This is a genomic window from Streptomyces sp. NPDC087901, from assembly GCF_044742205.1.
In the GTDB taxonomy this organism is placed as follows: Bacteria; Actinomycetota; Actinomycetes; order Streptomycetales; family Streptomycetaceae; genus Streptomyces.
The window spans coordinates 111,385-169,055 of record NZ_JBIUUC010000007.1; the positions used below are offsets into that span (position 1 = coordinate 111,385).

General features: G+C 69.9%; 45 protein-coding genes and 1 pseudogene (2 of these 46 only partly in view). 29 read left to right on the forward strand and 17 right to left on the reverse strand.

What is annotated here, in order from left to right:
- Window positions 1–321: the beginning of a GntR family transcriptional regulator gene (locus ACIOEW_RS22570; protein WP_401965354.1), read on the reverse strand. The gene continues 423 nt to the left of window position 1, outside the view; the window shows 321 of its 744 coding nt (coding positions 1–321); it begins with the start codon at window positions 319–321; its stop codon lies off the left edge, out of view.
- Between the two features lie 173 nt (window positions 322–494).
- On the opposite strand from ACIOEW_RS22570, the gene ACIOEW_RS22575 reads away from it, so the two are divergent.
- The 6 genes and pseudogenes from ACIOEW_RS22575 to iolD all read left to right on the forward strand — a co-directional run bounded on the left by ACIOEW_RS22575 (window position 495) and on the right by iolD (window position 6,323).
- Window positions 495–1,493 carry a Gfo/Idh/MocA family oxidoreductase gene (locus ACIOEW_RS22575; RefSeq protein WP_401965357.1) on the forward strand — a complete coding sequence of 333 codons (999 nt, stop codon included), beginning with the start codon at window positions 495–497 and terminating at the stop codon, window positions 1,491–1,493.
- A complete protein-coding gene (locus ACIOEW_RS22580) occupies window positions 1,490–2,350 on the forward strand; it encodes a TIM barrel protein (protein WP_401965359.1) in 861 nt (286 codons plus the stop codon). Before ACIOEW_RS22575 ends, ACIOEW_RS22580 begins: the two co-directional genes overlap by 4 nt.
- A gap of 32 nt (window positions 2,351–2,382) precedes the next feature.
- Window positions 2,383–3,327, forward strand: a complete 945-nt coding sequence (gene iolC, locus ACIOEW_RS22585) for a 5-dehydro-2-deoxygluconokinase (RefSeq protein ID WP_362557476.1) — start codon at window positions 2,383–2,385, stop codon at window positions 3,325–3,327.
- Window positions 3,320–4,195 (forward strand): deoxyribose-phosphate aldolase, encoded by an 876-nt coding sequence (locus ACIOEW_RS22590; protein WP_401965362.1) that lies wholly within the window; start codon window positions 3,320–3,322, stop codon window positions 4,193–4,195. The genes iolC and ACIOEW_RS22590 overlap by 8 nt, the downstream gene beginning before the upstream one ends.
- Window positions 4,196–4,293: 98 nt before the next feature.
- Window positions 4,294–4,470 (forward strand): annotated as a pseudogene (locus ACIOEW_RS22595) (5-deoxy-glucuronate isomerase); the annotation flags it as partial.
- The gene (iolD, locus tag ACIOEW_RS22600; RefSeq protein ID WP_401965365.1) at window positions 4,467–6,323 is read left to right on the forward strand and encodes a 3D-(3,5/4)-trihydroxycyclohexane-1,2-dione acylhydrolase (decyclizing); all 1,857 of its coding nucleotides are present in this window, start codon (window positions 4,467–4,469) and stop codon (window positions 6,321–6,323) included. The pseudogene ACIOEW_RS22595 and the gene iolD, both read left to right, overlap by 4 nt.
- Window positions 6,324–6,357: 34 nt before the next feature.
- Here iolD and ACIOEW_RS22605 read toward each other — a convergent pair whose 3' ends face one another.
- The gene (locus ACIOEW_RS22605; protein ID WP_362557475.1) at window positions 6,358–7,044 is read right to left on the reverse strand and encodes an HAD family hydrolase; all 687 of its coding nucleotides are present in this window, start codon (window positions 7,042–7,044) and stop codon (window positions 6,358–6,360) included.
- Between the two features lie 116 nt (window positions 7,045–7,160).
- Between ACIOEW_RS22605 and ACIOEW_RS22610 the strand changes: the two genes are divergently transcribed.
- Window positions 7,161–9,740, forward strand: a complete 2,580-nt coding sequence (locus ACIOEW_RS22610; RefSeq protein ID WP_401965368.1) for a bifunctional FO biosynthesis protein CofGH — start codon at window positions 7,161–7,163, stop codon at window positions 9,738–9,740.
- A gap of 111 nt (window positions 9,741–9,851) precedes the next feature.
- Here ACIOEW_RS22610 and ACIOEW_RS22615 read toward each other — a convergent pair whose 3' ends face one another.
- A complete protein-coding gene (locus tag ACIOEW_RS22615) occupies window positions 9,852–10,622 on the reverse strand; it encodes a hypothetical protein (RefSeq protein WP_401965370.1) in 771 nt (256 codons plus the stop codon).
- Complete coding sequence (eccE, locus tag ACIOEW_RS22620) at window positions 10,619–11,797, reverse strand: type VII secretion protein EccE (RefSeq protein WP_401965766.1); 1,179 nt, start codon at window positions 11,795–11,797, stop codon at window positions 10,619–10,621. Before eccE ends, ACIOEW_RS22615 begins: the two co-directional genes overlap by 4 nt.
- A gap of 316 nt (window positions 11,798–12,113) precedes the next feature.
- On the opposite strand from eccE, the gene eccB reads away from it, so the two are divergent.
- The 11 genes from eccB (at window position 12,114) to ACIOEW_RS22675 (ending at window position 22,666) form a co-directional block, all read left to right on the forward strand.
- Window positions 12,114–13,664 (forward strand): type VII secretion protein EccB, encoded by a 1,551-nt coding sequence (gene eccB / locus ACIOEW_RS22625; RefSeq protein WP_401965373.1) that lies wholly within the window; start codon window positions 12,114–12,116, stop codon window positions 13,662–13,664.
- A 179-nt stretch (window positions 13,665–13,843) separates the two neighbouring features.
- Window positions 13,844–14,974, forward strand: coding sequence for a type VII secretion-associated serine protease mycosin (mycP, locus tag ACIOEW_RS22630; RefSeq protein WP_401965768.1), 1,131 nt, complete (start codon window positions 13,844–13,846; stop codon window positions 14,972–14,974).
- 145 nt (window positions 14,975–15,119) lie between these two features.
- Window positions 15,120–15,470: a WXG100 family type VII secretion target gene (locus tag ACIOEW_RS22635; protein ID WP_362557449.1), complete on the forward strand. Its 351-nt coding sequence runs from the start codon at window positions 15,120–15,122 to the stop codon at window positions 15,468–15,470.
- A 37-nt stretch (window positions 15,471–15,507) separates the two neighbouring features.
- Window positions 15,508–15,789, forward strand: coding sequence for a WXG100 family type VII secretion target (locus tag ACIOEW_RS22640; protein WP_362557448.1), 282 nt, complete (start codon window positions 15,508–15,510; stop codon window positions 15,787–15,789).
- Between the two features lie 237 nt (window positions 15,790–16,026).
- The gene (locus ACIOEW_RS22645) at window positions 16,027–16,407 is read left to right on the forward strand and encodes a hypothetical protein (RefSeq protein WP_401965376.1); all 381 of its coding nucleotides are present in this window, start codon (window positions 16,027–16,029) and stop codon (window positions 16,405–16,407) included.
- A 31-nt stretch (window positions 16,408–16,438) separates the two neighbouring features.
- On the forward strand, window positions 16,439–17,953 hold the full coding sequence (locus ACIOEW_RS22650; protein ID WP_401965378.1) for a WXG100 family type VII secretion target: 1,515 nt from the start codon (window positions 16,439–16,441) through the stop codon (window positions 17,951–17,953).
- Between the two features lie 100 nt (window positions 17,954–18,053).
- Window positions 18,054–19,256 (forward strand): type VII secretion-associated serine protease mycosin, encoded by a 1,203-nt coding sequence (gene mycP / locus ACIOEW_RS22655; RefSeq protein ID WP_401965381.1) that lies wholly within the window; start codon window positions 18,054–18,056, stop codon window positions 19,254–19,256.
- Window positions 19,257–19,690: 434 nt separating this feature from the next.
- Window positions 19,691–20,443, forward strand: a complete 753-nt coding sequence (locus tag ACIOEW_RS22660; RefSeq protein WP_401965383.1) for a hypothetical protein — start codon at window positions 19,691–19,693, stop codon at window positions 20,441–20,443.
- 25 nt (window positions 20,444–20,468) lie between these two features.
- Window positions 20,469–20,771, forward strand: coding sequence for a hypothetical protein (locus tag ACIOEW_RS22665; RefSeq protein WP_362542216.1), 303 nt, complete (start codon window positions 20,469–20,471; stop codon window positions 20,769–20,771).
- A gap of 30 nt (window positions 20,772–20,801) precedes the next feature.
- On the forward strand, window positions 20,802–21,542 hold the full coding sequence (locus ACIOEW_RS22670) for a hypothetical protein (RefSeq protein ID WP_401965387.1): 741 nt from the start codon (window positions 20,802–20,804) through the stop codon (window positions 21,540–21,542).
- Between the two features lie 524 nt (window positions 21,543–22,066).
- Complete coding sequence (locus ACIOEW_RS22675) at window positions 22,067–22,666, forward strand: hypothetical protein (RefSeq protein WP_401965390.1); 600 nt, start codon at window positions 22,067–22,069, stop codon at window positions 22,664–22,666.
- Window positions 22,667–22,746: 80 nt separating this feature from the next.
- Here ACIOEW_RS22675 and eccCa read toward each other — a convergent pair whose 3' ends face one another.
- Entirely contained in the window at window positions 22,747–26,712 is a 3,966-nt protein-coding gene (gene eccCa, locus ACIOEW_RS22680) for a type VII secretion protein EccCa (protein WP_362542224.1), read from the reverse strand.
- A 170-nt stretch (window positions 26,713–26,882) separates the two neighbouring features.
- Between eccCa and eccD the strand changes: the two genes are divergently transcribed.
- Together eccD and ACIOEW_RS22690 are read left to right on the forward strand one after the other, a co-directional pair.
- Window positions 26,883–28,349 (forward strand): type VII secretion integral membrane protein EccD, encoded by a 1,467-nt coding sequence (eccD, locus tag ACIOEW_RS22685; protein WP_362542227.1) that lies wholly within the window; start codon window positions 26,883–26,885, stop codon window positions 28,347–28,349.
- 317 nt (window positions 28,350–28,666) lie between these two features.
- The gene (locus ACIOEW_RS22690; protein ID WP_401965393.1) at window positions 28,667–29,587 is read left to right on the forward strand and encodes a hypothetical protein; all 921 of its coding nucleotides are present in this window, start codon (window positions 28,667–28,669) and stop codon (window positions 29,585–29,587) included.
- A 52-nt stretch (window positions 29,588–29,639) separates the two neighbouring features.
- Here the strand turns inward: ACIOEW_RS22690 and ACIOEW_RS22695 are convergent, their stop codons facing one another.
- Window positions 29,640–30,566, reverse strand: coding sequence for an SDR family oxidoreductase (locus ACIOEW_RS22695; protein WP_401965395.1), 927 nt, complete (start codon window positions 30,564–30,566; stop codon window positions 29,640–29,642).
- Between the two features lie 299 nt (window positions 30,567–30,865).
- Between ACIOEW_RS22695 and ACIOEW_RS22700 the strand changes: the two genes are divergently transcribed.
- Complete coding sequence (locus tag ACIOEW_RS22700; RefSeq protein ID WP_401965398.1) at window positions 30,866–31,846, forward strand: alpha/beta fold hydrolase; 981 nt, start codon at window positions 30,866–30,868, stop codon at window positions 31,844–31,846.
- A 523-nt stretch (window positions 31,847–32,369) separates the two neighbouring features.
- Here ACIOEW_RS22700 and ACIOEW_RS22705 read toward each other — a convergent pair.
- Both ACIOEW_RS22705 and ACIOEW_RS22710 read right to left on the reverse strand, forming a co-directional pair.
- Window positions 32,370–33,278 carry an aminoglycoside phosphotransferase family protein gene (locus tag ACIOEW_RS22705; RefSeq protein WP_362542239.1) on the reverse strand — a complete coding sequence of 303 codons (909 nt, stop codon included), beginning with the start codon at window positions 33,276–33,278 and terminating at the stop codon, window positions 32,370–32,372.
- A 228-nt stretch (window positions 33,279–33,506) separates the two neighbouring features.
- Complete coding sequence (locus ACIOEW_RS22710; RefSeq protein WP_401965401.1) at window positions 33,507–33,680, reverse strand: hypothetical protein; 174 nt, start codon at window positions 33,678–33,680, stop codon at window positions 33,507–33,509.
- A 51-nt stretch (window positions 33,681–33,731) separates the two neighbouring features.
- Here ACIOEW_RS22710 and ACIOEW_RS22715 point away from each other — a divergent pair, with 51 nt between their 5' ends.
- Window positions 33,732–34,760 carry a S66 peptidase family protein gene (locus ACIOEW_RS22715; protein ID WP_401965404.1) on the forward strand — a complete coding sequence of 343 codons (1,029 nt, stop codon included), beginning with the start codon at window positions 33,732–33,734 and terminating at the stop codon, window positions 34,758–34,760.
- Between the two features lie 23 nt (window positions 34,761–34,783).
- Here ACIOEW_RS22715 and ACIOEW_RS22720 read toward each other — a convergent pair whose 3' ends face one another.
- A complete protein-coding gene (locus tag ACIOEW_RS22720) occupies window positions 34,784–35,452 on the reverse strand; it encodes a DUF397 domain-containing protein (RefSeq protein WP_401965407.1) in 669 nt (222 codons plus the stop codon).
- Between the two features lie 20 nt (window positions 35,453–35,472).
- On the opposite strand from ACIOEW_RS22720, the gene ACIOEW_RS22725 reads away from it, so the two are divergent.
- Window positions 35,473–35,781, forward strand: a complete 309-nt coding sequence (locus ACIOEW_RS22725) for a hypothetical protein (protein WP_362542256.1) — start codon at window positions 35,473–35,475, stop codon at window positions 35,779–35,781.
- Between the two features lie 128 nt (window positions 35,782–35,909).
- Window positions 35,910–37,025 carry an ADP-ribosylglycohydrolase family protein gene (locus ACIOEW_RS22730; RefSeq protein ID WP_362542259.1) on the forward strand — a complete coding sequence of 372 codons (1,116 nt, stop codon included), beginning with the start codon at window positions 35,910–35,912 and terminating at the stop codon, window positions 37,023–37,025.
- Window positions 37,026–37,104: 79 nt separating this feature from the next.
- Here ACIOEW_RS22730 and ACIOEW_RS22735 read toward each other — a convergent pair whose 3' ends face one another.
- The gene (locus ACIOEW_RS22735) at window positions 37,105–38,676 is read right to left on the reverse strand and encodes a sodium:solute symporter family protein (protein WP_401965409.1); all 1,572 of its coding nucleotides are present in this window, start codon (window positions 38,674–38,676) and stop codon (window positions 37,105–37,107) included.
- Window positions 38,677–39,056: 380 nt separating this feature from the next.
- Complete coding sequence (locus tag ACIOEW_RS22740; RefSeq protein WP_401965412.1) at window positions 39,057–39,839, reverse strand: SDR family oxidoreductase; 783 nt, start codon at window positions 39,837–39,839, stop codon at window positions 39,057–39,059.
- A 79-nt stretch (window positions 39,840–39,918) separates the two neighbouring features.
- Between ACIOEW_RS22740 and ACIOEW_RS22745 the strand changes: the two genes are divergently transcribed.
- Window positions 39,919–40,788, forward strand: coding sequence for a hypothetical protein (locus tag ACIOEW_RS22745; protein WP_401965414.1), 870 nt, complete (start codon window positions 39,919–39,921; stop codon window positions 40,786–40,788).
- Between the two features lie 143 nt (window positions 40,789–40,931).
- Here ACIOEW_RS22745 and ACIOEW_RS22750 read toward each other — a convergent pair whose 3' ends face one another.
- The 3 genes from ACIOEW_RS22750 to ACIOEW_RS22760 all read right to left on the reverse strand — a co-directional run bounded on the left by ACIOEW_RS22750 (window position 40,932) and on the right by ACIOEW_RS22760 (window position 43,229).
- Window positions 40,932–41,138, reverse strand: a complete 207-nt coding sequence (locus ACIOEW_RS22750; RefSeq protein ID WP_362542270.1) for a DUF397 domain-containing protein — start codon at window positions 41,136–41,138, stop codon at window positions 40,932–40,934.
- 243 nt (window positions 41,139–41,381) lie between these two features.
- Window positions 41,382–42,251, reverse strand: a complete 870-nt coding sequence (locus tag ACIOEW_RS22755) for a helix-turn-helix transcriptional regulator (RefSeq protein WP_362542273.1) — start codon at window positions 42,249–42,251, stop codon at window positions 41,382–41,384.
- Between the two features lie 255 nt (window positions 42,252–42,506).
- Window positions 42,507–43,229, reverse strand: a complete 723-nt coding sequence (locus ACIOEW_RS22760) for a GPP34 family phosphoprotein (protein WP_326736782.1) — start codon at window positions 43,227–43,229, stop codon at window positions 42,507–42,509.
- A 164-nt stretch (window positions 43,230–43,393) separates the two neighbouring features.
- On the opposite strand from ACIOEW_RS22760, the gene ACIOEW_RS22765 reads away from it, so the two are divergent.
- From ACIOEW_RS22765 to ACIOEW_RS22780, 4 genes are all read left to right on the forward strand, one after another.
- Window positions 43,394–46,027 (forward strand): serine hydrolase, encoded by a 2,634-nt coding sequence (locus ACIOEW_RS22765; protein ID WP_401965419.1) that lies wholly within the window; start codon window positions 43,394–43,396, stop codon window positions 46,025–46,027.
- Between the two features lie 247 nt (window positions 46,028–46,274).
- The gene (locus ACIOEW_RS22770; protein WP_401965422.1) at window positions 46,275–48,113 is read left to right on the forward strand and encodes an MFS transporter; all 1,839 of its coding nucleotides are present in this window, start codon (window positions 46,275–46,277) and stop codon (window positions 48,111–48,113) included.
- A gap of 147 nt (window positions 48,114–48,260) precedes the next feature.
- Window positions 48,261–49,139, forward strand: coding sequence for an adhesin (locus tag ACIOEW_RS22775; protein ID WP_401965425.1), 879 nt, complete (start codon window positions 48,261–48,263; stop codon window positions 49,137–49,139).
- A gap of 156 nt (window positions 49,140–49,295) precedes the next feature.
- A complete protein-coding gene (locus tag ACIOEW_RS22780) occupies window positions 49,296–49,520 on the forward strand; it encodes a hypothetical protein (protein ID WP_350992331.1) in 225 nt (74 codons plus the stop codon).
- On the opposite strand, the gene ACIOEW_RS22785 is transcribed toward ACIOEW_RS22780, so the two are convergent.
- The 3 genes from ACIOEW_RS22785 to ACIOEW_RS22795 all read right to left on the reverse strand — a co-directional run.
- Window positions 49,508–51,007, reverse strand: a complete 1,500-nt coding sequence (locus ACIOEW_RS22785; RefSeq protein WP_401965427.1) for a glycosyltransferase family 39 protein — start codon at window positions 51,005–51,007, stop codon at window positions 49,508–49,510. The genes ACIOEW_RS22780 and ACIOEW_RS22785 overlap by 13 nt on opposite strands.
- Before the next feature lie 321 nt (window positions 51,008–51,328).
- Window positions 51,329–54,043 (reverse strand): FG-GAP-like repeat-containing protein, encoded by a 2,715-nt coding sequence (locus ACIOEW_RS22790; protein ID WP_401965430.1) that lies wholly within the window; start codon window positions 54,041–54,043, stop codon window positions 51,329–51,331.
- 539 nt (window positions 54,044–54,582) lie between these two features.
- On the reverse strand, window positions 54,583–57,671 hold the 3' portion of the coding sequence (locus ACIOEW_RS22795; RefSeq protein ID WP_401965432.1) for a trypsin-like peptidase domain-containing protein. Its footprint extends 643 nt past the window's final position; 3,089 of the gene's 3,732 nt are visible here — the last part of the coding sequence; the start codon falls outside the window, past its right edge; its stop codon occupies window positions 54,583–54,585.

Consider the following 57,671-nt stretch of genomic DNA (forward strand, 5'->3'; position numbering starts at 1 on the left):
ACGGGGCAGGCGGCCGTCCCGCTTCAGGTCCTCGAAGAGGCTGCTCAGCTCGATCTGCCTGCGCACCCGGTTGTTGACGACCTGGGTGCCGACCCCGCGCTTGCGTGCGAGGAGCCCCTTGTCGACGAGGTACTGCATGGCCTGACGCATCGTCGGGCGGGAGAGGCCGAACTTGTCCGCCAGGGCGATCTCGTTCTCCAGCCGGGTGCCGGGCGCCAACGTCCCTGACTCGATGAGCTGTTGGAGCTGCTGTGCGACCTGGAAGTACAGCGGTACGGGACTGCTTCGATCGATGCTTATCAGCCTGGTGATCGATTCCATGGGGGCTCCTCGAAACGTGGTACCAGGCGCTCAGTATGCCGCACGCGTCGGCGCCAGCTCTGTACGTATATATGTCAGAACAAATGCTTGACGCGTTGTGAGTGCCGAGATACAAATCGGGGGAGACGAATCAGGACAGCATCCACTCCTCCTCGAACCGGAGGCATTTGCGCATGCGCATCGGACTCATCGGTACCGGCCGGATCGGCACGTTCCACGCCGAGACCCTGATCGGACTGCCCGCCGTGACGCGGGTCGTCCTCCACGACTCATTTGAACGCCAGGCACACGAACTGGCCGTCAAACTCGGTGCCGAGCACGCCGCCGACCTCGACGGGCTGCTGGGTTCCGGCCTGAACGCCGTCGTGATCGCCGCCCCCACCGCCGCCCACGCGGACCTCGTACGCGCCGCTGCCGCCGCCGGAGTACCGGTCTTCTGCGAGAAGCCGATCGCCGGCACCCTCGACGAGACCCGCGCCCTGCTGGCGGAGCTCGACGGCACCGGCGTCCCGCTCCAGGTCGGCTTCCAGCGCCGCTTCGACCCCGGCTACGGCGCCCTGCGCGACGCCGTCGCCGCGGGTGAGCTGGGCTGGCTCCACACCATCCGGGCCTGCACCGCGGACCCTGCACCGCCACCGGCCGGATACCTGCCCGCGTCGGGCGGCATCTTCCGCGACTGCGCCGTCCACGACTTCGACATCGTGCGCTGGGTCACCGGCCGTGAGGTCGTCGAGGTCAGCGCCACCGGCGCCAACCGGGGCGAGTCCTACTTCACCGCCGCCGGAGACGTCGACACCGCGGTCACCGTCCTCACCCTCGACGACGGCACCCTGGTCACCTGCACCGCCACCCGTTACAACGGCGCCGGCTACGACGTACGGATGGAGGTGGCCGGCTCCCACGGCACGCTGGCCACCGGCCTCGACTCCCACGCACCCCTCCGCTTCACCGCAGGCGGACCCCAACCGGGGTCCGTCTCGCACGACGGATTCCTCAGCCGCTTCCGCGACGCGTACGTCGCCGAGCTGACCGCCTTCACCGAGGTCGCCGCAGGCACCCGCCCCAGCCCCTGCACCGGGGACGACGCGCTGGCCGCCCTGCTGGTCGCCGAGGCCGCCGACCGCTCGTGCCGCACCGGCCGACCCGTCCGAGTAGAGGAGGCGGGCCGATGATCCGCGTCGCCGGAGCCCCCATCTCCTGGGGAGTGTGCGAAGTCCCCTGCTGGGGACATCAGATGAACCCGGAGCGGGTGCTCGACGAGATGGCCACCGCAGGTCTGGCCGCCACCGAGTTCGGCCCCGACGGCTTCCTGCCGCAGGACCCCGGGGCCCGCTCCGCCCTGCTCGCGGGACACGGCCTGGCCGCCGTCGGCGGCTTCGTTCCCGTCGTCCTGCACGACCCGGGCCGCGACCCCCTGCCCGAAGTCCGGCGCGCCCTGGCCGGGTTCGGGTCCGCCCGCACCCTGGTCCTGGCCGCCGCCACCGGATCCGACGGCTACGACACCCGCCCCGAACTCTCCGAACGGGAATGGGACGCCCTGCTGGGCAACCTCGACCGGATCGCCGCCCACGCCCGCACCGAAGGCATCACCGCCACCCTGCACCCGCACATCGGCACGATGGTCGAGGGCCCGGACGAGGTCGAACGCGTCCTCACCGGCAGCTCCGTCCCCCTCTGCCTGGACACCGGCCATCTGCTGGCCGGCGGCAACGACCCCGTGGCCCTGGCACGCCGGGCCGCCGACCGCATCGCCCACGTGCACCTCAAGGACGTCGACGCGGCGCTCGCCGCCCGCGTCCGGGCCGGGGACCTCACCTACACGGCCGCGGTCCGGACCGGCCTGTACCAGCCGCTCGGCCGCGGCGACGTGGACATCTCCGCGATCACCACAGCGCTCGGCGCCGCCGGCTACACCGGGTGGTACGTACTCGAACAGGACACCGTCCTCGACGCCGAACCAGCTCCCGGCGAGGGCCCGTTGGCCGACGTCGTGGCATCCCTGGCCCATCTGCGCAAGGTGACGTCGTGACTGCCACGGAGCCTGCGCCCGAGGTACTGGTCATGGGGCGGCTCGGCGTGGACCTCTACCCGCTCCAGCAGGGGGTGGGCCTGGCCGACGTCGAGACCTTCGGCAAGCACCTGGGCGGCAGCGCCGCCAACGTCTCCGTCGCCGCCGCCCGGCACGGCCGCCGCACCGCCCTGATCAGCCGCACCGGACAGGATCCGTTCGGCGACTACCTCAGGTCCGAGCTGCGCCGCTACGGAGTCGACGCGGCCCGGGTCCACCCCGTCGCGGGGCCCCCGACCCCGGTCACCTTCTGCGAGGTCTTCCCGCCCGACGACTTCCCCATCTGGTTCTACCGTCCGCCCGGCACCCCGGACCTGCAGATCCGTACCGAGGAACTGGATCTGGACGAGGTGCGCGCGGCCGGACTCCTGTGGGTCACCGGCACCGGACTGTCCGCCGGACCCAGCGCGGCCGCCCACCTCGCCGCCCTGACCGCCCGCGACCGGTCGGGGATCACCGTGCTCGACCTCGACTACCGGCCCGGACTCTGGCCCTCCCCGCAAGCCGCCGGACCCGCACTGCGGGCCGCCCTCGCGGGGGCCACCGTGGCCGTCGGCAACCTCGACGAATGCGAGGCGGCCGTCGGCGAACGCGACCCGGACGCCGCGGCCGACGCCCTGCTCGCCACCGGCATCGAACTGGCCGTGGTCAAGCAAGGGCCCGCGGGGGTGCTGGCACGCACCGCCACCGAGCGGATCGTGGTCGCCCCCCACCCCGTCCGCGTCGTCAACGGCCTCGGTGCGGGCGACGCCTTCGGCGGCGCCCTGTGCCACGGCCTGCTCGCGGGCTGGCCACTGACGCGGACCCTCCGCTTCGCCAACGCCGCAGGCGCCTTCGTCGCGGGACGGCTCTTCTGCGCCCCCGACATGCCGACTACCCCACAGGTGGAGGACATGATGGAACACGCCCACTCCCACGAAGCGGCACCGCATGCGTGACGGAGCGCTGCAGGCCCTGATGGAGACCCGGGCCCGGCGGCCCGAGGCGATCCTGGAGGCGGCCCGGCGCCGCAGCCGGCGCCCGATGATCCAGCCCTCCGGCCGGCTGATGCTGGTGGCCGCCGACCATCCGGCCCGCGGCGCCCTCGCCGTGCGCGGCCGCCCCGACGCCATGGCGAACCGCGCCGGACTGCTCGACCGCCTGCTGACCGCCCTGGAACGCCCGGGCGTGGACGGTGTGCTCGGCACCCCCGACGTACTGGAGGACCTGCTGCTGCTCGGCGCCCTGGAGGACAAGGTCGTCATCGGCTCGATGAACCGCGGTGGCGTGCCCGAGACCGTGTTCGAGATGGACGACCGCTTCACCGCCTACGACGCCGCGTCGATCGAGGCGATGGGCTTCAACGCCGGGAAGATGCTCCTGCGCATCGATCCGGCCGACGCCGCCACCGCCTCCACCCTGGCGGGCTGTGCGGACGCCGTCTCCGCGCTGGCCGACCGCAGGCTGACGGCCCTGGTCGAGCCCTTCTGGGTCCGGCGCGGTCCGGACGGGCGAGCGGTCAACGACCTGCGCCCCGACGCCATGGTCCGGGCGCTGGCCATCGCCCAGGGCCTCGGCCGCACCTCCGCCTACACCTGGCTGAAGGTTCCGGTGGTCGACAACATGGAGGCGGTGATGGAGGCCTCGACGCTTCCCGCGCTGCTGCTCGGAGGAGACCCTCCGGGTACCCCCGACGAGACGTACGCCTCCTGGGAGAAGGCGCTCCGGCTCCCCACCGTGCGCGGCCTGGTGGCCGGCCGGTCCCTGCTCTACCCGCCCGACGACGATGTGGCCGCAGCGGTGGACACCGCTGTCGGGCTGCTGTGAGAAGAGGCGCCATGGACGGCCATCAGCCCGCGGGCAGCACCGCGCACGGCCCCTGGTCCGTGGACACCGGAATGCGGCACACGCGACTCCGGTGCCGGCACGGCCCGTCGGCCGCACTGCCCGGCTACCCGATGTACTACCTCAACGTCATGGCGGGCCCGCACGCCGAGCGCGCCTGGCGGATCACCGACGACCCGGCGCACGCCTGGGTCCGTGAAACCTGGGACGGTGCTCGGGCCGTCTCCGGAGCACCGTCCACGGAAGGGGCAGCATGATCCGGCTCACCGTCGCCCAGGCACTGGTGCGATTCCTGGTCGCCCAGCACACCGAACGGGACGGGGTGAGCCGACGCCTTTTCGCCGGCTGCTTCGGGATCTTCGGGCACGGCAACGTCGCCGGGCTGGGACAGGCGCTGTGGGAGAACCGCGACCTGACGTACTACCAGGCCCGCAACGAACAGGCGATGGTGCACACCGCGGCCGCGTACGCCCGGATGTCCGACCGCCTCTCGACGTTCGCCTGCACCGCCTCGGTCGGACCCGGGGCCACCAACATGGTCACCGCCGCCGCCGGGGCCACCATCAACCGGCTCCCCGTGCTGCTCCTGCCCGGGGACACCTTCGCCACCCGCGTCGCCGAACCGGTGCTCCAGCAGCTGGAGACGCCGTGGGCGGGGGATGTGACCGTCAACGACGTGTTCCGGCCCGTCTCCCGGTACTTCGACCGGATCGGCCGCCCCGAGCAGCTGATCGGTGCCGCGCTGGCGGCCGTGCGCACGCTCACCGATCCGGTGGACACCGGTGCGGTGACGCTCGCGCTGCCCCAGGACGTGCAGGCGGAGGCCCATGACTGGCCCGAGGAGTTCCTGGCACCCAGGGTGTGGCGCATCGACCGGCCGGCCCCGCAGGCCCAGGTGCTGGCCGATGCCGTCCGGATGATCCGGGCCGCCCGCCGCCCCCTCGTCGTGGCCGGGGGCGGTGTCGTCTACGCGGGCGCCACCGAGGCGCTGGACGCCTTCGCCCGCGCCACCGGAATCCCGGTCGCCGAGACCCAGGCCGGCAAGGGCGCGCTCCGGCACGGCCACCCGTCCGCGGCCGGCGCCGTCGGGCACACCGGCACGACGGCGGCCGACGCGCTGGCCCGGGAGGCCGACCTGGTGATCGGCATCGGTACCCGCTACAGCGACTTCACCACCGCCTCGCACACGCAGTTCGCCGACCCCGGGGTCCGGTTCCTCAACATCAACGTCGCCCGGCTGGACGCCGTCAAGCACGCAGGACTGGCGATGGTCGCCGACGCCCGTACCGCCCTGGAGGCGCTGACCGCCGAGCTGGCGGGCTGGCAGGTGCCCCCGGAGCACCGTGCGCGGACAGCCGCACTGGCGCGTGACTGGGACGCGGTGGTGGACGCCGCCCACCACCTGGGGCACACACCGAAGCCCGCACAGTCCGAGGTGGTCGGAGCGGTCAACGAGGCGGCGGGCGAGGACGGTGTGGTGGTCTGCGCGGCCGGATCGCTCCCGGGCGACCTGCACAGACTCTGGCGGGCGGCCGACCCGAAGCAGTACCACGTCGAATACGGGTACTCCTGCATGGGTTACGAGATCGCCGGCGGCCTCGGCGTGAAGCTCGCCGCCCCGGAGCGCGAGGTCTTCGTCATGGTGGGCGACGGCTCCTATCTGATGATGGCGCAGGAACTGCTCACGGCCGTCTCCGAAGGGATCAAGCTCACCGTGGTCCTGGTCCAGAACCACGGCTTCGCGTCGATCGGGGCGCTCTCCGAGACAGTGGGCGCACCGCGCTTCGGTACCTGGTACCGCTACCGCGACGCGGACAGCGGAGCGCTGGAGGGCGACCGGCTGCCCGTCGACCTGGCGGCCAACGCGGCGAGCCTGGGGGCGGACGTCCTGCGGGTCGCCACCGTCGCCGAACTCCGGGGCGCCCTCGCGGAGGCCAGGGCATCCGACCGGTGCACGGTGATCCACATCGAGACGGACCCGATGGTCCCCGCCCCGTCCTCAGGGGCCTGGTGGGACGTGCCGGTGGCGGAGATCTCCGACGCCCCGGAGACCAGGGCGGCCCGGGACGCGTACGTGAAGGCCAAGTCCGCCCAGCGGCCGTACCTCTGAGGACCCGGCGCGGCGGGCGCCAGGGGCCGTACGGCTACAGCGCCCGCAGCAGCCTCGGTCGCGGCGGCTCCGGCACGTCCGCCGCCTTGCTCAGGAGCGCCGGCAGCTCCGTCAGCGTGCTGATACGGAAGTCCGCCGTCTCCACCACATCCGGGTGATCCGCCCACCAGTACCCGCACGCGCCCCGCCGGATGTGCGCCGCCAGCAGCCCCGAGGACTTGGCCGGGAACAGATCGCCGGCCGGGTGGTCGCCCACGTACAGCGTCGACTGCGGGTCCGAGCCGGAGACCTCCAGGACACGGGCGAAGAACTCCGGGTCCGGTTTGGCGACGCCCCACTCGTCCGAGGTGACGACCACATCCGCGGGCAGGTCCAGCCTCCGCAGCAGTTCCCCGGCCCGCGCCGTCCCGTTGCCCGCGACGATCACCCGTACGCCCAGCGCCCGCAGTTCCGCCAGCGCCGGCCGGACGTCCGGGTAGAGGTCCGACTCGTCCAGGTGCTCGCCGCGTCCGGCGGCGGTGCGGGCCAGCGAGGCCTCGGTGACGTCCATGTCGGGGCGCAGCATGGTCAGCGCTTCGGCGCTGTCCCGCCCCTGGACGACCGCGGCCCCGACCAGCGCACTCAGTGTGTGTGGCGGGACGCCGAGCCAGTTGGCCCAGGACGCCCAGTACCGGTCGTCGCGGATGAGTGTCTCGCCGATGTCGAAGACGATCGTTTCCATCACCGGGCCGAGCCTACGGGTCGAGGACCGTTGTGCGGCCGAGGCGCCAGGGACGCGCGTGACCTGCGGGAGATCCGGGCTGTGACCGGTCAAGTACTCGCTCGTATGCTCGGTTCATGACCGATCCTCAGAGCGGACACCCCACCACCAACTCCATGCGACGTGCCCTCAAGCGTGCCAGAGACGGTGTCGCCCTCGATGTGGCCGAGGCCGCCGTCCTGCTCCAGGCACGCGGCGACGATCTGACGGATCTCGCCGCCTCCGCCGCCCGGGTACGGGACGCGGGACTTCAGGCGGCGGGCCGGCCCGGTGTGATCACGTACTCCCGCAAGGTCTTCATCCCGCTGACCCGTCTGTGCCGCGACAAGTGCCACTACTGCACCTTCGTCACCGTGCCCGGCAAGCTCCGGCGTGACGGCCACGGCATGTTCCTGTCTCCGGACGAGGTCCTCGACATCGCCCGCAAGGGCGCGGCGATGGGCTGCAAGGAAGCGCTTTTCACGCTCGGCGACCGGCCGGAGGACCGCTGGCCCGAGGCCCGGGAGTGGCTGGAGGCCGAGGGGTACGACGACACCCTCGCGTACGTACGGGCCATGGCGATCCGGGTCCTCGAGGAGACCGGCCTCCTGCCGCACCTCAACCCGGGTGTGATGACCTGGACCGATCTCCAGCGCCTCAAGCCGGTGGCGCCCTCCATGGGCATGATGCTGGAGACGACCGCGACCCGGCTGTGGTCCGAGCCCGGCGGTCCGCACCATGGTTCCCCGGACAAGGAACCGGCCGTGCGGCTGCGGGTCCTGGAGGACGCGGGCCGCTCCAACGTCCCCTTCACCACCGGAATCCTCATCGGCATCGGCGAGTCGTACGAGGAGCGCGCCGACTCCCTCTTCGAGCTGCGGAAGACCGCCCGCGCCTACCACGGTATCCAGGAAGTCATCATCCAGAACTTCCGGGCCAAGCCCGACACGGCGATGCGCGCCATGCCGGACGCGGAGCTGGAGGAGCTGGCCGCCGCCATCGCGGTCGCCCGCCACATCCTCGGCCCGTCCGCGCGCATCCAGGCCCCGCCGAACCTGGTCGACGCGGAGTACGCGCTGATCGTCGGCGCCGGGATCGACGACTGGGGCGGCGTCTCGCCGCTCACTCCGGACCATGTGAACCCCGAGCGCCCCTGGCCGCACATCGACGAGCTCGCCGCGAGGACGGCCGATTCCGGCTTCGTGCTCCGCGAACGCCTCACCATCTACCCGGAGTTCATCCAGCGCGGCGAGCCCTGGCTCGACCCCCGCCTCCTCCCGCACGTCCGTGCCCTCGCCGACCCGGAGACCGGGCTCGCGAAGGAGGGCGCGATCCCCGCCGGCCTGCCCTGGCAGGAGCCCGACGAGGGCTTCAACGCCTCGGGCCGCACCGATCTGCACCGCACCATCGACACCGAGGGCCGCACCGGCGACCGCCGCGACGACTTCGACGAGGTGTACGGGGACTGGGAGGCACTCCGCGAGGCGGCAGCGCCCGGCATGGTCCCGTCCCGCATCGACAGCGATGTGAAGGGCGCCCTGAGCCAGGCCGCCGCCGACCCGACGAAGCTCACCGACGACCAGGCACTCACCCTGCTGCACGCGGACGGGCCCGCCCTCGACGAGCTCTGCCGGATCGCGGACACACTGCGCCGTGACGTGGTCGGTGACGACGTCACGTACATCGTCACGCGGAACATCAACTTCACCAACGTCTGCTACACCGGCTGCCGCTTCTGCGCCTTCGCCCAGCGGCGCACCGACGCCGACGCGTACACCCTGTCCCTGGACCAGGTCGCCGACCGGGCCGCACAGGCATGGGACGTCGGCGCGGTCGAGGTCTGCATGCAGGGCGGCATCCACCCGGACCTGCCCGGTACGGCGTACTTCGACATCGCCCGCGCCGTGAAGGAACGCGTGCCCGGCATGCACGTCCACGCCTTCTCGCCGATGGAGGTCGTCAACGGGGCCACCCGCACCGGCATGTCCATCCGGGACTGGCTGACCGCCGCGAAGGAGGCCGGGCTCGACTCGATCCCCGGCACCGCGGCCGAGATCCTGGACGACGAGGTCCGCTGGGTCCTCACCAAGGGCAAGCTGCCGACGGCGACGTGGCTGGAGGTCATCAAGACCGCCCACGAGGTGGGCCTGCGCTCCTCCTCCACGATGATGTACGGCCACGTCGACCAGCCCCGCCACTGGCTGGGCCACCTGCGCACGCTTGCCAACCTCCAACAGGAGACGGGCGGCCTCACGGAGTTCGTGACGCTCCCCTTCATCCACACCAACGCGCCCGTCTACCTCGCCGGTATCGCCCGCCCCGGCCCGACGGACCGCGACAACCGGGCCGTCACCGCGATGGCCCGCCTCCTGCTCCACCCGCACATCACCAACATCCAGACCAGCTGGGTGAAGCTGGGTACGGACGGCGCGGCGGAGATGCTCCGCTCGGGCGCGAACGACCTGGGCGGCACGCTGATGGAGGAGACCATCTCCCGTATGGCGGGGTCGAGTTACGGCTCGTACAAGTCCGTGCAGGACCTGGTCGCGGTGGCCGAGGCCGCGGGCCGGCCGGCGAAGCCGCGCACGACGCTGTACGGAGAGGTCCCCGAGGAGCGGGTGAAGGCGGCCACCGCCTCGGACGGGCATCTGCCCGAGCTGCTGCCGGTGCTGCCTTGAGGAGGTAGGGGGGTGGGCGGTCCGGCGTGAGGTAGCCGGGCCGCCTTCGGCCCCTTGCCGTGCACCCCGTTGCGACGACGGGCCCCGACCCGCGGTGCGGGTCGGGGCCCGTCAGTCCAGGCGGCGCGGGCTCCCGAGGAGTCCGGTCTCGACGTCGGTCGGCACCATCTTGACGAGCTTCCGATGCGTGGTCGTGCACCACAGCATCATGTCGTCGCCGAGCGAGGGCAGTGCTTCCGCCTGCACCCGGGGCAGTCCCAGAATGCGTCCGAGGACCGCCGCCTCCTCGGGGGAGACCCGCTGGATCCCGACCATCCCCGCGTGTTCGAGCAGCCTCGGTGCCGTCGGGCCGAGGAACGGCAGCAACGTCAGCACGGACTGCCACGGTCCGGGCGCAAGGCGGCTGCGCGGCGGCCGCATGCCGCAGTCCCGCACGACGAGGACGGGACTGGCGACCGACGCGCCCTGCGGTCCCACCTGCTTGACGTCGTGCACCGTCATGCACTGCTGCCCCCCGCCGGCGGCCTGCGCGAGCCCCGTCCACGCCTGCGGCCTGGCCGTCTCGACGGCGACGCGCGCGCCGGTGCCCGCTGTGCGCAGCGCCAGTACCTGCGCCGTCCACAGACTGCCGATGACCACGACATCGAGCTGAGCGGGGCGGAAGAGGCCGAGCACCGCGGGCTGCCGCTTCGCGTCGACGCCCACCACGACCCCGTCGTCGCCGAGCGGCAGTGACAGTGCGGCGAGCTGTTCCACGGGCAACACGTGCCGGTCGCGGCGTGGGCCGATCAGCCCGAACCCGGCCCTGGCGCGTCCGGCAGCCGGTGGGGCGGAGACGGTCGGTCCGGGGGTGCCGGGGGGCGTCGTGCGAGGGGTGGTCAACGGGTACCTCCGAGGGGCAGGGTGGCCAGCACGCCGGGGAGCTGTTCGCGGTCGAGCCGTACGAGGCTGACCTTCACACCTCGTGCGGCCCGCTCCAACTGTCGTCGTACGCCGACCAGTTCCTCACTCCCGCGTGCGGTGAGGCGAACGTACCCGCTGACGGCCGGTGCGCCGCCGGTTCCGCGCGACACCGCCAGGCTGAAGGTGCTGGCCGGTGCCGGCATCGACGTCAGGAGCGCCACCAGTTGTGCCGTCGGCACGGCCTCCGCGCCCATGTGCGGCCAGCGGCCGACCCAGTACGTCGTGTGCCAGCGGTCGTCGCAGCGCCACGCGCGGGTGGACTCCGCGGTGCGCCGCAGCGGTACGTCGGCCCGCATCGCCTGCGTACTGGCCTGCGGATTCACCCCGGCCGACGTCGCGAGTGCGGACGTCACCTGCGCCTCGGTCAGGACCGAGGCGTCGAACCCCGCCCCCGCCAGCCGGCTCGCCAGCTGATCCGTGGCCCGCAGGAGGGCGCGCTGCGCTCCGCCGACCCCGCCGCCGCGTGCCTGCACTGCCTCCGGACACAGCTCGGGGTCGAGCTTCAGGGCTATCCATGTCAGCCGGACCGCGGGGGTGCCGACCTGGGCCTGGAGCGGCGCGTACGAACGCGCCGCCGCCGCCTGCTCGGGCACGTGCGGTCCGGGCGCGGGCTGCGTGTGCTGCACGACCTGGACCGACTCCAGCCGGATGTCGTCCACTTCCAGGGCGTCGTTCAGCAGCCCGAGCTCCAGCGGCCGCGCGTCCCGGGCACTCCGCAGCGGTTCGTTCCGTGGCTGCACGAGCAGCACGGCCGTCAGGAACGTCCCGTCACCCACCATCCCGATACCGCGCTCGCGCTGCCGGTCGGTGTAGGTGTACGTCCGCAGCGCCGGCTCGCACTCGACGATCGGCGCCAGAGAGGGATCCACCCCTTCCGCGGACCACGGGCGGCGTGCGGCCCGCAGCCGCCCGCGCAGGGCCGTGACCGCGTTGAGCCACTCCATCACCGGCCGCCCACGCCGCCGCAGAACCGCCAGCAGCACCAGAACGGCCGCGACCAGGCCGATCGGCACCATCAGGATCCTGTTCGTCACCCACGCGATCAGCATCAGCGCGCCGGCGACCTCCATCAGCACCACCTGGTGCAATCGCACCCCGCCGATCCGCCCCGGCTTCGGGTGCACGCTCATCACTGCAGTCGTCGTGCTGGTCATCCCCCGGTATGTCCCTCCGTGTCACTGCACTACGGCGTGTGCGAGCCGGCCCGCCCATCGGCACACGGGCCCGCGACCGCCCACTGTCCCACGCCCGGCGATGAGGGGGTCGAACGGGGGTTCGTGGTGCACCCTGTCGGGCACGGGTGCCGGCCGGCTTTCTCAAGCATGGACCCGCACGGCGGTGAACGAGCGTCGGCGGGCATAGTGGGTGGCGCTCGCGAGGCAGCTATAACCACGGGGAGATAAAGGGCAGATGGCATCACGGCGGGACGAACTCAATGCCTACACCTTCGCGAAGAAGCGGCTGACCGCCGCCTTTCTGCAACCGTCCGCCGTCGGTACGGACGAGGGGGCGCCGCGCCCGCTGCGTGCCGTGCTGCCGGGGGTGGTGGTGGGTGCCCTGATCGTCGCGGGTTTCGGGGCCTGGGGCATCTTCAAGCCCAAGGTTCCGGACGGCTGGGACGACCCCGGTGCCCACGTCATCGTCGGCAGTGAATCGACCACCCGTTACGTCGTCCTGGAGACCGACGGCGTCAAGCGCCTGCACCCCGTGCTGAACTTCTCCTCCGCGAAACTGCTCCTGGACCCGGACAGCTCCTCGGTGATCCAGGTGGACGAGTCCGAGCTCGACAACGGCAAGCTCCAGCGCGGCCCGATGCTCGGCATACCGTACGCACCCGACCGGTTGCCCAGCGGGGACGACGCGGGCCGGAACAAGCTCTGGGCGGTCTGCGAGCAGCCCGGCGCCGGCGCCGGCGGCAGCGTGCAGAAGGCCGTCTTCCTGCTCGCCGACCGGGAGGCCGACAAGGTGGGCGGCAAGCAGCAGCTCCGCGCCGGTCAGGCCCTCTACGTCGAGGCGGACGGCGGGACCGGCACGCGGTACCTGGTGGACGCGGACGGCACACAGCACGTCATCGGGACCACCGGCGGCAAGAAGCTCTCGGCACGGGACGAGGTGCTGCGCCGCTCACTGTTCAGTGAGGGGGCGAAGCCCCAGAAGGTCACCAAGGGCTGGCTGGGCACCCTGCACGCCGGCGCGCCCATCGACTTCCCGAAGCTCCCCGGCAAGGCCGGCGACCCGGCCGGCGTCCAGGGCCTGGACCCCGGCCTGAACAAGGTGGGCACCGTACTCAAAGCCCTGGCGGGCACCGGCATGCAGCAGTACGTCGTGCTGCCGGGGGCGGTCGCTCCGGTGTCCGACCTGGTCGCCAGGCTCCTGCTGACGAGCCCCGAGGCGGAGGTGCTGGGCCAGAAGGCGCAGGCCACCGAAGTCGGACCGCAGTCCTTCACCCCCTCGCCGGACGAGTTCTACGCGAAGTACGGCTGGCCGGAGCAGGTCCCGACCCAGGCCAACGACACCTCGGCCGGGACCGGAACCGTCTGCAACGTGCTGCACGGCGTCAACGCGGCGGGTGTGCCGAAGCTGACCACGTGGGCCGGGTCCACGTATCCGGTCGGCTTCCTGGACGGGGCCACCAGCGCGTACGTGACGCCCGGCAGCGGCGAGCTGTACCGGCAGTTCAACGGCTCCTCCCCCACCACCGGGTCGCTCTTCCTCGTGACGGACACCGGCTTGCGCTACGCCGTGCAGACGAACAACGACAGCAGCGCGGACCCCTCCAAGATCGGTGCCGACCCGACGCCCGGGACCGCGGAGGAGCAGGCCGCCGACGTCAACCAGGCCCAGATCAGGCTCGGTTACCAGGACGTGAAACCGGTGCCGGTGCCGGACAACTGGTCCGCGCTCCTGCCCAAGGGGCCGCGACTGGACACCAACAGCGCCAAGCAGCCGCAGAGTTCCTGACGGCGGAAGGGAGGAAGCGCGTGATGATCTCTCGCAAGAGGTTCCGTTCCCAGGCCGTCGTGCTGCTCCTGATGGGCTCGGTGGCGGTCGGACTGCCGACGTTCGCCCAGACGCCCGCGGTGGCACAGGGTTCCGTCCCGCAGACGGATTCCGAGGGCAGCGGTGAGTGCACGTTCCCGATGAAGAAGCAGATCAAGGGCCGTCCCTGGGCGCTCCAGCGACTGGTCTTCGACCGGCTCTGGCAGGACACCAAGGGGAAGGGGGTCCGGGTCGCGGTGATCGACACCGGTGTCGACGCCACGAACCCCCAGCTGAAGACTGCCGTCGACCGGGCGGCAGGGGCCGATCTGCTCCCGCCGTCGAAGGACGGGACCCAGGACCCGGCCGCGGATGCCTCGAAGGGCAAGGGAGGCGGTGGCAACGGCACCACCGATGTCATCGGCCACGGCACCAAGGTCGCCGGCATCATCGCGGCCCGCCCCCGGGCGGGCACGGGATTCGTCGGTCTGGCTCCCGAGGCGACGATCATCCCCATCCGGCAGAACGACGACAAGGGCACCGGCACCGCCGCGACGATGGCCGCGGCCATCCGCCACGCCATCGCGAAGCGCGCCACGGTCATCAACATCTCCCAGGACACGGTCAAGCCGCTGAAGGCCGACTCCGACCTGGCGCTCGCGGTGCGCGAAGCTCTGAACAAGGACATCGTCGTGGTGGCGTCGGCGGGCAACGACGGCCTCGCCGGCAAGGTCAAGCTGACGTATCCGGCGGCCTATCCGGGCGTCCTGGCGGTGGCCGCTTCGGACCGCAACGACGAGCGGGCGCCGTTCTCCCAGACCGGATCCTTCGTCGGGGTCGCGGCGCCGGGCGTCGACATGGTGTCCACCGTGCCGAAGGGCGGCCAGTGCGTCGACAACGGCACGAGCTTCTCGGCCCCGTACGTCGCCGGAGTCGCCGCCCTCATACGGGCCAAGCACCCGGGCTGGAAGCAGTCCCAGGTGGTCGCCCAGATCGAGCAGACCGCCGAACGCGCGGTCAAGGGGCGGGACGACTTCATCGGGTGGGGAGTCGTCGACCCCGTGCGTGCTCTCAACGACGACGAGCACCCGATGAACGCCCCCACGCCGGACCGTGCGGTTTCGAATGGGCCCGCCGGACCGGAACCGATCGCGCTCCAGATGGGTGAGACAAGGCAGGAGAGGTTCGAACGAATCTCGATCTACGTGCTGGCAGCCACGGGGATCCTCGTCGCAGTGATCGTCGGGACCGCGATCGTGCTGCGGGATCGTCACCGTTCAGTAATTAAGTGAACATCCAACAACTTAACTTGAGCTAATCGTTGTTGGATTGAGTGGCAGCCGCAGTTAAAGTGATTATCGAAAACTTTGGTCCGATGCAGACGTGGTGCCCGACAGTCCGGGTCCACGACATCCGATTCATGGGGGAAGGTGCGTTATGGGAGACAAGCTCAGGCTTTCAGCTGATCAGATCGACAAGCTGATCGGCGAACTCGGCAACATGCACGACACGCTCGAAAGCCGGATCAGCCACCTCAACGGCATCATCGACGCCGTCGAAGGCCACTGGAAGGGCGTCGCGGCCAACGCGTACAACGGCCTCCAGACGCAGGTCAACCTCGATGTCCGCAACCTGAAGGAGCTTCTCGCCTTCACGAAGGAAGCGGTTCAGATGAGCCGTGACGGCTTCGACGCGGAAGAAGTCGAGCGACTCAACAGCTTCAAGGGTGTCGACGGCGGCGACTTGGGCAGCAACGGCGTCCTGGACCGGTTCCAGGTCTCTTCGTAACCCACTTCCATCCCGCCTCGCACCAGGAGAACTTTCCATGGAGATTACGTACTCCGGGGTCGTCGAAGCCTCTAACCAGGTCAAGTCGACTGCCAACACCATCAAGACCCAGCTCGACGAGCTGAACACCAAGGTCAAGGCCGTCGTGGCCACGTGGGACGGTGAGACGCAGCAGGCGTTCTACGACCGCCACAGTGGCTGGGACGTCAAGGTGAACCACATGCACGAGACGCTGCTGACGATCTCGACGAAGCTCCTGGAAGCCACCGAGGGCTACCGGGCGAACGACCTGGCCCAGGCCCGGCGTTTCCAGGGCTGACTCAGGCCCAGATGAACCTAGACGGATCCGGCACGCTGTGGGTGTGGGACGCGGTCACCGCGTCCCACACCCACGCCTGCGGTTCCGCTGCACTTTAGGGGAGGTGCTTTCATGGGATCCCAACTTCCGGACGATGGACCGCGCGCACCTGTGTACGGGCCGTTCCTTCCGGGCAAGGGGCCGGGCGCGCCTGATCTGGCGACGCCCTCCGAGTCTCTGCAGAAGTTCAAAGTCCGTGTGGACAAGCTTCTGACGACGCTCGACGGTTCGCCGGCCGCGCACAGCCGCATCACGGAACAGAAGGTCACCACCGCCGCGTACGGCACCGGCTTTCCGGAGGCGATGGGACTCTCCAGCGCCTACGACATGGTGCACGCGCGCCTGGCTGTGCTCTCCAAGACCCTTGGTGATCAGCTGGAGGCGATGGGCATCACCGTCGACCTGGCGGACCGCGGCTACGAGAACGTTGATCAGGAATACTCCGACCGTCTGAACGCTATCCAGCAGCGCACCGAGATCTACTACAAGAAGCCGGGAACCGACAAGGATCCTGGAGTTCCTGTGGAGGACAAGGGCAAGACCGGTGAGGGTTCGTCGAGCGGAAACGACGGCTTCTAACACGTGAAGTGAACGGGGGACAGGGACAGACATGGGCGAGAAGCTGCCACCACTCAACGCCTGCTACAACACCACGGACTTCGAGAACGCGTCGTACGAGGACATGGTCGCCATGGTCCGTGGTGTCGACGCCACGGAGATCATGAGCCGCGGCACCGCTCTGGTCGACGCGCAGACCGAGATCGAGAAGATCGGCACCGAGCTCAAGGAACACGTCGGCCGCACCACCTGGAAGGGTGCGGGCGGTGACGCCTTCCGCGAGTGGGGCGACGACTTCGCCAAGGAGACCCTGAAGCTGGCCGACTACGCCGGCACCGCGGGCACTTCACTGCAGACAGCGGGCCAGGCGCTCAGCGAGGTCGCCAAGGTGGTGCAGGGGCATCCCGACGCGACGTCGATGTGTTACGCGGACGAGAAGAAGGAAAAGGCCCGGATCGCAGCCGTGGAGACGGCGCGGAACGAAGCCATTCCGCAGATGAACAAGCTCGCCTCGTACTACATGATGGCGGAGCAGTCGATCTCCTCGCAGGAGGAGCCGAACTTCAAGCCGCTGCCCAAGGAAGTCCTGCCGGACATGCCGGTCGACGGCGGGAAGACGGGGTACGGCACTCCGGGGAGCCCTTCCTCCGGCACCACGTACTCGGTGAATGGTCCCCAGAGCAGCACTGGCGCGTCGACGGGTGACCACCACTACTCGGTCTCGAGTCCGGGCGACGTGGCGTCGTCCTCGAACGGTGCTGCCGTCGTGCACACGCCGCAGCACGTGTCCGCGGTTCCCTCGGCGCCGGACACCACGGGGACGAACATCGACACCGTGACGATGCCGCAGGCCCCGCCGACTGCGGTGACCCCGCCCACGGGTGGCTTGCCCCCTCAGACCCCGGGGGGCGGCGGGCTTCAGACACCTCTTCCGCCCGTGGTGATGCCTTCGCGACCCGGCCCGATCAATTCCGGGGACTACACCGTGCGCACTCCGACCACCGGGCCGGGTGGCCGGGGCGGCGTCGACGCCGTACGGACTCCCACGACCATCCCCGGCAGGGGTGGCGTGGAAGGCGTCCGGCCTCCTCTGTCCACCACCCGGACCGACACGGGCATCCACGGTGGTACACCGGCGCAGGGCCGGACCGGGACCGGCCCGGTCCGGGGCACGTCGCGTGGAACGGTGATCGGTACGGAGCGGCCGTCGGCCGGCCGCGGAATGATGCCGGGCCACGCCGGTGGCGCTCCCGGGATGACCGGGCGGCCCGGGGGCCCCGGTGGCGGTTCGCAGCGCCTGGTCACGGAGCCCGGTGGCGCCGTGCGGGCACCGCGCGGAACGCAGCAGGGGGCGGGACGCGAGTTCACCCAGGGTGGCACCGGACTCGTCCGTGAGTCGTCGAGATCGGGCGGAGCGATGGGCCCGATGGGCGGCGCGATGGGCGGTGCGGGCCAGGGCACCCGACGTTCGCAGCGACGTGACGGCGGGAACTCGGGACACCTCGCCGAGGACGAAGAGAACTGGACCACGGGAGACGACGGTGTCGTTCCCCCCGTGATCGACTAGATCCGGTGTCGCGGAGCAGCGACGCCAGGCGGCGGACAGAGGACGACGAGTGGGTGGCATGAGTTCAATGGTCAGGCGTCGAGGCAGGCGAGCGCCGGCGGTGGTGGCAGCGCTGGGCTCCCTGCTCCTCCTCGGCGGCGCCGTCGCCCCGGCCGCGTCCGCGGACACCATGCGCGACCGCGAGTGGTATCTGGACCGGATGCAGGCCGCTGAGATGTGGAAGACCAGCACCGGCAAGGGGATCACTGTCGCCCTCCTCGATACCGGAGTGATCCCCTCTGTTCCTGAGCTCGCGGGGAAAGTGCTCCCGGGGAAGAACTTTGTCGAGCCCAAGCGGGGAGCGCACAAGGACAAGGACGGGCATGGCACCGCCATGGCGATGCTCATCGCGGGGAACGGGGCGAACGATCAGGGCGTGAAGGGTCTCGCGCCGGACGCGCGCATTCTCCCGTTGACCGTCTTCGGATCCTCCAAGGAAGCGGGCACCAACCACCTCTCGGCTCTGCTCGCGGCCATCCGGTACGCCGCTGACAGTGAAGCCAAGATCATCAACATGTCGTTGGCCTTCCAGGCCTTCACGCTGGACGACGACGAGCGGACCCAGATCCAACAGGCAGTGGATTACGCCCTGAAGCGCGGAAAGCTGCTTCTGGCGGGGAGCGGCAACACCGGCGACTCGGGAAACTACGTCGGGTACCCGGCGGCTTCTGCCGGGGTGGCCGGCATCGGGGCCGTCGACAAGACCTCCTCGGTCGCGAAGTTCTCGGTGTCAGGACCTCAGGTGGCGCTCGCAGCCCCGGGTAAGGACATCCCGATCCTGTGTGGCGGCGGCATGGCGGGCTACTGCAGCAGCTGGGGCACCAGCCAGGCCACGGCCATCGCCTCCGCTTCGGCCGCCCTCATCTGGTCCAAGCACCCGTCCTGGACCGGCAACCAGGTCCTCCGCGTCATGATGAACACGGCGGCCAAGCCGACCGAGGGCAAGGTCCCCAGCCGCTACATCGGCTACGGCACGATCCGTCCCCGCCTGGCCGTACTCGGCGACCCCGGAGACCCGGGCCCGGCCGACGTGAACCCACTGGTGGCCGCCCGGTCGCCCAAGTCCCCGTCGCCGTCCGCCCCGAGCGGAGCCGGCAGTCCCACGGCCGACGCGAAGCAGTCGGCAGCGCCCGCCGCCTCGGCGAAGGCCGATGACGGCGAGGGCGGCGGCGCGACCGTCTGGATCATCGTTGGAGCCGGTGTCGTCGTCGTGGTCGGAGCAGTGCTCCTGCTGCGCCGCCGAACTTCCGGTGTCCGGCGCTGAAGCCGTGTCATCGCTCAGCCATCCCCACCGAAAATCGGCGGTATGCGGGCGGGACAGGTGCAGGAATCGTGAAGGGCGAACCCGCATGCCATGCCATTCGCCGAGGAAATTGCGGCCGACTTCACCATTCCTTCATCTCCCCCACTCGAAGCCACAATTGCTGATGATATTTCAAAGAGGCCCACACGTAGGGAAGTCGGCCCCGGAATCGACTGTGATCACACGTGTTGCCGGGGAAGTGGGGCGGGGTCGCCGCAGAGCGCTCCGCACTCAACTCGGTTTCCTCGTGGCGGCAATGGAATGCAGCACCTGTACCGGAAATTGTTAATATGATCAAGTCGTCGTGTTAGTGTGTGAATACCCTGTCAACTCTGCGCATGATGGCGGCAGATGGGTGCAACCGTGCAAGCAGGGAACAATCGGAAGGGGGAAGCGTGGACGGTGACATATTTCAGGAACTGAAGCAGTTCCAAGAATATGCGAATAAAATGCAGCAACTGATGTCCGAGATGCGCGACCAGATGCCCGAGTTCGCCGAGGGCGAGGATGCGCAGGGCGCTGTCAGGGTCCGGCTGATAGCCGGCGGTATCCCGGAGTCGATCAAGGTCGCATCCGACTGGCAGCGCAGGCAGCCTCCCGAGAATCTTGGTGCGGCGGTCGTCGAGGCGTACGGCTCCGCCCTGAGCGAGTGGATGGAGCGCTGGTCGGGTGGCCTCGAACAGGCGGACTGGGAGAACCGGGCCCATCAGCTTGACGGCACTCTGGGGCAGCCTGCGTCGGCAGGCGCGGCCTCGACGCCTCCGGAGGCATTCGAGCGGGACGTGAGGTACGTCGTTCCGCGGCCACTGCAGGAAGTGGCCGAAGACGTGCTGACGGCTTTCGACGTGGTCGAGCGACAGGATCCGGAGGCGGCTGCGCAGCCCGAGGCGAAGGGCGAATCCGCCGCGCACCGGGTCGTGATCACCCTCGGGTCGCAAGGTCTCTCCTCGTGCGAGATCGACCCGGACTGGGCGGCCCAGCAGTCGGTTGTGCGACTGAATCAAGCGCTTGATGATGCACTGGCCGAGGTGCGCGCCAAGTCCGCCAGCGCTGAAGGCAGCGGCCCGGACGCCGTCGCGGATCTGGACCTGGGCGGCCTGTTGGATGAGGCCATGGCGATCATGAAGAACCCGCGGCACTTCATCTAGGGACCTCCTGAAGGGGTTGAGAGCGTTGGGGAAAGATCTCAAAGTCATTACCGATGCGATACGCGTCGATGTGGGCATGTGGGACGAGCAGGCCAAGGCGATAGGTGAGGTAGCTGCCTCCATCAGGGGGATGCATCAGAATCTGACGGAGCTTGGAATCTTCATCCCGATCTTCTCCACCTACAACGGTGTCATCGCGCATCTGTCGAGTCGATGCGCCGAAGGAAACGTGGAAATGTCGAAGATCGCCGACGAGCTGGTCAGGAACGCGAAGGCGTACGACGACCAGGAAGTGGATACCACGAAATCAGTCGAAGGCGCCTACTAGACAGAGATTCGGAAAGAAAGGGAGCTTCTTATGGGATTCAATCCCGAGCAATTCCAGGCGCTTATAGATAAGTTGAACTCCGGCCTGACGAGCATGTCGACGCATACGACTGCGATGGGTCCGAAGGTGGAGTCGGCGGTGAATCACTGGTACGTTCCGGACGCCGTCGCGCGGGGATGTATCTGGATCGTGAACAAGATCATCGAAGGCGTCAACTGGATCATCAACAAGCTTGTGGACATCCTGCAGGGGGCGTTCGCTCCCATCATCATGTTCTACAACGCCATGCAGTGGCAGGGTGAAGAGATTCGGGGGAAGGCTTCCGGCGTCTCGTCCTCCACGCAGAAGTTCAACCTCGCGGCTCCCAAGTACTGGGAGGGTGAAGGGTCGACCGCGTACACGAATGCCATCTTCCCCCAATCCGGTGCTTCCGCCCAGGTCGCCTCCAGCGCGAGCACGGTGGCGGGCTGCCTCACCGCCTGTGGAGTGGCAGGGTTCGCGTTCTACACCGCAGTGGGAGTCTTCGTCGCCCAGCTGATCCCCGTCCTGGCCGCCTCGGCTGCCGCGGCTGCTTCTGTGGTTGCTCTGCCCGTCGCCGGAGCCGCTGCCGCGGCGGAAGCGACTCTCGGACCCGCCGTCATCGGAGGCGCTGTACTCGCCCTGCTGTCCGTGATCGGCGCGGAGGGCACGACCATGGCTCAGCTCTCGGGCGAGAAGTCCGACAAGAGCGCTTTCCCCAACGGGGGTCACTGGCCGGTCGGAACGGTCTGACGTCCTCACTCGGCCGTCGCCTTCATCGAGTCCGAGATGAGGATGGGCGCGATGTTTTTCCTATTGCCCAGCGACCGCGGAGATTTTCAAGGTCCGGACGAAGAAGCGCTACCGGCCTCCCTCGTCCCTTTCGTCTCCTCGTCACGCCGGGCGTCATCCTGGCTCAGTGCAACGGCACCCGGCGTCGCGATCGTGGCGCCGGGTTTTTGCGCATTTCTGAACGGGCGCGTGGATTCTCGCAGGGACAGTCGGGCGGACTCCGTAAACGCGAGGTGGACGCCTGTCCGGACCGCTGCGGTCGTGGTCCATCTCCCCTCTCGAAGCGACGCTCCATGTCGTCCACGATGACGGATGTGCGGACCGGACCCTCGATGGACCGAGAATTCCGTGAGGTCCCGCGGCAGTTCACGTGTTGACATTGTGCTGCCGTCCCGGTCGGTTCATAGCAGGATGCCCTACTACGCTTCACCGGCGAGGAACGTGCGTCGTGCACTCGCCGCCCGAGACTCAACGAAGGACACATCATGACCACACCCTCCGACACCACCGAAGGGCTTTTTCTCCCCGCCGAGCGGGCGCGCCGCGGCGGTTTCTACCTCGGGTTGGTCCTCGCGGGGATGCTCTGCCTGGTGCTCGCCGAAGTACTCATCTTCTTTGTGACCGGCGTGCTGATCATGGGTGAAGACATGGGGTTCGTGGGTGAGCCGGGTGTCGGATATGTGGGGCTGCCTGTGCTGTTCGGAGTAGTGACCCTGCTGCCGCTGATCCCCCTGGTGTCGCGGACTCCGGCCCTGCGCATCGATCCGGCGGGCATGAGCAAGGTGTGGCGAGGGCGCACGGAGACCGTGTTGTGGGCCGATATCGACAAGGTTCAGTTCAACAGCAGGCAGAGCATGGTGCTGCTGTTGCTGAAGGACGGGGCTCTTCCGGGGAAGCCGACGGCCGTTCGCGGGCCGAGGATGGTCATTCTCTACTCGCTCGGGAACTCCCTCTGGCGCCGGCGGAGGCCGGATCACCCTGCCTTGATCATTGACGCGGTCGAGCGTTTCGCCCCGGGAAAGTACACCGCCCTGCGCTGGAACCTGGGCGCGGGCGGCGCGAAGGGCGCGGGGGCCTCGGCGTAGGGGTGGGGCGCCTCGGCGCATGAAGGAGGGGGTCAGCCCGAAACCGGGCTGACCCCCTCCTTCGTACCGCCGTGTACCGCTCAGCCCAGGTCCGGCGGCAGCCAGCCCGTCTGGACCAGGGCGGGTACCCCGCGGCGCGAGACGAACAGGCCGCGGCCCGGAGGCAGCGGGCGGGCCTTCACGTCGCCGAGGAGCTCGCCCTCACCCGGGTGGCCGGACAGGACGACGCCCTGGGCTCCCAGCTCCTTGAAGCGCTGCATGAAGGGCTCGTACGAGGAGCGGCCGGCCCCCGCGCTGCTGCGCGCGATGATGAAGTTGACCCCGGCGTCGCGTGCGTAGGGCAGGTTGTCGACCAGCTGCGCCATGGGGTTGCCGGACGACGTCGCGACCAGGTCGTAGTCGTCGACGATGATGAACGCCCGCGGCCCCCTCCACCAGCTGCGCGTGCGCAGCTGCTGCGGTGTCACATCGGGGCCGGGGATGCGGCTGGTGATGAGGGTGTTCATGTCCTGGAGGTACTTGTCGAACGCGTTCTGAGTCGTCGAGTATCCGACCAGGTACGGCTCGGGCACGCACTCCAGCAGGCTGCGCCGGTAGTCGCCGACACAGATCAACGCCTCCTGTGGGGTGTACCGCTCGGTGATCTGCTTGATGAGCAGCCGCAGCACCGCACTCTTCCCGGACTCCGACTCACCGAAGACCGCGAACAGCGGATCGGTGTCGAAGTCGACGAAGACCGGGGCCAGGTTCATCTCGTCGATGCCGAACGCGACACCGCCGCGCGCCTGCTCGGGGCCGCTCGGCAGCTCCCTCGCGGACAGCATCCTGGGCAGCATGCGGACCTGCGGGGCGTGCGGGCCGGGCCAGTTGTCGGTCGTGGCCCGGACGAAGGCCGCGGTGGCCTCGGACAGGTCGTCGCCGGAGCCCGCGGCGTCATCGATGCGCGGCAGGCCGCCCATGAAGTGCAGCTTCTCCGCGGTCAGGCCGCGGCCCGGTGTGCCGACGGGGACGTTCACCGCGATCTTGCGGTCCAGTTCGGAGTCGGTCGGGTCGCCGAGGCGCAGTTCCAGCCGGTTGAGCAACTGGTCCTTGAGCGCTGCCCGCATCTCCATGTACCTGGCGACGGTGGCGATCAGGTGGACGCCGAGCCCCAGGCCCCGGGCGGCGATGTCGGCGACGACGGGCTCCAGGAACTCGTAGTCCGTCTTGAAGGACTGCCAGCCGTCGATGACCAGGAAGACGTCGCCCCACGGCTCGCCCGGCAGCCGGCCGGCGGCGCGGAGCCGTCGGTAGGTGGCGATCGAGTCGATGTTGTTGTCCCGGAAGAACTCCTCGCGCCGGTTGAGGATCCCCGAAACCTCGGCGACCGTGCGGCGGATCTTCTCCGGGTCGAGCCGGGAGGCCACCCCGCCGACGTGGGGCAGGCCCTCGACGGCGATCATGCCGCCGCCGCCGAAGTCCATCCCGTAGAACTGCACCTCGTGCGGCGTGTGCGTGAGGGCGAAGGAGCCGATGAGCGCACGCAGGAGGGTGGACTTGCCGGAGCGGGGACCGCCGACGATCAGCATGTGGCCCGCGGCACCCGAGAAGTCCCGTACCAGCGAGTCGCGACGCTGCTCGAAGGGCTTGTCCACCAGGCCGAAGGGAACGACCAGCGAGCCGTTCTGGGCGTACTGCGGGGAGTGGAGTCCGCGCTCGGGCGTGACCGCCAGCGGCGGCAGCAGCTGATCGAGGGACGGGGCTTCGGTGAGTGGCGGCAGCCACACCTGGTGAGCCAGGGGTCCCTGACCCTCCAGGCGGCGTGCGATGACATCGAGAACGGTGTCCGCCAGTGCGTCGGGGGTGCCTTGCCCCGGGCTGTAGGAGACGTGCGGATCGGGCTCGGGGTAGTGGACCGCCACCGGGTCCGCGGTGAAGAGCACGGGGCGCCGGTCGATGGGCAGTTCGCCGCTGCCCACGACGGGGGTGACACCCGGACGGTAGGTGCCCGACACGTAGGCGGCCTTGAAGCGGGTCATCCCCTCGGTGCCGAACTTGAGGAACCCGGAACCGGGTACCGAAGGCAGGTGGTAGGCGTCGGGCACGCCGAGAGCGGTGCGGGATTCGGCGGCGGAGAAGGTACGCAGACCGATCCGGTAGGACAGATAGGTGTCCAGACCGCGCAGGCGGCCCTCCTCCAGGCGCTGCGAGGCCAGCAGCAGGTGCACGCCCAGGGACCGCCCGATGCGGCCGATCTGGATGAACATGTCGATGAAGTCGGGCTTGGCGGTGAGCAGTTCGCTGAACTCGTCGATCACCAGGACGAGCGAGGCGAGGGGTTCGAGCGGGGCCCCGGCGGCGCGCGCCTTCTCGTAGTCGGTGAGGTTCGCGTAGTTGCCCGATGACCGGAGGAGCTCCTGGCGGCGCTGCAGCTCACCCGTGATGGAGTCCCGCATACGGTCGACCAGGGTGAGGTCGTCCGCCAGGTTGGTGATGACCGCGGCGACGTGCGGAAGCTCGGACATCCCCGCGAACGTCGCGCCGCCCTTGAAGTCGGCGAGGACGAAGTTGAGCGTTTCGGAGGAGTGGGTGACCGCCAGGCCGAGCACCAGGGTGCGCAGCAGTTCGGACTTGCCGGAACCGGTCGCTCCCACACACAGTCCGTGCGGGCCCATGCCCTCCTGCGCGGCCTCCTTGAGGTCGAGCATGACGGGCGAGCCGTCCTCACCGATACCGATCGGCACGCGCAGCCGCTCGGCCGTCGAACGCGGCCGCCAGACGGTGTTGGTGTCGACCGCGGCCGGATCGCCGATCCCCAGCAGATCCGTGAAGTCCAGGTTGGCGAGCAGGGGCTCGTCGTCCTCCGACCCGCTGCCCATCCGCAGCGGGGCGAGCTGACGGCCCAGCGCTTCCGCGGTCTCGACCGGCAGGAAGTCGGGCACGCCGTGATAGGTGGCCGTGGCGGACTCCAGCCGGAGCCGGCCCGGCCGTACGGCGATGTGCAGCTGGCCGCGGGGCTCGTCCAGCTCCTCCGGAACGATCTCCACGACGGTCACCCCCTGCAGTCCCTCCGAGGAGGCGAGCAGCGACTCCGCCGGCACGAGTGCGCCGTCCAGCACGACGACCACGTGCGGCTGGTCGAGGAGCGGTGCTCCCTCGCGGTTGAACCTCGACCGGCCCGTGAGGGTGTTCTTGAGCAGCTCCTCGACCTCTGTCAGGTTGTCGCCGAACAGCCGCTTGGTGCCGGCGCCGTCGGACGACCCTGGGACCTGGGCGTGCGGCAGCCACTTCGTCCAGTCCCACTCGCCGGTCACATCCGGGGACGCCGCCACCGCGACCATGAGGTCGTCGGGTGAGTGCAGCGCGACCAGGCCGGCCACCATCGCCCGCGCCGAAGCGCGCACCGGACCCGGCTCACCCGAGAACACGACGTGGTAGAAGGCGCGGAGCGATACCGCCATGGGAAGCCGGTCGAGCGAACCATGAGCGGCCAGGAACTGGTGCATCGCTCCGGCCGACAGCGGCTCCAGCTCGTCCAGCGGCGCGGTGCTCGGAGCCACCAGCGGCGTCCACAACTGCTGCGGTCCGAGACCGACGCGGACCTGCGCGAAGTCGTTGTCGCCGATCCGCCGCTCCCAGAGCCGCTCGCCCTCGGCGACCAGCGACCACAACTGGTCAGGGTCCGGGTGCAGGTAGAACTGCGCGTCCCTCTGGGCCCGCGCTGTCTTGCGCACCTTCCGCCGGGTCTGGGCGAGATACTTCAGGTAGTCCCGGCGGCCTTCCGAGGCTTCGCCCTGGGTTCCCTTGCGGTGCCGCATCACCTGCGCTATCGCCATGGCTACCGTCGACATCAGCATCATGACGCCCATGATCTTCATGAACGGCTGTGAGCCGGGCATGAAGAAGAACACCACGGAAGAGCCCATGCCGAGCATCGGCAGCAGCTGCATGGCCATGCCCTCCTGCTGCCCGCGTGGCAGTTCAGGAGGCGACTCGAGTCTTACTTCCGCCGCGGATGTCTCGGGCGGCATGGCCCGGGGCGGGCGTTTGACGACGATCTGGGTCACCGGCGAATCAATCCCTCAGTGCGGCCCGGAGAGTTGTGGGCCGGCACCCCCGTGGCAGCGACCTACCTCCGCGTGCCGATAATCCTACGTGCAGTCCGTGCAGGCGCCCCCGATAGGGTGGCGCTCTTACCCAGGAGCGCGGTGCACAACGAACCAGGGGGAAATATCAGGTGAGTTCAACCCTTTCAACCGGTTTCTGCCGAATAACGGTCGTGGCACCGGACAGCCGCATCGATGTCGCCCTCCCGGACGACGTCGCGGTCGCCGATCTCCTTCCCGAGATCCTGCGGCTGACCGGCCAGGCCACGCCGCCGGGGACACCTCCCGGCTACCACCTGGCCCGCCGCGACGGCACCCTCCTGGACCTCACTCACCCGATGGCCGTCCAGCGCGTCCTGGACGGGGATGTCCTGCGGCTCCGGCCCTTCGCCGAATCGCTCCCCCCGGCCGTCTTCGACGACGTCACCGACGCCGTCGCCTCCGCTGTCCGCCGCGACCGCGCCCTCTGGAGCGACCAGCTGTTCCGCGCCTCCGGCCTCTTCGGCGGCGCACTCCTCCTCGTACTCATGGGCTTCGTGCTCTGGTTCTCCGACCCGGTCCAGCACGACATGCACGGCCTGCCGGGCATCGTGGCCGGTGTCGTCGGGCTGCTGCTCGTCACGCTCGCCGCCATCAGGGCGCGGAGCTACGGCGACCGGGCCTCCGCGATCGCGCTCGGCCTCGCGGCCCTGCCGCACCTGATGATCGCCGGGTCCGGCATCCTCGCGCTCGATCCGGGCACCGGCATCGGGCGTATGCAGTTCCTGCTCGGCTGCGCCACGGTGCTCTGCTTCTCCGCCGGACTCGTCGCCGCGATGCCGTCCGGCGACGCGCCCTTCGTCGCCGTCGTCTTCGCCTCGACGGTAGGAACCCTCGCGACGTTCTGCTCGATCCTCACCGAAGCCCGTCCCAGCGAGACCGCCGCGGTCTGCGCGGTGGTCGCCATCGGAGCCGTGGCCTTCCTTCCCGGCCTCTCCGCGAGGGTGGCCCACCTGCCGATCGGCTACGCGGCTCCTCGCCCCATGACGGACGCCGACCTCGACCGCGAGCCGGGTCCCGGCGACCGCGGTCCCGTCGACGCCGAACGCATCGCAGCCCAGGCCCGGCGTGGGCACGAGCTGCTGCTGGGCCTCGCCGGGGGCTGCTGCGTGGTGGTCGTCGCGGCCGCCGCCGTCCTGGGCTTCTCCTCCGACGTGTGGGGCCAGGCCCTCGCACTGGTTGCCGGCCTCGCCATGCTGTTGCGAGCACGGCTCTTCCGCTACACCGCCCAGGTCGTCGCCGTGCTGGGCGCGGGTCTCGCCGCCCTGGGCCTGCTGGTGCTGGGGCTGTCACTCAATCCGCCCGCCGACGCTGTCATCAAGCTCCTGACGGAACAGGACCGAGGACCGCTCGACATTCGTACGCTGTGGCTCGCCGCGGCCGTCACGGCCGGTGCCGCACTGCTGATCGGCATCGCTCTGATCATTCCGAAGAGGGGGCTGTCACCCTTCTGGGGCCGTCTCTCCGACCTGGCCGAGGTGGTTCTCCTCCTCGCGCTCGTCCCCCTCTGCCTGGCCGTCCTCGACGTGTACTCCTCGGCACGCGGCATGACCAGCTAGAGCCTGTCGTCCGGGTCATCGGGACCCTGCACGACACGGTGTTCCTGACCAGCTGGTGATCGCGCGGGTTTCCACGCCGAGCAGGGGCGGCCTCGGGCGGGGCACCTGCCGCAGCAGCGGAACACGGGCTGCTTCCGGAGTCGCGCGGTCGGACTCCGGAAGCGACTGCTCGCAACTGTCGTTGCTACTACGTCACTCACATGGGTGAGCCAATTCCCAAGACACGTGCGGGCGTTACGTGCGGGCATATTCTCCTGGCAAGAACGAACCCGGTGCTCGGGGCAGTTCGAGCATCACGCCACTCGCAGGAGTCCCGCATGGTCAGTTCGCCCCACGAGGCGATGCACCGCATCTTCCAGGAGAACCCGGGCCTGTTCTCCCGTGTCTCGGAATTGCTGGGGATCACGATCTCCCCACCCGTCTCGGTCACCGTGATGCCTACCGACCTGACCGAGAACCGTCCACTGGAACGGCGCGTGGACACCTTGCTGCGCCTGGACACGGAGAATGACGAGCCGCTTCTCCTGGCCATCGAGGCCCAAGGAAAGAAGGACACGGACAAGCCGGCGAGCTGGGCCTATTACCTGTCCTACCTGTACACGAAATACCGGCTCCCGCCGCTGCTGCTGGTCGTCTGTCAGGACCGTGCAACCGCGGAATGGGCCTCCCGCCCGGTCCCCATCGGCCCCCGCCAGTGGCCCGCGCTCACCCTGCGCCCGCTCGTGGCGGGCCCGCACAACATGCCGGTGATCACCGATGTCGCCGAGGCCCGCAAGGACCTGGCGCTCACCACGCTGGCGGCGATCACACATGCCGCCGATCCGGACATCGGTGCCATACTGAAAACGCTGTCCACCGCTCTGCGGGACGTACCGGAAATCATCGCCGATCCCCTTGTCGAACTCACCGCACAAGGCCTGGGCAACCGCCCGGCCGCACAACAGTGGAGGAACCTGGTGGCCGTGGACCTCTCTTTCTACAAGTCCTTCATGGCAGAGGAAATCCGGGACGAGGGCCGGACGGAAGGCCGGACGGAAGGCCGGACGGAAGGCCGGACGGAAGGCCGTTCGGAGGGCATCGCGCAGGGCATTCTGCTCTTCCTCGCGCGGGCAGGCGTCGACGTACCGGACGAGGCGCGCGAACGGATCACCACCTGTGGCGATCTCGACACCCTGAACCGCTGGCTTCTGCGAGCCCCCACCGCCCGGTCGGCCGAGGACGTCTTCGCCGAGGAGTAGGCGGCCCCTCAGCTGAAGCGAGCTTCCCGAACGGCCCTCCCCGACCTGCCCGTCACCGGTACCCCGTCGCGTCCGCCGGCTTCCCGGCGGCGTCGACCTCGACGAGGTAGCGCCAGCAGTCGGGGCGGGAGCCGTCGAGGTCGGTGAAGCCGTACTCCTGGGCGAGCTGCCCGCTGGACAGTGACTGGCCGTTCCAGCGGGCGAGGCGGGCGTCACCGGCCAGCGCGGCGACCGCGCGCCCGACGTACGAAGGGCTCTCCGAGATACAGAAGTGCGGCACCTCGGTCAGAGCGTCGCGCCAGTTCTCCTCGGCCACGCCGAACGCGTCGAGCATCATCTCCGAACGCAGCCAGCCCGGGGTGAGCGCCACCGCCGTGCCGCCGTGCGGCTTCAGCTCGTGCGCGAGCACGAACGCCATGCGCAGCACGCTGTTCTTGACCAGGTCGTAGAAGTAGGAGTTGCGATAGTTCGCCTGGTTGTACGCGGCTGTCCCGTCGGTCATCTCGACCACGAGCCCGCCCGGGCGACGCACCAGCAGCGGCAGCAGGAAGTGGCTGGTGATCGCGTGCGTCTCCACGCCGAGCCGGAGCAGCCGCAGTCCGTCGTCGAGGTCGTGCTCCCACACCGGCTTGTCGAACGCGAACAGCCGCTCGCCTCCCCAGATGTCGTTGACGAGCACATCGAGCCGCCCCTGCTCGGCATCGATGCGCCCGGCCAGTGCCCGGACCTGCTCGGGCACCAGGTGGTCGGTCGGCACCGCGATGCCGGCTCCGCCGGCGGCGGTGACGAGCTCCGCGGTGTCCTCGATCGTCTCGGGCCGGCCGTACTCCGAGCGCCGTTCCCGAGTCGTGCGCCCGGTGACGTAGACGGTCGCACCCGCCGCGCCGAGCTCGACGGCGATGCCGCGCCCGGCGCCCCGGGTGGCCCCGGCCACCAGTGCGATCTTTCCGTGGAGTGCCGGTTTCGATGTGTCGGACATGAATCCCCTCGAGGTCACGGTCTGTCGGTTCGCCCCGGTCCAGGTAAATCGTCGACGAGGACCGGTGGCCCCATGCTCGACGGGAAACCGGACACCATGTGTCTTATTTCTTCACTTTTCTTCGCGCGCCTCGGTGCCGTCGGTGCGGTCCGAGGCCGCTGCCGCCATCGGGGGCCAGACTTGCCGAATCGGCAAACGAACTCGTCTTCCTGACGGCGCCCTCCGCATGATCGGTGCAGAACGGGGGACGGCGGATGGGGCCGTTCCCGGCGCACATCGGCTGGTCCTGGAGGACACGTATGGCACCGCAGAGTTCGGAAATCGCGCACCGGTCGGTTACTTCGCCGGGAGGCCGGATCCACCTGGCCGAACAGGGAACAGGACCCCTGGTGCTGCTGATCCACGGCTTCCCCGAGTCCTGGTACTCCTGGCGCCACCAGCTGCCGGCCCTGGCGGCAGCTGGATACCGGGCGGTCGCCGTCGACGTACGCGGCTACGGCCGCTCCTCCGCGCCGGCCGCGACAGATGCGTACCGGATGCTCGATCTCGTGGAGGACAACGCCGCGGTGGTGCGCGCCCTGGGCGAGGAGTCGGCCGTGATCGTCGGCCATGACTGGGGCGCCACCATCGCCGCGCATTCCGCCCTGCTCAGGCCGGAGGTCTTCCACGCGGTCGGGTTGCTGAGCGTTCCCTACACCCCGCCCGGCGGCCCCCGCCCGAGCAGTGTCTTCGCCCGGATGGGCGGGGACGAGGAGCTCTACGTCTCGTACTTCCAGGAGCCCGGCCGTGCCGAGGCCGAGATCGAACCCGATGTACGCGGCTGGCTCGCAGGCTTCTACGCGGCCCTGTCCGCCGACACCATGCCCGCGGCCGGTGCTCCGGACCCGCACTTCGTCAGCAGGGGCGGGACGTTGCGCGACCGGTTTCCCGGCGGCCGGCTGCCCGGCTGGCTCGGTGAGCGGGATCTCGACCTCTGTGCCGCCGAGTTCGAACGCACCGGCCTGACCGGCGCGCTGAACCGGTACCGGAACATGGACCGCGACTGGGAGGACCTCACGGCGTTCAACGGCGCCCCCATCACTCAGCCCTCGGTGTTCATCGGCGGTGCTCTGGACGCCTCCACGACCTGGCTGTCCGACGCGATCGACGCCTACCCGGCCACGCTTCCGGGCCTGTCCTCCTCCCACATCCTCGACGGATGCGGCCACTGGATCCAGCAGGAACGCCCCACCGAGGTCAACCGGATCCTCACCGACTGGCTGGCCACGCTGCCCGGCTGAAGCGCTCACGCAGCGCCGTCCGGTGCTGCCGGGCAGAGGCCGGTACGACACCGCCCCGCACCGGACTCCGGCGCGGGGCAGTGCCGTACCGGGCAGCGCGGTGCGGGGAACGCTGTGGCGTCAGCCCACCAGCAGGTCCCGCTTCAGTGAGCGAACATCCTTGGCATTCAGGCCGAGTGTGAGGAAGCCCTGACACGAGTCATCTGCGTCATGCGTGCATGGTCGAAGGCCCGCACGTGGAGAGGTGTAACCCCGGGTGAACGGAGGACGAAGGCGCGTCCAACAGGGCCTCTTCGGCAGGGGGCACGCCGCTTTCGCCCGGCCGGCGTGCACGGTCCGGCAGGCAGGCAGGCAGGCAGGCAGGCAGGCAGGCAGGCGGGCAGGCAGGCAGGCGGGCGGCCCTGCGTATCGTTCGTCCGGCACATCCGGGCCGGTTGTGTCCTTCTCGGCCGAGTGGGCCGGCGACCGGCTCAGCAGATGGCCGGACTGCCGCGGACCACAGCCGTGCGGACCGGCCGGCCGGTCAGCCGAAGGAGTCGTGATCGGCCAGGACCGCCTCGATCACGCGCAGTTCGCTGCCCGCCCGTTCCGGATCCGTGCCGACGCACCCCGTCAGGTTCAGCAGCGCCTTCCACAGGGCCCAGCCCCGGGCCCGCGCCCAGGTTCCGGCGTCCTGGCCGACAGCACGCCGGAACGCCTCCCGGCTGTCGCCGTCGAAGAATCCCCACGCGATCACCAGGTCACAGGCGGGGTCGCCGACGCCCGACGTACCGAAGTCGATGACGGCCGCGAGCTCACCGTCGTCGACCAGCAGGTTGCCGGAGGCGATGTCGCCGTGGAACCACACGGGTTCGCCGTGCCATTCGGCGGCCAGGGCGGCGTCCCAGACCGCGCGAGCCCGGTCCGTGTCGACCTGGCCCTCCAGTGCGGCCAGGCAGCGCCGGGTCTCCTCGTCGTAGTGGGCGGGCGACGCGCCCCGGTACCAGCTGTGCTCCCCGGCGAGGGGACCGCCCGTCGCGTCGCAGCGTTGCAGGGCGAGGACGAAGCCGGCCACCTGCACCGCGAACGGTGAAAGGTCGTCGATACGGGCCCGAGCGGCGGTCTCGCCCCGCAGCCATCGCCGGACCGACCACGGATACGGATAGCCCTCGCCCGGAGCGCCCAGGGCGAGCACCGGGGGCACGGCGACCGGCAGCGTAGGGGCGAGGCGCGGCAGCCAGTGGTGCTCCTTCTCCACCGCGGGGACGTACCCGGCGGCTGTGGGCAGCCGGGCCGTCATCGCGTCGCCGAGGCGGTAGGTCCGGTTGTCCCAGCCGTCGACCTCCACCGGAGTCACGGGCAGCCCGCTCCACTGAGGGAACTGGGCGTCGATCAGGCGCTTCACGAGCGCGGCGTCGATTCCGGCGCGACCGTCCGGGTGGGGGGATGCCATCCTGCGATCATCGCTCCGGACGGCCGGACGGCACAACGAGATTTCGCCCGGCCGCTCGCCGCACCTGCTCCGGAGGCCCGGCGATAGGAGGAGGGGGCCGGTGGAGGGCTTGCTTCGAGATCACGGAGCGCCTCCCGGCCGCTCCGTTCTCTCAACTCCTGGGCGTGCGTCGCGCGTCGGCTGATTCGGGCCGGCCCCTGCACATCGTGCCGCCGTCTCCTGGCGGCCTCACTTCCACGGGTCGCTGAACGACCGGCCGGGCACCGGCTTGGCGATGAGTGCCGCGGGGGCGAAGAAGCCGACCTGGCCGATCGCGAACATCAGCGTGGCGAGCGCCTTGGGCTCATAGTGCTCGGCCGCTCTCGCATACAGCTCGTCGGAGACCCTCTCTACCCGCCACAAGGCGTCGAAACTCGTTCGGCACGGGCGCAGCAGCGTGCCAGAATCCGGCGCATGCCAGTTCGATATCCACACCCTCTGCGTCCCGGTGACCGCGTCGGCATCACTTCCCCTTCGAGCGGGGTCCCGGACGACCTCCGTGCACGCCTCGACGTGGCCATGCGCGATGTGGAGGCGCGGGGGTACGAGGTGGTTGTCGGCCACTGCATGGACGGTGCCGGTCATGTCAGTGCCCCGGCGGCCGACCGCGCCGGCGAACTGATGGCCATGCTGACGGACCCCGGCATCAGAGCGGTGGTGCCGCCCTGGGGCGGGGAGACGTCGATCGACCTGCTGCCCCTGCTCGACTGGGACCGGCTGCGTGACGCCGAGCCGACCTGGCTGGTCGGGTTCTCCGACATGTCGACCATCATCACGCCGCTCACTCTTCTCACCGGCGCAGCGACCGTGCACGGCAACAACCTGATGGACACGCCCTACCGGGTGCCCGAGGGACTCCTGTCGTGGCTCGACATCGCCGCTGCTCCGCAGGGCCACCGGTTCACGCAGTCCCCGCCCGACCGCCACCGAGCGACGGGCTGGGACGACTACCGTGCCCGGCCCGAGGTGAGCGAGTACACGCTCGATACGCCCGGCAGGTGGACCAGGCTGGACGCCGACGGTGACGTGGAGGCCGAAGGACGCCTGATCGGGGGGTGTATCGAGACACTCTGCAACCTCACGGGAACGGCCTACCTCGACGTTTCCGCCTTCGCGCGAGCCCACGCCCCGGAAGGGCTCCTCGTCTACGTCGAAGCGGGCGGTGACGACGCCTTCACCATCTGCCGAAACCTGCACGGGATGCGGCTGGCCGGCTTCTTCGACGCGGCGAACGCGGTCCTCGTCGCCCGGACCTCGGCACCCGACGCCGACTCGCTGACACAGCACGAAGCTGTTCTCGACGCGCTGGGCCCGTTGAACGTCCCGATCATCGCCGATGTCGAGTGCGGGCATGTCCCGCCGTACCTGCCCATCGTCAACGGAGCGCGCGGCCGAGTCGTGCACACCTCGACCCGGAGCGAACTGACCCAGACCCTGGACTGACGCCCCGAGCCGGCCGGCCGGTGTCAGTGCCCGGCCGCGTACTCCACGAACGCGGACCAGGCGCCCGGCCCGAAGGCGAGCGCGGGACCGGTGGGGGTCTTGCTGTCGCGGACGGGGACGAGGGCGGGGAAGGTGTCCGACACCTCGACGCAGTTGTTGTCGCCGCCGTCGCTGTAGCTGGACTTGTGCCAGGTCGCGGTGGAGAGGTCGGGGATACGGCTCATGATCTGTGCTCCTCCAGGACACCTGATGAACGCGGCGGATTCCGGCGGGGGCAGCGCCAGATCCCGGAACCGATCGTAGGACAGCCGGTAGCGCGTCACGGCGGCCGGATCCTCGCTCAGCTCCGCGCATCCGTTGCCTTCCGTATAGGCAACGGCGCTCGCGTCGTCCTGCCACAGCAACGTCAGGGAACCGTCCATCAGATGGTGCGCCGCGGCGGCGAAGGGCAGGACCTGGAGGACGACGGAGGCTGTCTCGCCCATGTCGATCAGATGCGTCAGCTGTTCGTCCCACGCCTTGGGGTCGGTGACCGGCCTGCGGAGCGCGTACTCGTCCATGATGATCCGTACGGACGGAGCCGGATTACGGTGCAGCAGTTGCTGACGGCCCATGCGGGCTATGACCTGCTCCTCCACCAACTCGGCCTCGGCGTCGGTTTCCTGGGCGCCGGACAACAGCTTCCGCGCCACCTCCTCCGTCAGGAGCAGTCATGGCCGACCTTCCTCCCCGCCTCCTTCCCTGGGCCTCCCCGGAGGGCAAGCCGTGCTGGCTCAGCACCGACGATTCCGGGAGCCTGATGTCACGGCTTGCCGATGACATGGAGGACGAGCAGATCGAGTGCGGCGAGCAGGTGTGGGCCGGGTCGCGGGCCGTGCTGGCGGACCGGGCGGCGGGGGAGCGGGCGGTGCGGTTCGCGCTCACCAGGGCCACGGAGTCGCTGGGGGATCTGCTGCGGATCGCGCACAGCAGGGGGCACCGGATGCAGCGGGAATCCCCGGAGAATGCCGCGCAAAACTGAACCGAACCAGCCACTTCGTACATACCGTTCCGCCCCCGTCGGTCCCGTGGTCGTTCGATTACAGTGCTGCGCAGTTACCGCTTAGTCGCACACGGAAACGAACCGAAGGACCGATGGAAAGGGGCACGGTGAGCTCAGCGACCACAGCTGTCTGGGGCCGTGCCGAGCAGCAGGACTTCCGCAGCCGGGTACGCGGCGCACTGCTCGGCGGTGCCATCGGCGACGCGCTCGGCGCGGGCGTCAGCGGGCTCACGCTGGAGGAGATCCGCGAGGCCCACGGCGCCGACGCCGTCACCGACTTCGTCCCCGCACACGGCGGACGCGGCTTCGTCACCGCCGTCACCCAGCTCACCCTGTTCACCGTCGACGGGCTGATCCGCGCCCAGGTCCGCCGCGACACCGGCGCCTGGCACCCGCCCACAGACGTGCACCAGGCCCATCTGCGCTGGGCCGCCACCCAGCACGACTGGGGGCCCGACGAACGGCGCAAGGACAACGGCTGGCTCGCCGGGCAGGAGTGGCTCTACAGCCGCCGCGCGCCCACCCGGGAGTGCCTGGGCGGCCTCGGGGACACCGTCATGGGCAGCCTCGACCGGCCGAAGAACCCCGCCGCGCACGACTCGGCCGCGCTCACCCGCTCCGCCCCGTTCGGACTGCTCGTCGGCTGGGAGCCGCAGCTCGTGTTCCAGCTGGCCGTCGAGTGTGCCGCCCAGACGCACGGCCACCCCACCGCCCTGCTCTCCGCAGGCGCTCTCGCCGTCATGGTGCACGGGCTGGCGCGCGGCGAGTCGCTGGACGGTTCCGTGCAGCACGCGCTGGGGCTGCTCGCCGAGCATCCGGGCCACGAGCCCGTCACCGAGGCGCTCAAGCAGGCTCTCGGCACCGTGCGCCAGGGCATCCCCGGTCCCGCCCTCATCGAGTCGCTGGGTGCCACGGACTCGGCCGAGGAGGTCCTCGCCGTGGCCGTGTACTGCGCCTTGGTCGGCGAGGACATCCGGCACGGGCTGCGGCTGGCCGTGAACCACGGCGGGCCCTCCGCCGCCACCGGGGCCCTGTGCGGGGCGCTGCTCGGCGCGCTGCACGGTGAGACCGCACTGCCGCCGGCCTGGCTCGCCGAGCTGGAGGGGCGCGCCACGCTCCTGGAGCTCGCCGACGACTTCGCCATGGAGATGACACAGGGGCCCGCCCTGCACGGCCCGGCCGACGCCGCACCGGGCTGGCTGGCCCGCTACCCGCGCGGCTGAACCCGGGAACAGGCGGGGGCGGGGTTACGGAAGCCGCCGCATCCGTAACCCCGCCCCCGCCTCCGTACAGCCGCGGGCGTCAGTCCTTCGCGCCGTCCACCACCGCCACGTCCTCGGGACCGCGCTGGCCCGGCAGGGGTGCACCGGTCGTCGAGTCCCCGCCGTCCGTGTTGATCTGCTCGATGATCGCGTCGCGCTCCGGGGTGTCCTCCGGCTTGATGAAGCCGATGACGATGTAGAGCACCAGCGAGATCGCCAACGGCAGTGCCACCTGGTACTGCAGGGCGACGTCCGTCTTCACCGAACCGTCGAAGTTGTAGTTGGTGAGGTAGAACGCCAGCAGCCCCGCCGCCCAGCTGGTGAGCGCCGCCGTCGGCCCCGACTTACGGAACCTGCGCAGCAGACCCAGCATGAACGGGATCGCGATCGGACCCATCAGACCGGCGACCCACTTGATGACGACCGAGATGATGTCCTTGAACGTCGGCGAGTTGATCTGGGTCGCCAGTGCCATGGACAGGCCCAGGAAGCCGAGCGTGGAGAGCCGTGCGGCCATCAGGCCGGCGCGGTCGCTCCAGTTGCGGGCCGCCTTGGAGAAGACCGGGGCGATGTCGCGGGTGAAGACGGCCGCGATGGCGTTGGCGTCCGAGGAGCACATGGCCATCGTGTGCGAGAAGAAGCCGACGACGACCAGGCCCAGCAGACCGTGCGGCAGCAACTGCTCGGTCATCAGCGCGTAGCTGTCCGAGGCGTCCGGCTTCTGGGCGTCGACGAGCAGCGGGGCGCACCACATCGGGAAGAACAGGACCGTCGGCCAGACCAGCCACAGGATGGCGGAGAGCCGTGCCGAGCGGGTCGCGGAGGCGGCGGAGTCCGTGGCCATGTAGCGCTGGGCCTGGTTCCACATGCCGCCGTTGTACTCGAAGGTCTTGATGAACAGGTACGCCAAGAGGAAGGTCACGGTGTACGGGCCGGCCGTCGGGTCCGTGTGGCCCTCGGGCAGCTTGTCCCAGACCGTCCACAGGGTGCTGAAGCCGTCGAGCTTGCTCATCGCGGTGACGAGCATCGCGATACCGGCGAACAGCTGGATGACGAACTGCCCCAGTTCGGTGAGCGCGTCGGCCCACAGACCGCCGACCGTGCAGTAGACGGCCGTGATGAGGCCGGTGATGAAGATGCCCTGGGTCAGGGTGATGCCCGTGAAGACGGAGAGCAGGGTGGCGATGGCCGCCCACTTGGCGCCGACGTCCACGATCTTCAGCAGCAGGCCGGACCAGGCGAGCGCCTGCTGGGTCTGGATGTTGTAGCGGTTCTTCAGGTATTCGAGCGGCGAGGCGACGTGCAGCCGCGAGCGCAGCCGGTTGAGCCGGGGAGCGAAGAGCTTGGAGCCGATCCCGATGCCGATGGCGATGGGGAGCGACCACGTCACGAAGGACGTCACGCCGTACTGGTACGCGATGCCGGCGTAGCCGGTGAACATCACGGCGCTGTAGCCGGACATGTGGTGCGAGATGCCGGAAAGCCACCACGGCATCTTGCCGCCGGCCGTGAAGAAGTCGCTGACGTTGTCGACACGCTTGTGGGACCAGAGTCCGATCGCGATCATCACGCCGAAGTAGCCGATGAGCACGACCCAGTCGAGACTGTTCATGTGCCCCCTCCTGGGGTCCGCCTTGTGAACGGGTACGCACTTCGTCAGTACGGCCGTTCAGCGGGGTCCCCGTGCGGGAGCGGGGACTTCGGGGATTGAACCGCCTGTTCGGTACCTCGGTCAAGGTCTCCAGCGGTCAGGGATGTGAACATCGATCAGCAAGTCGAACGATTTTACTTGTTCTTGACCCACGGAGGCGTTGTCGTGAACGTGACGGCGGCCACACGATGAGCGGGCACTTCGTCAGGCTGTGCAGAGAAGGCAAGAGAAGGTCCGGAAGCGCCGAAGAGCACAGAAAGACCGCACGGGATGCGGGTCCCGTGCGGCCGAGAAGGAGGAGAACTGTCCTTGCCGAAATCCCTGCGAAGCGCGCCCGCGCGTCAGCGCATCAGCTCGCCCGCGTTGACCAGCAGGGACTGCCCGGTGATCGCCCGTGCCCGGTCGGAGGCCAGGAAGACCGCGGCCTCCGCCACATCGCCGTCCGTGGCCAGCTCGGGCAGCGCCATGCGTTCCGAGAGCCTCCCCAGCACCTCGGACTCGGGCACCGCCTCGGTGTGCGCGGTGAACTGCACGTAGGCCTGCACCGGCGGCCCCCACATCCAGCCCGGCAGCACGGTGTTCACCCGGATCCGGTGCGGTCCGAACTCCCACGCCATGGAGTACATCGCCGAGGTGAGCGCGCCCTTGGAGGCCGCGTACGCCGCCTGCCGCACCTGCGACGGCGCCGCGATCGCGGACTGTGTGCCGATGACGACGACCGATCCGCCCCGCTCCTTGAGAGCGGGCAGGCAGGCGCGCGTCATCCGCAGGGTGCCGAGCAGATTGACGTCGACGACCGCCTTCCAGGTGTCCAGATCGGCGTCCTCGACGCCGCCGAAGTAGCTGTCCCAGGCGGCGACATGGACCACTGCGTCGATCCGCCCGAACCGCTCGACGGCCAGCGCCGCGAGCGCCTCGCACTGCGTCTCGTCGGTGATGTCGGTGGCCAGATGGGCGGTGTGCAGCCCTTCCGGATCGATCTCGGCGGCCGACTTCGCGAGATTGGCCGCGGTGCGCGCCCCGAGCACCGCGTTGCCCCCGTCGCGCACGACTGTGGCCGCGATCTGATGTCCGAGCCCGGCGCCCACCCCGGACACGATGACGGTCTTCCCCGCGAGCAACATCGGCGCCTCCCGGCTCTGGCAGTTCTTCTGACGGGGCGTCAGAGTAGGTCCCTCCGGCACAGTACGGAAGGGGAACGGCATGGGCGAGGAAGCAAAGGGTGAGAGGGCGCGGGGTGGCGGGACGCGGAGCGACACCTACGCCGAGCTGGCCGCGCTGGGGCCGTACGGGGTCCATCCCGGCCACGCGCTGATCACGATGGTTGAGCCACACCCTGGTCATGAGCATGCTTACAATCGCTGGTACGAAGATGATCATTACTACGCGGGCGCGATGGCGATGCCCTGGATGTTCGCCGGCCGGCGCTGGGTCGCCACGCGGGAGCTCCAGGAGCTGCGCTACCCGGACAAGTCGGCGGTAGCCCAGCCGGTCGGCGCCGGGTGCTATCTGTCCACGTACTGGGTGACGGACGGGCGCTACGACGACCACATGAAGTGGACCGTCGGCATCAACAAGCGGCTCAACCGGGACGGCCGGGTCTACCAGGACCGGACGCACGTCTTCACGGCGTTCCAGGACCACGAGGCGACGGTCTACCGGGACGGGGCCGCCGGACCCCGGGACTTCCATGCCCTCGATCATCCGTACAGCGGACTGGTCCTGGAGGTGATCGACGCCGAAGGGCCCGCACAGCGGGACGAGTTGCTGGAGTGGCTGCGTTCCCGGCATCTGCCGAAGCGGCTGAGCGGGTCGCCCGCGGCGATGGTGACGGTGTTCCGTCCCACGCCGTTGCCGGGCGACCGCATGACCTATGTGAAGCAGGTCGAGGGCGTCGACACCCGGCTGACCCTGCTCTGGTTCCTCCAGGAGGATCCGCGGGACTGCTGGGCGGAGCATTTCGCCGGGCTCGACGCGACGGTTGCGGAATCGGGTCTGGGGCGGGTGGAGCTGGTGGCGCCGTTCATCCCGACCGTGCCGGGCACGGACCGCTACGTGGATCAGCTGCGCTGAGGTGCGCGGCGGTTGACGCCGTGCGGTGTTCCCGTTTCTCCGATGTGCGCGGAGAGCCCTCTCGGCCAGGACGGCGAGCCGGACGAGAGGGCTACCGGCAGCACCTGAAGCGGTGCGGCAATGCGGGGTAAGGGAAGCATCGGTCAGGCGTTGACGGAGTCCTTGGCGACATCACGCACGAATGCGGTCCACGCGCCGGGGACGAAGGTGAGCGAAGGGCCTTCGGGGGCCTTCGAGTCACGTACGGCGATCGCCTGCACAAGAGGGGACTTGACTTCGACGCAGGCGCCGTTGCCCCCGGAATACGACGACTTCGTCCAGTTGTCCGTAGCACCCTGACGAATGGCCATGTTCACTCCGGTTCAGAGAGTTGTGTGAGCGCCATCGGATTTCCCGGTGGCGTGATCGACGCTACTCGCCAAGCTCCCTGCGTGAAGGGGCCGTTCACTCGACCGGATGGTATATACCATGCAGGTCTTCCGCTACGAGGTGGCGACGGTGTACCGTGCCGTCGCCTCACCCGTAACATCGCTTCATTTCTCTCATACCGGACTATGTGGGCTGGCTGGTTTACGCGCCCGTACAGCCGGAGTTCATGCCGTGTTCAGACGCGTGTACCCCTTTGCGATCCCGTCGATGAAATGCCGGGTCTGCTCCACATTCAGGGCCTGGGCCCTCAGGTGCTCGTACATGACGCTGTACCGCTGCACGTCATTCGCCTTCTCCAGATAGAGGTCGCTGGTGACGCCCTCGATGTAGACCACGCTGGAATCCGCGGCGTCCGGGAATTCCAGAATGGCGTACTGCCCGTTGATGCCCGGGTGCGCCCCCATGTCGAACGGCAGCACCTGGACGGTCACGTGCGGCAGGTGGGACAGCTCCACCAGACGTTCCAGCTGCTCGATCATCACCTGCTTGCCGCCGACCAGCCGGCGCAGCGCGGACTCGTCGATGACCGCCCACAGCCGCAGTGGGTGCTCGGGGGCGGTGATCCGGTCCTGGCGGCGCGAACGGACACTGACGCGCTTGTCGATGTCCGACTGCGGGGCCTCCGGCAGTGCGCCCTTGATCAGCGCCTCGGCGTACTGCCGGGTCTGCAGCAGGCCGGGGATCACCTGGGGTTCGTACACCCGCAGCGACTCGGCGTCGGTCTCCAGACCGATGTAGACGCTGTACGGGATGTCGCCGAAGGCATGCCACCAGCCCTGCTGGCGGGAGTCCTTGGCCATCTGCATGAGCGAGTCGACGACCCGGACGTCCTCGACCTCGTACACCCCGCAGAGGTCGCGTACGTCGCGCTGGCTGATGGAGCGGCGGCCGTTCTCGAGGCGGCTGATCTTGGACTGCGAGACCAGCAGGCGCTCCGCGACCTCCTCGGCCGTCATGCCCTTGATCTCGCGCAGTCGGCGCAATTCCTGACCCAACCGGCGTCGCCTGACGGTGGGATTGACGTTGGACGGCACGGAAACGGCACCTCCGGCTATGTAGCTGTGCGTATCTACTGCTCAGCAGATTGCCACCCGTGCCCCCGGCCGCGCTGGGAAACGGCCACACGCAGCGGCGCGGGGCAGCCGGTGGTACCGGCTGCCCCGCGCTTGGTGCGGCTCCCGAACCGGGTCTTGGGGACGACGGTGCGGCGGTATTCGGTTGTTGCGGTGGTGCAATTGCGGTGCGAGTGGTGCTGGGCGTGCGGGTGCTGCACCGGCGCAGGTGCGGTCCTAGTGGACCGCGGTGTGCGCCATGCTGTCGCGGCGTGACTGCGACTGCACTTGCTGTTGCAACGGAACTCCGGCCGCCTGGTTGCGACGCGGTTGTGCGACCGCCCCGTTCTGGACGTCCATCACGGCGTGCGCCACGAGACCGCCCATGGGGTCGTGTCTGATCAGGTCCCGGAGCCGGGAGCGCGAGGAGCGCCCCTCGTTTCCGGGGTACAGGTGCTTGCCGAGTCCGACCGCGTGGGCCAGTGCGGCAAGCGCCGCGGTCCGCGGGTCCGGCGGTACGCCGGTGCGGATCGCACTGTCCAGCCTGGTTCTGATGTCCCGGCTGATTGCCGTGTCCGTCGCCTGGTAGCGAGTCGTCGGCAGCACTCCGCACATCTGGCCCGCCACGGCATGCACCATGCCGCACCGCTCCAGATGAGCGAGGTAAATCTGGCGGAGCCCCAACCGGGGTCCGCCGATCCAGTGGACGGCCCGGACCGGGCTGCCGCGTCTGCGCAGCAGTTCCAGTGCGGAGTCCAGAGTCGGATCTCCTGTCGGCCGTGGCATCACCACGGCGATACGATCCCCATCAGGGGCTATCCGTCCTGCCAGAGCCAGCTCTACTAGCTGGGCCCCGGCAAGGCCGAGGTCGAGCGACTGCGGCTGCGCTGTGGTACCCGTGGTCGGGTCCAGAGCGAGCAGCAAAAGCTCCTCCGGAATTGTTCTGCGGCTCCTGCCCATCCATGCCTCCCCGCGTGGATGAGTGACAGGGTGACCCCTCTCACATCTGTCTGTCGAGAGCGCCTGGGTGCTTTGTACGGGAACCAGTAGGTATGTCGTTCTCGTCTAGCAGCCCGGACATGGGTTCACACGGGACACTGGTAGACGGTTCGGACAGCGCGGGGATGTCCCCGCGCCGCATGGAGGAGGCATCGGTGGCGGGCGAGTCCCCCGACAAGTCGGAGCAGCAGAAGTCGTCGGGAACGACTCGGAGCGAGGCTGATCCGCGGCTTGCCGTGTTCCGTGAACCCGCCTCTCCGGCGGAGTCCGGAGGCGGTGTGGACACGGCGACGGCCGTCTTCCGCACGCAGCGGTCCGCGCCGGAGGCGGAGGACGCCGAGGGCGGGGCCGTGGACGAGGTTGCGGCGGATGCGGATGCGGACGCGGATGCGGACGTTGCCGTAGCCGTGGCCGGTGATGTCGAAACCGATGCGGATGTCGCTGCTGAGGTGGACGCCGACGCGGACACCGACGCCGACCCGGATGCGGAAGCCGGGGCCGCCGAGGGCGACGCGGCGGACGGAGCCGAAGGGGCCGCTTCGAGTGGCTCCGACGAAAGCGATGACGTGACCGCTCAGGAGCCCGAGGCCGCTGCGGGCACGGCAGGGGCCGCAGAGGCCGCGGAAGGCCCTGAGAGCCCGGTGGAGGCCTCTGAGGCCGATCCGGGCGCTGCGGAGGCGCCCGTGGAGCCTGCGGAGGCTGTGGAGCCCGCGGTGGGGGCCGAGACCATCGGCGCCGCCGAGCCCGACGCGACCGAGGAACCCGACGCATCCGATCCGGCCGACGAGCCGGAGAAGGCCGTCGAGCCCGAGGGCGGCGACGCGCGGCTGCGTGCAGCCGTTGCCGCGTGGGTGTCCAAGGGCGAAGACACGAAGAGTGACGCGCCCAGCGCCGATCCCGAGCCCGACGTCTCCGAGTCCGACGACGTCTCCGAGCCTGCCGTTCCCGAGTCCGACGACGCCTCCGCTGCGGAGCCGGACGGTGGAGACGAGGAGCCCGCGGACGAGGCCTCTGCCGAAGAGTCCGCTGCCGTCGAGCCCTCCACCGACGATGCCTCCACCGACGGTTCTTCCACCGACGGTTCCTCCGGCCGCGAGGCCCCGGACAGCGCTTCCGGGGCACGCGTTCCGCGGACCCGAGAGGAGTCCGGCGACGAGGCGCGGCCCGCTGAGGACGAGCGGGGAATCGATCAGGCGACGGCCGTCTTCAAGGCGCCGAAGCTGCCCCGCGTCGACCAGCCCACGACCGCGCTGAAGATCACCCCGCCCCCGGCGGAGACGAAGCCGGAGACCGGGACCCGGCCGGAGTCCCCCGCCGAGCGGACCAGCAAGTTCGTACCGCTGCGTGCGGACGACGTACGGTCGGCCCCCGCACCCCGCAAGCCGGAGGCGCCCGCGGCTTCCGGCGCCGGTCGGCAGCAGCTCGCCGCGTCGCTCAGCGGTGCCGAGCGGACCCGGCAGCAGCCGATGCCGCCCCGGCCGCCGCTCGACCTGCTGGCCGAGCTGACGAACACCCCGCCGCCGCCGGAGACCCCGGTCCGCACGGCCGTGCGCCGGGTCAAGATCTGGACTCCGCTGGTCCTCCTGCTGCTGATCGCGTTTGCAATCGCGCAGATGGTCCGCCCGTTGCCGGCCCCCGCGCTCACGATGACGGCGGAGTCGTCGTACACCTTCAAGGGCGGTGAACTGAACCTCTCCTGGCCGGAGCAGGGGCAGTCGGCGGTCACCGTGGACGGTGTCGGCTCGCTGGGTTCGTCGGGAGCGCAGAAGCCGGCGCCCATCGCCAGCGTCGCCAAGATCATGACGGCGTACGTGGTGCTCAAGGAGCACCCGCTCACCGGCAAGGAGCAGGGCGAGAAGATCACCGTCGATCAGCAGGCCGAGGACGAGTCCAAGCTGGATGACGAGTCCACCGCGCCGATCAGCAAGGGGCAGCAGTTCACCGAGAAGCAGCTGCTGCAACTCCTGATGATCCCCTCCGGGAACAACGCCGCGCGCCTCTTCGCCCGCTGGGACTCGTCCGAGACCGAGTTCGTCGCGAAGATGAACGCCGCGGCCAAGGACCTCGGCATGGACAACACCACGTACACGGACCCGAGCGGCCTGAAGAAGACGACGGTCTCCACCGCTGTCGACCAGCTGAAGCTGGCCAGGGCCGTGATGCAGAACGATGTGCTCCGGGAGATCGTGGACACTCCGCAGATCAACGTCGAGGGCGTCGACGGGACGATCTACAACAACAACTCGATCCTGCTGCAGCCGGGCGTGAGCGGCATCAAGACCGGCTCCTCCACGCCGGCCGGCGGCAACCTGGTCTGGTCCGCCAACACGGTCGTGGACGGCAAGAAGCTCTGGATCTACGGCGCGGTCATGGGGCAGCAGGCGGGCACGGGGCAGCCCTACGACAGCCTGGTGATGTCGCTGAACAACAGCCTCAAGCTGATCAAGGACGCGCAGGAGGCCGTGACGTCCGCCACGGTCGTCAAGAAGGGCGATGTCGTCGGATACGTCGACGACGGCTTCGGCGGCCGCACTCCGCTGGTCGCGACCGGTGACCTCAAAGCGAAGGGCTGGCCGGGTCTCAAGGTCGAGCTGTCCGTGCAGGACAACGGCAAGGAGATCTCGCGCAGCATGAAGGCAGGCACGAAGGTCGGCGTGGTGACGGTGGGGACGGGCCCCGGCAAGGTCAGTGCCCCGGTCGCCCTCCAGCAGGACCTGAAGGACCCGGGCTTCGGCCAGAGGCTGACCCGGATCGGCTGACGCCCGCACCGGCCCGGTGCGTACCGGTGGTTGCCCTGCGGGACCCGCTCCCGCTGGGCAACCACCACCTCCGGCGTCCACCAGGGTGCGAGCCACCTCACGGGGTTATTCGGGGCGGCGACGAGAATGTGCGTGTTAGCGTCCCGGGGGCAACGCGTGGACCCTGGAACGCGTCTTCCCGCCCATGAGACCCGAGCAGGCAAGCCGGCGGTTCCAACGCGTCCGGGGAGGGACGGGGAGAGTCGCAGTGACCACTGCCGAGCCGACACGGGCGAAGCACAGCACGGCTTCCGCAGGCTCCACGGAGAGTCCGGGCGGGACAGGCGATCCGGGGGCGCCGCGTCGTTTCACCGACCGGTTCGGCCGGTTCGACCGGCTCAAGCAGCGATGTCTGAGCCACCCCGTGCTGCTGACGACCGCCGTGGCGGCGGCCGTCCACATCCTCTGGTTCCTCTTCTTCGCCAACAGCGGCGGTGACATCGCCGCTCAGGACGCCTGGGCCGAGTTCGTCGGCCGGCACCCCGGGACCGCGTACAACCTGGCCTGGTACGGGGGCATGCACCCCGTCTCGTACAGCGTCGTCTCGCCGTACCTGATGTCGCTGCTCGGTGTGCGTACGACGATGATGATCGTCGGTACGGTCTCGGCGGGGCTGACCTCGCTGATCCTGTACCGGGTGAAGGCGGTGCGCAATCCGCTGGCCTGCTCGATGGCGGGTGTCTTCGCGTATCTGTGCAACGCGCTGTCGGGCCGGGTGACGTTCGGGCTCGGCATGATGTTCGCGGTCGGAGCGGTGGCGGCGGTTTTCTGCTGGCCCCACCGCTGGCGGTACAAGCGCTGGGCGAAGGCGGCCGTCGCCGCGCCGCTCGCCGCGCTCGCGACGGCGGGCAGTCCGGTGGCCGGGCTCTTCCTCGGAGTGATCGCGGCCGCCCTGTTCCTGAACGGGCGGCGCCCCGGCGCGTACGCCCTGGGGCTGGCGCCGGTCGCGGTGGTGGCATTGTCCTCGTGGCTCTTCCCGTTCTCCGGTACGCAGCCGATGTCGATCGCGACGCTGTCGCTGCCGTTCCTCTTCGCCGGCCTTGTCTTCTTCCTGGTGCCGGGCGACTGGAGGACGGTGCGTACCGCGGCCGCCGTGTACGGCATCGGGACGCTGCTGACGTATGTGATCGACTCGCAGATCGGCTCGAACGTCTCGCGGATGGCGATGCTGTTCGCCGGGGTGGCGCTGCTTGCCGCGCTGCCGTACACCGTGCCCCGCTCCCGTAAGTGGTACGCGCTGGTCATCGCGTTCGCCGGGCTGAACTTCTGGATCGGCTTCAAGGGTGTCGACGACATCGTCAAGACCGCGCCCACCGCGTCGTGGGCGCGCGCGCTGGCGCCGCTGGTCGACCAGCTGCAGCAGATCGGGGCCGACCGGGGCCGGGTCGAGGTGGTCCCCGCGAGCAGCCACCGGGAGGCGGCCGCGATGCTGCCGTACGTCAATCTGGCCCGCGGCTGGAACCGGCAGGCCGACATGGAGCGCAACCCGCTCTTCTACGACGACACCCTGAACCCCGTCAACTACCGCCAGTGGCTCGACCGCTGGGCCGTGCACTACGTGGTGCTGCCCACGGGCGACCCGGACTCCAGCGGCGCCGTCCAGGAGGCCGAGCTGGTCGACAAGGGGCAGCCGTACCTCAAGGCGATCTGGTCCGACGAGAACTGGCGGCTCTTCGCGGTCGAAAGCCCCGTGCCGATGGCCGATCCGCCGGCAACGGTGGACGAGGCCGGCGCCGGGGAGCTGACGATCCATGTGAAGAAGGCGGGCCGGGTGCTGATCCGTATCCCGTACTCGCGCTGGCTCGCCGTCGTCGACGAGGACGGCAACGGCCTGGAGCGGCCGCAGGAGACCGAGGAGTCCAAGCAGCGTGCGGACGAGGACACCCCGAAGTCCTTCGTGAACACGAACGGCTGCCTGATCAAGGTGGAGGAGGACGAGCACGGCGACGAGTGGACGGAACTGCTCGCCCCCGGCCCCGGTGTGTACCGGCTCGGTGCTCCCTACCAGCTGTCGCCCGGGACTCCGTGCCCGGACGAACTGCGCTGACACCCGCCACCGGTCCCGGCACAGCGGTACGGGGACCGGCCGGGCCAATTCCGTACGAGCTCTCCCTGCGGGGACGCTGCACTGGCATGGTGTGCTGCCATGAGGTGCCAACAGTGCGGCGGCGAACGGCGTGGGGCGCTGCCCGGTATGAGCTGTCCCGACTGCGGCTCCGTGACGCGTGCGGGCAGCGGGGACGGTGCGTGGATCGCCCGGGAGACGCTCGCCGGCCGGATATCCACCCTTCCCGGGAGCCGTAAGGCCTGGCTGGCAGCGGGCGTGGTGGTGCTGACCGGCTTCCTCGTCACGGCGGTGTCGCTCATCGCGTCGGCGGGCGGCGAGACCCGCACCGGGGCGATCGGCCGTGCGGGCGCGGGCCCCGGAGACCGGGTGGGCGGCGCCCCGACCCGGATCAGCCCCTCGGACGCCGAACCTGCCACCACCGACCCCGCGTCCTCACCGGCCGCGAAGCCGTCGGAGTCCGGCAGCCGCCCGTCCGCACCGGCGCCCGCGCCCTCCTACCGCTACACGGCGTGGGCGGGCCCCGGCTGCTCGACGGGGGAGTACCGCGAGCACGGGCGCTTCGAGAACGGTGACGCGGGCTGGTACACGGTCGCCTCGGGCGGCTTCCACGGCGGCTCGTGCGACGGCCGGTTCAGCGCCGTCCCGATGTCCGGCAGCCCGGACGAGGACCGGGGCAACACGGCCACCTGGTCCTGGCACCTGGGGCCCGGCTTCCGTGAGTGCGCGCTGACCGTCTTCGTCCCGCGCTCGGGCCGTGACCGGGACGTCGCCGGGAACCCCACCGTCTACCGGGTGCTCTCCGACCCCGCGAACGCGGACTCCGCGTACACGGGCTTCGCCGTACGCCAGACCGTGCACCGGGGCAGCGCGGTCGACGTGAAGAGCTACCCGGTCAAGGGCGACACCTTCGCGGTCCAGCTGATCGACCGGGGCCGGGACTGGGGCAGTACGAAGCTGGTGGGTGCGCATCACGCGGCGGCGCAACTGAGGGCCGACTGCCGCTGAGGCGGCGTAAGCAGGGGGACGGATAACTTCCTCTCCGGGGCGGAGTCCGCGCGCCCCAAGTCCGGGGCGGGGCCACACGTCCCGAGCCCCGGGGGGAGCCGCAGGCCCCGACTCCCGACCGGATACGAGCAGATACGAGAGAAGGCAGGTGCGCCCATGCCGGCACCCTCAGGCTTCAGCTACGAGTCCCGCAACGACGGCACCGTCCTCATCACCCACCGCGACCGGAAGGCCACGACGCTGCGTGGCGACCGGGCGGCGAAGTTCGTGGCCGAGGTGGAGGCCGGGGACGCGCAGGCGGTGATGGCCCGCTGGACGGGCGCGTACAAGTTCGGCAATGAGCGCATGGCCCGCAACCACCCAAGGAATCAGGGTCGTTGACCGGCGCGGAGCGGTTCGGTGCCGCGGTCGGCCGTGGCGCACCCGCCGAGGTCGTGGCGGCGCTGGTACACCGTGACCTGGCGGCCGCGTGCGGTGGTCGCGGAGCAGCGGACGAAGTACGTCTTCAGGGCGTGCTGTTTGGCCCGGTCGCGATCCGTGGTGGCGGACGGGGCCCCCGGGTCACTGATGACGACGATCCGGCGTGCGGTCGCCGTCGCGGCGGCTATCTGTTCCGGACTGCCCTCCACGCCGCTCAAGGTGCCGGACTCCAGCGGGCCCCGGACCAGGGCCAGGTCTCTGGTCCCGGTGAACGCGGCAGGGGAGACGAGGGCGGTGTCACGACGCGCCGCGGGGATGTACAGCACCGCGTCACCCGCCTCGCGGACGGCGGCGACGCTCTCGGCCGTGGCCAGCACGTCGTCGACCCGGCTGTTCGCGCTGCGCAGTGACAACTGGAGGGGGAGCAGCCCGAGAAAGGCGAGAGCCATGACCGCGCCGATCGTCCGGCGAGGAGGCGTGCGCAGCCGGGACGCGAGCGCGTGGCAGGCTCCGCCGATGAGCAGGGCGAGCCCGATGTGGCTGAACAGGACGTAGCGGGTGAGGTAGACGGGGCGGGCCAGGGAGGCTGTGAGCAGCACGAGCGGGGGAAGCACGAGCAGGGGCAGGGCGACCGCGGTGAGCGGGAGTCGCGTGCCGTGGGGCATGCGGCGGCCCTCTCCCGACCGTATCGCCCATGCGCAGAGGGCACCCGCGGCCAGTGTGAGCAGGAGTACCGACAGCGTGCCCGGGCTGACGGGGCGGATCCAGGCCACCTGCTGCGACTGCGCCTCGCTCGCCACCACGAGGGGGAGCGTGCCGATCACGGCGCAGGACGCGGCGATGCCCCAGCGCGCCACGGCGGCGCGCGGAGGGCGGGCCAGGGCGATCGTCGCCGCATGGGCGCACAGCATCAGGAGCGAGAACCAGTTGAGCAGTGCCGCGACCAGCACGGTCACGCCGTAGGCCGCCCAGCGCCCCGTGCCCGGGCTGTCCACCGCCGTGACCAGTAGCAGGCAGGCCAGGGCCGAACACGCCGTCACCAGGGCGTAAGGGCGCCCCTCCTGTGCGAACTGCTGGACCGCGGGGATCAGGGCGAAGACCAGTCCGCCGGCGAGCCCCGCACAACGGCCGGCCAGTCGGGAACCCAGGAGGGTGATCAGGGCGGCGGCGCAGGCCATGGCCACGGCGGACGGCAGCCGCAGGGCGACGAGGCTGTCTCCCGCGAGGGCGAAGACCCCGTGCATGAACAGGTAGTAGAGGCCGTGTACGACGTCGATCCGGTCCAGCAGGTGCACTGTGTCGGGGACGCTCCGGTGGGCCGCCTCCCACGTCGCTGCTTCGTCGCGCCACATGCTGTTGTCGCGGGTGATGCCCCAGAGGCCGAGAAGAAGAGTGAGGGCGGCCGGCCCGACCGAGACCAACCCCACACCTCTTTGTGTCGTGGGCATGACAGTTTCAGGCATGACAGTTCCAGGCATGGCGAACCTCTGTCGGACGCGAAGGGGACCACCGGAATGCCGGGTGGTCGCCGGACGATCCCGATCACCTGAAACACGCTAGGCGGCAGGCTCGTTGAGGTCGTCACCTGCGATGGCGACCCCGGGGGTCCGCCGCAGGGACTACGGCGGAGGGCCCTTCGCCCGGCGGACGTAGTCCTCCCGGCAGGCGCCGCCATACGGGTGCCCGCCCTGCGGCCGGCCCGCCATGCGGAAGGGCCGGTACTCAGCGATTCCTGCTGAGTACCGGCCCCTCCGTTCCTGCCTGAGTCGCTACGGCGTCAGCGTCTGGCCCACGTGGGCCGCTGCCGGGGTGCCGAGGTTGGAGCGGCCGTAGTAGAGCGCGCTCTTGGGGGAGACCCCCGCACTGCCGCTGTCCAGCTGCAGGAAGACGCCGTCGCCGGCGTTCTCGCCGTCCGCGCCGATCGCCAGGTCCGCACGGCCGTAACCGGACAGGTCCTGGAGGAGGACGGAGGATCCGAGGCGGTCGCCGGATTCGGTGTCGCCCGAGATGTCGGCCGTGTCCTGGCTGTACGCGATCGAGCCGGTGCCGGAGATACCGGTGGAGGTGCCCTTGAAGAGGATCACCGTACCGGCGTCGACCTGGCTCACACCGCCGCGGGCGATGTCCTCGTTCGGGGCGCCGGCCAGAACGTCCGCGTAACCGTCGAGGTTGTAGTCGCCGACGGCGACGGAGGTGCCGAGGTCGTCCCCCGCCTCACCGGTGCCCGGCACATCGACGGAGTCCTGTCCGAGAGTGATCGCGCCGGTCGCGGTGAGACCGGTCGTGGTGCCCTTGAGCAGGGTGACGGTGCCGCCCTTGGCGGTCGTACCCGACTCGGTCGTGCCCGGCTGGCCGACGACCAGGTCGTCGATGCCGTCGCCTGTGACGTCGCCGACGGCGAGGGAGCGGCCGCCCTTCGCTGTGAGAATCCCGACGCGCTGCAGGCCGGTGGGCGAGCCCTTCAGCCACAGAATCCGGGAAATGCTTGTCGGGTCACGGAAGTTGACGACGGCGTCCGCGTAGCCGTCCCGGTTGAAGTCACCGGTGGCGACGGCCGCGTAGGAGACGGCCGCGGTGTAGGCGGAGGTGTTCAGGTATCCCGACGTGGCCGCGCCGGACTGGGAGTCGTACGACCACCAGCGGCCGGGCGTGCCGGGCGCGACCGAGAAGATGTCGGCCTTGCCGTCCGCGTTGAAGTCCCCGGTGGCGACGGAGGTGCCGAGCTTCTCTCCGGCGGCGCGGGTCGCGGTGGCGGTCCCGTACGACGTGCCGGTGGTGAGCGCGGGGCCGTACATCACGGAGATGAGGCCCGAGTCGGCGTGGCCGCTGGTGTCGTCCTCGCCAGGTGCGCCGACGACCAGGTCGCCGTATCCGTCGCCGTTGACATCGCCGTAGGCATTGGACGTGCCGAAGAGGTCGCCGGATTCATTGCTGCCGGGGACACCGGTGCTGTTCTGGTCGATGATCGTCCCGGCGGAGGCGACCGGGCCGTCGTCACCGCCCGGGACGACCGTGAGCGAACCGGTGTTGCTGCTCGTCTTCGGGGTGCCGGCGACCAGGTCGGTCACGCCGTCACCGTTGAAGTCCGTGCGAGTGAGGGCATGCGAGATGCCGGGAGTGGCAGCGAGGGTGCGGATCAGCGGCAGCTTGCCGTAGAGCGCATCGCCGGGGCAGAGCGTGGAGTTGGTGTCGCGGTGGCCGAAGACCCGGGGCAGCGTGATCGAGGCGCCCTCGGCGACCTTGTTGCCGTCCTGGCCGAGCGGTGAACCGGACACCAGAGTCACGCTGGAGGTCGGGCTGATGCCGTACATGCCGAACTTCCAGGCGACGACACGGGAGATGGCTTCCAGGCCGGCCCGCGTCGGCTTCAGCGTCATCGTGTTGCCGATGTACGAGATGCCGACCGTGTTGGTGTTGAAGCCGACGTCGTGGGCGCCGACCACCGGGAGGTCCATGCCGCCGCTGCGGCCCTCGAAGATCTGGCCACAGCGGTCGACGACGAAGTTGTAGCCGATGTCGTAGTAGCCACGAGCGAAGTGCTCCTGCTGGATGGTGCGCATCCGCGCCTTCGACTGGCTGCACGGGACACCGTTGTCCTGGTCCACGCCGGTGTGGTGGACGACGGCGGCCTTGATCTCCTCGCCGTACCCCGGTGTGCCGTCGTAGTCCGTGGAGGCACCCCACTCGGCCTGGGTGATGACCGGCGGCTTGACGACGGTCGAGGGGAGGGGGGCCGGGACGGTCGGAGACGGGGAGGCCGTCGCCGTCTCGCTGGGGGTGGTGCTGGGCGACGCGGTGCCGGTCGGCGAGGCCGTGTCGGTCGGGGACGCGGTGTCGGTCGGGGATGCGCTGTCCGTCGGGGACGCGCTGTCCGTCGGTGTGGCCGTGTCTGTGACGGCTTCCGACGGCGTCGGTGTGACGTCCTGCGCATACGCGGCGGGCTCTGCGGAGCTCTTCGGGTCGGTGCCCGGGTCGAGGAGCTTCACGTCCATGCCGGACGGGAGGGCGGCGGTGGAGTCGTCGGCGGCGACCACCCGCACCTCGACACCGTCCGATGGCCCGGTCCACACCGAGGCGGTGCCGCCGCGGGTGGCCGCGTCCGCGGCCTCCTTGCCGTCGGCGGAGAAGGGATCGTCCGGCAGGGCCTGCCAGCCCGACCACTCGCCGGTCCCGGCCTCCTGCGACCGGATCTGGGCAGTCCCCTTGAGCTTGGCCGCAGGGTCCGACCAGGTCAGCAGTACCGCGCTGAACTGAGCGGTGTCCTGCTTCGGCAGCCCCTTACGGCCGGCACCCTGCCCGGCGAGCTTGACCGTACGCACGGCTGCGGCCCGCTCCTTGTGGCCGTTCGCCGGTCCGTTGCCGGCCGGCCCGGCGACTGCGTAGGCCGTCGCCCCCGCCCCGGCCAGGACGACGGCGCCGACGGTCAGCCAGGCCCGTCTCTTCAGGCTCAGCGGTTTGTACGCGTGCTTTGTGCGCGGGCTCAATGCCCCACCCCATTGCTTCCGTTCGCGGTCACGTGAGCACCACAAGTTCATTTGACGGTCTGAATTACCCAGCGTCCGCAGGTCCCGGAGTGTCACACCAGAGGCCGGACCGGACGCGGCGGGGGTGTGATCCACCGCTTCGGCGAGTCGGCCCGTCCGGTCCGGTCCGGACCTCCCTGGAACAAAGGACAGCGCAGGGCCGGCCGCGTACGCGTAACTCGGCCCAGGAGCAGTGCAGTTCACGGCCTCGATCAGAGCGGTGCTGATACGGCGCCCGGATACGCGGAACTCGCGGGTTGGGTGGCAGTCGCCATGGGGGCGGTCGCGGGAGGGGGCACTTTCCTGGGGTCCCTCATCGACCAGATCCAGGCACTGTCCAGAAAGGTGACACCTGCTATTCGCTCTGTTCGTGCCGTACGCGACGAGATCAAGCGGAGCAGCAGCAAGTGATCAGTGGCCGCCCGCCTCACGCTCCCGGCCGTGAGGCGCGGCCATCATGCTGTGGGAGAACCGCCGGCCGCGTCACGGCCTCGTCGGGATCAACTGCTTTCGCCGGGGCTTGCCGCTGTTTGCGCTCGGTCCGCTGTTCCCGCTCGCCACGGCGCGGGAGCCAGCGGCGCACGGTCGTCGGACGATCCGGGGCGCGGTTCAGGGACCGCCGCCGGCCGTTGCCCGCGGATGGTGTCGGAACCGGGCAGCATCTGGGTGTCGATGAGATGGAGGGCCTCGGCCCTGCGTTCGTCGTCGGGCCATTCGGAAGCCCACCGGCGCAGGCGCTCGGCCAACTCCCTCGCCTCGGCCCCGGTGAACCGGCCGCTGAGGGCCATGGCACGGCAGCGAGCGACGATGGTGACCAGTGGGCGGTACACGGCGGCGTTCATGGAGAACGGCAGGGCGATCCAGCGCTGGATGCAGTCGTCCGCCCAAGCGGCCCCCACCCCGGTGCGGAATCCGATCGCGAGCTGGCACATGAGGACATCGAGGATGCCGTTCGGATTGCTCGCAGCCCCGCGCAGCTCGCTGTGGTCGAGACACAGTTCGACGGCCCGGAACCAGTCGCGTGTGCTCGCCCACGACGTGACATGGGGGCCCACCAGCGGGGCGGCCGCGGCCATACGCGGGACGACATCCTCGTGATCGGGGTTGGCATGGACCCAGGAGAGCAGCGCCCGGAAGATCTTGGGACTCATGATCCTCTTGCGCAACACCCACTTGCTCATGAACAGGAAGTCCGGCGTCGGCATCCGCGCGTCGAGCCACGCCTCTATGAACCCGGTCACTTCAGCGGGCACTTCGTCGATCGGAAGCCGTCTGAGCAGCGCTTCCAGCACGAACTCGGCCCCCGTGCCGGCGGCGTGGTCGCCGATGGCGAGCCAGGCGAGGGCGGCAGCGATGACTCTCCCGGTTTCACCCGGGGCGAGTTCCGCGCGGTCGAGCAGCGGATCGAGGACGAACTTCGCCTCCAGGGCCGTGGCGTGGCTGTCGGTGTCGAGCCAGGCGAGGGCCGTGGTGATGATTCGGCACGCCTCGTCGTGAGTGAGGTCGGGGCGCGAGAGGAGTGAGTTCAGGACGTACTGGGCGTCGAGGTGGGTGCCGCGGTCATCCGTTCCGAACCAGGCGAACGAGGCCGTGACGGCCTGCCGTACCTGGGGTGGTGTGAGGTCGGTGTGTTCGAGGAGCGGATCGAGTACGTAGCCGGCCTGGGCGGTGGTGATGTGGTCGTCGGTGTCGAGCCAGGCGAGCGCGGTGGTGACGGCTTGACGCGCGTCGTCCTCGGTGAGGTCGGTGCGGTCGAGCAGGGTGTTGAGGACGTACTGGGCGTCGATGTTCGACTTGTGGTTGTCCGTGTCGAGCCAGGCGAGCGCGGTGGTGACGGCCTGGCGCGCGTCGTCCTCGGTGAGGTCGGTGCGGTCGAGCAGCGGGCTGAGGACGAACTGGGCGTCCTGCTGGGCGATGCGGTCGTCGGGTTCGAGCCAGGCGAGCGCGGTGGTGATGGCCTGACGGGCGTCACCCGCACCGAGAATGTGCCGGGACAGCAGTGGCCGGAGCACGAACTTCGCCTGGTCCGTCTGCCCGTGGAACCTCAGCCACCCCAGTGCGGTGCGGCCCAGGCGCCGGGCACTGTCGTCCGGCAGATACCGCAGTCCTCGGTAGAGGAGGTGGCGGGCGTTGACATCGGTGCCGAAGTCGGCGAGCCAGGGACCGACGATCTGTTCCCAGCAGCGGACCGCGGCGGCGGACCAGGGCGATTCCGAGCAGACGGCGCCGAGGGCGTAGCTGCCGATGTTGGAGTTCTCGCGCATGATGCGGCCGATGGTTCCGGCATGGTCGACGAACCAGTCGTTCAGTACGGCGGTCACGGGGCCCGCGCGGTCGACCAGCGCCATGTCGTTGACGAGCCGGGTGACGTTGACCGCGAAGCGCCCGACGGTGCGGGGGCCGGTCAGGCAGCCGGCGAGCATGGCGTACGAGCCGGCCGCATCCGGGGCAGCGTCCCGCTCAGGCAGGAGAACGGACTCCATGAACTGGTCGGCCACGATGTCGTGGGCGACGGAGAGCACGCCTTCACTGTCGGTCTCCAGCCAGCCCAGCGACACGAGAGTGGTCACCACGGCCTCGGCGTCCGGTACGTCGGCCACCGCTTCCCCGTTCGCCATGGCCTCGGCGAGGGCCGCCCGGGCAGCGGCCATGACGGGGGTGCGGGGCTGGGGGCAGGCCGCCGCGGCCGCCGCGGCGGCCACCAGGACGTGGGAGGCGCGGGCAGGCGTGTAGATGCTCGTACGTCCGGGCACGGTCAGCTCGTCCTCGTGGAGTCGGCTGACCAGCCAGACCGGCAGCTCGCCGCCCTCTCGCAGCCCTGCCGTCTCGGGCAGGGACAGCTTCGCCTCGATCCGGTGCTCCATCTCCCGGGCGACCAGCAGGGCCACGATCGGGCGGCGCCCACAGATCGCCAGCATGCGGTCCATACCCAGGCGGCGGATGGCCGTCGGTGCCAGGGTCGTCAGAGCGTTGGTCGCCACCAGCTGTTGGAAGTCGTCGTCCTGCCGCAGTTCCACCTCCTCGAACAGCTCATGCAGCAAAGGGCTGTTGGACTTCTTCAGCCTCAGCCAGCCCGGGCGCACGGAGGCGAGCAGCGCCACATGGACATGGCGGCGGCGGGCCTCGGGCAGCAGCTGGCGCCGCAGGGCGGTCAGGTCGAGCTGTGCCTCGTTCAGATAGTCGACGACGACCAGGACGGGGGTCGGCTCCGCGAACACTTCCTGAGCGATCTTCGCGGTCACCGACTCCTCTTCGCCGGGGACCACGTGCAGGACCCGCCAGCACGCCTCCAGGGCGAGCCGGCCCACTTCCAGACAGGTCCGGGTCTTGCCGGTGCCTGCGGCGCCCACCAGGAGCACGCCGGTGTCCCGCGCGTTGACCAAGCGCACGAACAGATTCTCGGGCTCGGCCGGATGCTCGCTGCCCGGCGAGACGAAGGCGAGCCGGTCCGGTGTGAGGTTCTTCTTGAAGTCCGGTAAGCCGTCGATGAGTTCGCCCTGCGAGATGACCGCGCGCAGCGGCCCCTGTTCGTCCTCGTGCGGCAGGCTGACCGGTACCGTCCAGGACGGCACGCCGTGGCGGGCGAGCG

What these genes read in the sequence shown, in the direction of transcription:
- ACIOEW_RS22575 (WP_401965357.1), top strand. Translation starts at nt 495, where the DNA reads ATGCGCATCGGACTCATCGGTACCGGCCGGATCGGCACGTTCCACGCC.
- ACIOEW_RS22580 (WP_401965359.1), top strand. Translation starts at nt 1,490, where the DNA reads ATGATCCGCGTCGCCGGAGCCCCCATCTCCTGGGGAGTGTGCGAAGTC.
- iolC (WP_362557476.1), top strand. Translation starts at nt 2,383, where the DNA reads ATGGGGCGGCTCGGCGTGGACCTCTACCCGCTCCAGCAGGGGGTGGGC.
- ACIOEW_RS22590 (WP_401965362.1), top strand. Translation starts at nt 3,320, where the DNA reads ATGCGTGACGGAGCGCTGCAGGCCCTGATGGAGACCCGGGCCCGGCGG.
- iolD (WP_401965365.1), top strand. Translation starts at nt 4,467, where the DNA reads ATGATCCGGCTCACCGTCGCCCAGGCACTGGTGCGATTCCTGGTCGCC.
- ACIOEW_RS22605 (WP_362557475.1), bottom strand. Translation starts at nt 7,044, where the DNA reads ATGGAAACGATCGTCTTCGACATCGGCGAGACACTCATCCGCGACGAC.
- ACIOEW_RS22610 (WP_401965368.1), top strand. Translation starts at nt 7,161, where the DNA reads ATGACCGATCCTCAGAGCGGACACCCCACCACCAACTCCATGCGACGT.
- eccB (WP_401965373.1), top strand. Translation starts at nt 12,114, where the DNA reads ATGGCATCACGGCGGGACGAACTCAATGCCTACACCTTCGCGAAGAAG.
- mycP (WP_401965768.1), top strand. Translation starts at nt 13,844, where the DNA reads ATGAAGAAGCAGATCAAGGGCCGTCCCTGGGCGCTCCAGCGACTGGTC.
- ACIOEW_RS22635 (WP_362557449.1), top strand. Translation starts at nt 15,120, where the DNA reads ATGGGAGACAAGCTCAGGCTTTCAGCTGATCAGATCGACAAGCTGATC.
- ACIOEW_RS22640 (WP_362557448.1), top strand. Translation starts at nt 15,508, where the DNA reads ATGGAGATTACGTACTCCGGGGTCGTCGAAGCCTCTAACCAGGTCAAG.
- ACIOEW_RS22650 (WP_401965378.1), top strand. Translation starts at nt 16,439, where the DNA reads ATGGGCGAGAAGCTGCCACCACTCAACGCCTGCTACAACACCACGGAC.
- ACIOEW_RS22670 (WP_401965387.1), top strand. Translation starts at nt 20,802, where the DNA reads ATGGGATTCAATCCCGAGCAATTCCAGGCGCTTATAGATAAGTTGAAC.
- ACIOEW_RS22675 (WP_401965390.1), top strand. Translation starts at nt 22,067, where the DNA reads ATGACCACACCCTCCGACACCACCGAAGGGCTTTTTCTCCCCGCCGAG.
- ACIOEW_RS22690 (WP_401965393.1), top strand. Translation starts at nt 28,667, where the DNA reads ATGGTCAGTTCGCCCCACGAGGCGATGCACCGCATCTTCCAGGAGAAC.
- ACIOEW_RS22695 (WP_401965395.1), bottom strand. Translation starts at nt 30,566, where the DNA reads ATGTCCGACACATCGAAACCGGCACTCCACGGAAAGATCGCACTGGTG.
- ACIOEW_RS22700 (WP_401965398.1), top strand. Translation starts at nt 30,866, where the DNA reads ATGGCACCGCAGAGTTCGGAAATCGCGCACCGGTCGGTTACTTCGCCG.
- ACIOEW_RS22705 (WP_362542239.1), bottom strand. Translation starts at nt 33,278, where the DNA reads ATGGCATCCCCCCACCCGGACGGTCGCGCCGGAATCGACGCCGCGCTC.
- ACIOEW_RS22715 (WP_401965404.1), top strand. Translation starts at nt 33,732, where the DNA reads ATGCCAGTTCGATATCCACACCCTCTGCGTCCCGGTGACCGCGTCGGC.
- ACIOEW_RS22725 (WP_362542256.1), top strand. Translation starts at nt 35,473, where the DNA reads ATGGCCGACCTTCCTCCCCGCCTCCTTCCCTGGGCCTCCCCGGAGGGC.
- ACIOEW_RS22735 (WP_401965409.1), bottom strand. Translation starts at nt 38,676, where the DNA reads ATGAACAGTCTCGACTGGGTCGTGCTCATCGGCTACTTCGGCGTGATG.
- ACIOEW_RS22740 (WP_401965412.1), bottom strand. Translation starts at nt 39,839, where the DNA reads ATGTTGCTCGCGGGGAAGACCGTCATCGTGTCCGGGGTGGGCGCCGGG.
- ACIOEW_RS22745 (WP_401965414.1), top strand. Translation starts at nt 39,919, where the DNA reads ATGGGCGAGGAAGCAAAGGGTGAGAGGGCGCGGGGTGGCGGGACGCGG.
- ACIOEW_RS22750 (WP_362542270.1), bottom strand. Translation starts at nt 41,138, where the DNA reads ATGGCCATTCGTCAGGGTGCTACGGACAACTGGACGAAGTCGTCGTAT.
- ACIOEW_RS22760 (WP_326736782.1), bottom strand. Translation starts at nt 43,229, where the DNA reads ATGGGCAGGAGCCGCAGAACAATTCCGGAGGAGCTTTTGCTGCTCGCT.
- ACIOEW_RS22765 (WP_401965419.1), top strand. Translation starts at nt 43,394, where the DNA reads ATGTCCCCGCGCCGCATGGAGGAGGCATCGGTGGCGGGCGAGTCCCCC.
- ACIOEW_RS22775 (WP_401965425.1), top strand. Translation starts at nt 48,261, where the DNA reads ATGAGCTGTCCCGACTGCGGCTCCGTGACGCGTGCGGGCAGCGGGGAC.
- ACIOEW_RS22780 (WP_350992331.1), top strand. Translation starts at nt 49,296, where the DNA reads ATGCCGGCACCCTCAGGCTTCAGCTACGAGTCCCGCAACGACGGCACC.
- ACIOEW_RS22785 (WP_401965427.1), bottom strand. Translation starts at nt 51,007, where the DNA reads ATGCCCACGACACAAAGAGGTGTGGGGTTGGTCTCGGTCGGGCCGGCC.